General features: G+C 61.3%; 59 protein-coding genes and 1 riboswitch. Of the genes, 32 read left to right on the top strand and 27 right to left on the bottom strand.

Annotated features, from left to right (window positions below):
* Positions 1–38: 38 nt before the first annotated feature.
* From K728_RS0110540 to K728_RS0110550, 3 genes are all read right to left on the bottom strand, one after another.
* Positions 39–902: a DUF2382 domain-containing protein gene (locus tag K728_RS0110540; RefSeq protein WP_024476669.1), complete on the bottom strand. Its 864-nt coding sequence runs from the start codon at positions 900–902 to the stop codon at positions 39–41.
* Between the two features lie 62 nt (positions 903–964).
* Entirely contained in the window at positions 965–1,735 is a 771-nt protein-coding gene (locus K728_RS0110545; protein ID WP_024476670.1) for a mechanosensitive ion channel family protein, read from the bottom strand.
* Between the two features lie 237 nt (positions 1,736–1,972).
* The gene (locus K728_RS0110550; RefSeq protein ID WP_162148045.1) at positions 1,973–2,341 is read right to left on the bottom strand and encodes a MarR family winged helix-turn-helix transcriptional regulator; all 369 of its coding nucleotides are present in this window, start codon (positions 2,339–2,341) and stop codon (positions 1,973–1,975) included.
* 540 nt (positions 2,342–2,881) lie between these two features.
* Between K728_RS0110550 and K728_RS0110555 the strand changes: the two genes are divergently transcribed.
* Both K728_RS0110555 and K728_RS0110560 read left to right on the top strand, forming a co-directional pair.
* The gene (locus K728_RS0110555) at positions 2,882–3,304 is read left to right on the top strand and encodes a MarR family winged helix-turn-helix transcriptional regulator (RefSeq protein WP_024476672.1); all 423 of its coding nucleotides are present in this window, start codon (positions 2,882–2,884) and stop codon (positions 3,302–3,304) included.
* 284 nt (positions 3,305–3,588) lie between these two features.
* Positions 3,589–3,900, top strand: coding sequence for a hypothetical protein (locus K728_RS0110560; RefSeq protein WP_156911276.1), 312 nt, complete (start codon positions 3,589–3,591; stop codon positions 3,898–3,900).
* Positions 3,901–3,994: 94 nt separating this feature from the next.
* Here the strand turns inward: K728_RS0110560 and K728_RS0110565 are convergent, their stop codons facing one another.
* Positions 3,995–4,720, bottom strand: coding sequence for a GAF and ANTAR domain-containing protein (locus K728_RS0110565; protein WP_024476674.1), 726 nt, complete (start codon positions 4,718–4,720; stop codon positions 3,995–3,997).
* Positions 4,721–5,190: 470 nt separating this feature from the next.
* Between K728_RS0110565 and K728_RS0110570 the strand changes: the two genes are divergently transcribed.
* The 3 genes from K728_RS0110570 (at position 5,191) to K728_RS0110580 (ending at position 9,035) form a co-directional block, all read left to right on the top strand.
* On the top strand, positions 5,191–5,532 hold the full coding sequence (locus K728_RS0110570) for a helix-turn-helix transcriptional regulator (RefSeq protein WP_024476675.1): 342 nt from the start codon (positions 5,191–5,193) through the stop codon (positions 5,530–5,532).
* Positions 5,519–6,763, top strand: a complete 1,245-nt coding sequence (locus K728_RS0110575) for a type II toxin-antitoxin system HipA family toxin (RefSeq protein ID WP_024476676.1) — start codon at positions 5,519–5,521, stop codon at positions 6,761–6,763. The genes K728_RS0110570 and K728_RS0110575 overlap by 14 nt, the downstream gene beginning before the upstream one ends.
* Before the next feature lie 502 nt (positions 6,764–7,265).
* On the top strand, positions 7,266–9,035 hold the full coding sequence (locus K728_RS0110580; RefSeq protein ID WP_024476677.1) for an AAA family ATPase: 1,770 nt from the start codon (positions 7,266–7,268) through the stop codon (positions 9,033–9,035).
* Here the strand turns inward: K728_RS0110580 and K728_RS0110585 are convergent.
* Positions 8,952–9,959, bottom strand: coding sequence for a zinc-binding alcohol dehydrogenase family protein (locus tag K728_RS0110585; protein ID WP_024476678.1), 1,008 nt, complete (start codon positions 9,957–9,959; stop codon positions 8,952–8,954). The two genes, K728_RS0110580 and K728_RS0110585, sit on opposite strands and share 84 nt — an antisense overlap.
* A 71-nt stretch (positions 9,960–10,030) precedes the next feature.
* Here K728_RS0110585 and K728_RS0110590 point away from each other — a divergent pair, with 71 nt between their 5' ends.
* A complete protein-coding gene (locus tag K728_RS0110590; RefSeq protein ID WP_024476679.1) occupies positions 10,031–10,381 on the top strand; it encodes a winged helix-turn-helix transcriptional regulator in 351 nt (116 codons plus the stop codon).
* A gap of 14 nt (positions 10,382–10,395) precedes the next feature.
* Here the strand turns inward: K728_RS0110590 and K728_RS22370 are convergent, their stop codons facing one another.
* The 5 genes from K728_RS22370 to K728_RS19135 form a co-directional block, all read right to left on the bottom strand.
* Positions 10,396–10,518 (bottom strand): hypothetical protein, encoded by a 123-nt coding sequence (locus tag K728_RS22370; protein ID WP_267189609.1) that lies wholly within the window; start codon positions 10,516–10,518, stop codon positions 10,396–10,398.
* Between the two features lie 434 nt (positions 10,519–10,952).
* Positions 10,953–11,111: a hypothetical protein gene (locus K728_RS20940; protein WP_005054937.1), complete on the bottom strand. Its 159-nt coding sequence runs from the start codon at positions 11,109–11,111 to the stop codon at positions 10,953–10,955.
* Between the two features lie 307 nt (positions 11,112–11,418).
* Complete coding sequence (locus K728_RS0110605; RefSeq protein ID WP_024476680.1) at positions 11,419–12,333, bottom strand: alpha/beta fold hydrolase; 915 nt, start codon at positions 12,331–12,333, stop codon at positions 11,419–11,421.
* 16 nt (positions 12,334–12,349) lie between these two features.
* Positions 12,350–13,072 (bottom strand): alpha/beta fold hydrolase, encoded by a 723-nt coding sequence (locus K728_RS0110610; protein WP_024476681.1) that lies wholly within the window; start codon positions 13,070–13,072, stop codon positions 12,350–12,352.
* Between the two features lie 161 nt (positions 13,073–13,233).
* Positions 13,234–13,683, bottom strand: coding sequence for an IclR family transcriptional regulator (locus tag K728_RS19135; protein WP_084423838.1), 450 nt, complete (start codon positions 13,681–13,683; stop codon positions 13,234–13,236).
* Between K728_RS19135 and K728_RS0110620 the strand changes: the two genes are divergently transcribed.
* Both K728_RS0110620 and K728_RS22705 read left to right on the top strand, forming a co-directional pair.
* Positions 13,565–14,014 carry an aldo/keto reductase gene (locus tag K728_RS0110620; protein ID WP_024476682.1) on the top strand — a complete coding sequence of 150 codons (450 nt, stop codon included), beginning with the start codon at positions 13,565–13,567 and terminating at the stop codon, positions 14,012–14,014. The genes K728_RS19135 and K728_RS0110620 overlap by 119 nt on opposite strands.
* A 49-nt stretch (positions 14,015–14,063) precedes the next feature.
* Positions 14,064–14,246, top strand: a complete 183-nt coding sequence (locus tag K728_RS22705; RefSeq protein WP_168212703.1) for a hypothetical protein — start codon at positions 14,064–14,066, stop codon at positions 14,244–14,246.
* A gap of 154 nt (positions 14,247–14,400) precedes the next feature.
* On the opposite strand, the gene K728_RS20945 is transcribed toward K728_RS22705, so the two are convergent.
* The 5 genes from K728_RS20945 to K728_RS0110645 form a co-directional block, all read right to left on the bottom strand.
* A complete protein-coding gene (locus K728_RS20945) occupies positions 14,401–14,979 on the bottom strand; it encodes a relaxase domain-containing protein (RefSeq protein WP_174524654.1) in 579 nt (192 codons plus the stop codon).
* Positions 14,871–15,188 carry a type II toxin-antitoxin system RelE/ParE family toxin gene (locus tag K728_RS0110630; protein ID WP_024476684.1) on the bottom strand — a complete coding sequence of 106 codons (318 nt, stop codon included), beginning with the start codon at positions 15,186–15,188 and terminating at the stop codon, positions 14,871–14,873. Before K728_RS0110630 ends, K728_RS20945 begins: the two co-directional genes overlap by 109 nt.
* Positions 15,185–15,421 carry an addiction module protein gene (locus tag K728_RS0110635; RefSeq protein WP_024476685.1) on the bottom strand — a complete coding sequence of 79 codons (237 nt, stop codon included), beginning with the start codon at positions 15,419–15,421 and terminating at the stop codon, positions 15,185–15,187. The genes K728_RS0110630 and K728_RS0110635 overlap by 4 nt, the downstream gene beginning before the upstream one ends.
* A 103-nt stretch (positions 15,422–15,524) precedes the next feature.
* Entirely contained in the window at positions 15,525–18,968 is a 3,444-nt protein-coding gene (gene mobF, locus K728_RS0110640; RefSeq protein WP_200951266.1) for a MobF family relaxase, read from the bottom strand.
* 239 nt (positions 18,969–19,207) lie between these two features.
* Positions 19,208–19,792: a TetR family transcriptional regulator gene (locus tag K728_RS0110645; protein ID WP_024476687.1), complete on the bottom strand. Its 585-nt coding sequence runs from the start codon at positions 19,790–19,792 to the stop codon at positions 19,208–19,210.
* 189 nt (positions 19,793–19,981) lie between these two features.
* Here K728_RS0110645 and K728_RS19140 point away from each other — a divergent pair, with 189 nt between their 5' ends.
* From K728_RS19140 to K728_RS20950, 7 genes are all read left to right on the top strand, one after another.
* On the top strand, positions 19,982–20,857 hold the full coding sequence (locus K728_RS19140; RefSeq protein ID WP_272944188.1) for an MFS transporter: 876 nt from the start codon (positions 19,982–19,984) through the stop codon (positions 20,855–20,857).
* A gap of 30 nt (positions 20,858–20,887) precedes the next feature.
* Positions 20,888–21,115, top strand: coding sequence for a hypothetical protein (locus K728_RS21450; protein ID WP_197425747.1), 228 nt, complete (start codon positions 20,888–20,890; stop codon positions 21,113–21,115).
* Positions 21,112–21,801: an NAD(P)-dependent oxidoreductase gene (locus K728_RS0110655; protein WP_024476688.1), complete on the top strand. Its 690-nt coding sequence runs from the start codon at positions 21,112–21,114 to the stop codon at positions 21,799–21,801. The genes K728_RS21450 and K728_RS0110655 overlap by 4 nt, the downstream gene beginning before the upstream one ends.
* Positions 21,794–22,705 (top strand): helix-turn-helix transcriptional regulator, encoded by a 912-nt coding sequence (locus K728_RS0110660; RefSeq protein ID WP_217266265.1) that lies wholly within the window; start codon positions 21,794–21,796, stop codon positions 22,703–22,705. The genes K728_RS0110655 and K728_RS0110660 overlap by 8 nt, the downstream gene beginning before the upstream one ends.
* Before the next feature lie 503 nt (positions 22,706–23,208).
* Complete coding sequence (locus tag K728_RS19145) at positions 23,209–23,940, top strand: helix-turn-helix transcriptional regulator (RefSeq protein ID WP_051317669.1); 732 nt, start codon at positions 23,209–23,211, stop codon at positions 23,938–23,940.
* A 682-nt stretch (positions 23,941–24,622) separates the two neighbouring features.
* Positions 24,623–25,591 carry an IS481 family transposase gene (locus K728_RS0110670; RefSeq protein WP_156911286.1) on the top strand — a complete coding sequence of 323 codons (969 nt, stop codon included), beginning with the start codon at positions 24,623–24,625 and terminating at the stop codon, positions 25,589–25,591.
* Positions 25,592–25,615: 24 nt separating this feature from the next.
* The gene (locus tag K728_RS20950; protein WP_146070922.1) at positions 25,616–25,825 is read left to right on the top strand and encodes a hypothetical protein; all 210 of its coding nucleotides are present in this window, start codon (positions 25,616–25,618) and stop codon (positions 25,823–25,825) included.
* Here the strand turns inward: K728_RS20950 and K728_RS0110680 are convergent.
* Positions 25,822–27,456 carry a recombinase family protein gene (locus K728_RS0110680; protein WP_237742129.1) on the bottom strand — a complete coding sequence of 545 codons (1,635 nt, stop codon included), beginning with the start codon at positions 27,454–27,456 and terminating at the stop codon, positions 25,822–25,824. The two genes, K728_RS20950 and K728_RS0110680, sit on opposite strands and share 4 nt — an antisense overlap.
* A 221-nt stretch (positions 27,457–27,677) precedes the next feature.
* Between K728_RS0110680 and K728_RS0110685 the strand changes: the two genes are divergently transcribed.
* Complete coding sequence (locus K728_RS0110685; RefSeq protein WP_024476693.1) at positions 27,678–28,028, top strand: hypothetical protein; 351 nt, start codon at positions 27,678–27,680, stop codon at positions 28,026–28,028.
* Between the two features lie 294 nt (positions 28,029–28,322).
* Here the strand turns inward: K728_RS0110685 and K728_RS20630 are convergent, their stop codons facing one another.
* Together K728_RS20630 and merA are read right to left on the bottom strand one after the other, a co-directional pair.
* Positions 28,323–29,543, bottom strand: coding sequence for a type II toxin-antitoxin system death-on-curing family toxin (locus K728_RS20630; protein WP_084442875.1), 1,221 nt, complete (start codon positions 29,541–29,543; stop codon positions 28,323–28,325).
* A gap of 127 nt (positions 29,544–29,670) precedes the next feature.
* Positions 29,671–31,113, bottom strand: coding sequence for a mercury(II) reductase (merA, locus tag K728_RS0110690; RefSeq protein ID WP_024476694.1), 1,443 nt, complete (start codon positions 31,111–31,113; stop codon positions 29,671–29,673).
* 260 nt (positions 31,114–31,373) lie between these two features.
* Between merA and K728_RS0110695 the strand changes: the two genes are divergently transcribed.
* The 4 genes from K728_RS0110695 to K728_RS0110710 all read left to right on the top strand — a co-directional run bounded on the left by K728_RS0110695 (position 31,374) and on the right by K728_RS0110710 (position 33,885).
* Entirely contained in the window at positions 31,374–31,763 is a 390-nt protein-coding gene (locus K728_RS0110695) for a heavy metal-responsive transcriptional regulator (RefSeq protein ID WP_024476695.1), read from the top strand.
* 278 nt (positions 31,764–32,041) lie between these two features.
* Positions 32,042–32,623, top strand: coding sequence for a recombinase family protein (locus K728_RS0110700; protein WP_024476696.1), 582 nt, complete (start codon positions 32,042–32,044; stop codon positions 32,621–32,623).
* A 306-nt stretch (positions 32,624–32,929) separates the two neighbouring features.
* A complete protein-coding gene (gene cmtR, locus K728_RS0110705; RefSeq protein ID WP_024476697.1) occupies positions 32,930–33,289 on the top strand; it encodes a Cd(II)/Pb(II)-sensing metalloregulatory transcriptional regulator CmtR in 360 nt (119 codons plus the stop codon).
* Positions 33,286–33,885, top strand: coding sequence for a cadmium resistance transporter (locus K728_RS0110710; RefSeq protein WP_024476698.1), 600 nt, complete (start codon positions 33,286–33,288; stop codon positions 33,883–33,885). The genes cmtR and K728_RS0110710 overlap by 4 nt, the downstream gene beginning before the upstream one ends.
* A gap of 101 nt (positions 33,886–33,986) precedes the next feature.
* Here K728_RS0110710 and K728_RS19150 read toward each other — a convergent pair whose 3' ends face one another.
* From K728_RS19150 to K728_RS0110725, 3 genes are all read right to left on the bottom strand, one after another.
* Positions 33,987–34,421 (bottom strand): hypothetical protein, encoded by a 435-nt coding sequence (locus K728_RS19150; protein ID WP_024476699.1) that lies wholly within the window; start codon positions 34,419–34,421, stop codon positions 33,987–33,989.
* A gap of 153 nt (positions 34,422–34,574) precedes the next feature.
* Positions 34,575–34,934 carry an ArsR/SmtB family transcription factor gene (locus tag K728_RS0110720; RefSeq protein WP_024476700.1) on the bottom strand — a complete coding sequence of 120 codons (360 nt, stop codon included), beginning with the start codon at positions 34,932–34,934 and terminating at the stop codon, positions 34,575–34,577.
* A gap of 1 nt (position 34,935) precedes the next feature.
* A complete protein-coding gene (locus K728_RS0110725) occupies positions 34,936–36,174 on the bottom strand; it encodes an MFS transporter (RefSeq protein ID WP_024476701.1) in 1,239 nt (412 codons plus the stop codon).
* Between the two features lie 289 nt (positions 36,175–36,463).
* Between K728_RS0110725 and K728_RS20955 the strand changes: the two genes are divergently transcribed.
* The 6 genes from K728_RS20955 (at position 36,464) to K728_RS0110775 (ending at position 42,950) form a co-directional block, all read left to right on the top strand.
* A complete protein-coding gene (locus K728_RS20955) occupies positions 36,464–36,937 on the top strand; it encodes a hypothetical protein (RefSeq protein WP_156911282.1) in 474 nt (157 codons plus the stop codon).
* A 156-nt stretch (positions 36,938–37,093) separates the two neighbouring features.
* Positions 37,094–37,504, top strand: a complete 411-nt coding sequence (locus tag K728_RS20635) for a four-helix bundle copper-binding protein (RefSeq protein WP_084442876.1) — start codon at positions 37,094–37,096, stop codon at positions 37,502–37,504.
* Between the two features lie 572 nt (positions 37,505–38,076).
* Positions 38,077–38,400 carry a heavy-metal-associated domain-containing protein gene (locus K728_RS0110755; protein ID WP_024476704.1) on the top strand — a complete coding sequence of 108 codons (324 nt, stop codon included), beginning with the start codon at positions 38,077–38,079 and terminating at the stop codon, positions 38,398–38,400.
* Positions 38,401–38,450: 50 nt separating this feature from the next.
* Positions 38,451–40,598 carry a heavy metal translocating P-type ATPase gene (locus K728_RS0110760; protein WP_024476705.1) on the top strand — a complete coding sequence of 716 codons (2,148 nt, stop codon included), beginning with the start codon at positions 38,451–38,453 and terminating at the stop codon, positions 40,596–40,598.
* A 725-nt stretch (positions 40,599–41,323) separates the two neighbouring features.
* Positions 41,324–41,962 (top strand): DUF305 domain-containing protein, encoded by a 639-nt coding sequence (locus tag K728_RS0110770; protein ID WP_024476707.1) that lies wholly within the window; start codon positions 41,324–41,326, stop codon positions 41,960–41,962.
* Between the two features lie 136 nt (positions 41,963–42,098).
* The gene (locus tag K728_RS0110775) at positions 42,099–42,950 is read left to right on the top strand and encodes a F510_1955 family glycosylhydrolase (protein ID WP_024476708.1); all 852 of its coding nucleotides are present in this window, start codon (positions 42,099–42,101) and stop codon (positions 42,948–42,950) included.
* Positions 42,951–43,044: 94 nt separating this feature from the next.
* Here the strand turns inward: K728_RS0110775 and K728_RS0110780 are convergent, their stop codons facing one another.
* The 3 genes from K728_RS0110780 to K728_RS0110790 form a co-directional block, all read right to left on the bottom strand.
* Positions 43,045–43,671 (bottom strand): vitamin K epoxide reductase family protein, encoded by a 627-nt coding sequence (locus K728_RS0110780; protein WP_051317675.1) that lies wholly within the window; start codon positions 43,669–43,671, stop codon positions 43,045–43,047.
* 72 nt (positions 43,672–43,743) lie between these two features.
* On the bottom strand, positions 43,744–44,493 hold the full coding sequence (locus K728_RS0110785) for a cytochrome c biogenesis CcdA family protein (protein WP_024476710.1): 750 nt from the start codon (positions 44,491–44,493) through the stop codon (positions 43,744–43,746).
* A 130-nt stretch (positions 44,494–44,623) separates the two neighbouring features.
* Positions 44,624–45,301: a DsbA family protein gene (locus K728_RS0110790; protein WP_237742130.1), complete on the bottom strand. Its 678-nt coding sequence runs from the start codon at positions 45,299–45,301 to the stop codon at positions 44,624–44,626.
* A 401-nt stretch (positions 45,302–45,702) separates the two neighbouring features.
* On the opposite strand from K728_RS0110790, the gene K728_RS0110795 reads away from it, so the two are divergent.
* Positions 45,703–46,380 carry a hypothetical protein gene (locus K728_RS0110795; RefSeq protein ID WP_156911284.1) on the top strand — a complete coding sequence of 226 codons (678 nt, stop codon included), beginning with the start codon at positions 45,703–45,705 and terminating at the stop codon, positions 46,378–46,380.
* Positions 46,381–46,410: 30 nt separating this feature from the next.
* On the opposite strand, the gene K728_RS0110800 is transcribed toward K728_RS0110795, so the two are convergent.
* Positions 46,411–47,325, bottom strand: a complete 915-nt coding sequence (locus K728_RS0110800; RefSeq protein ID WP_024476713.1) for a cation diffusion facilitator family transporter — start codon at positions 47,323–47,325, stop codon at positions 46,411–46,413.
* Between the two features lie 53 nt (positions 47,326–47,378).
* On the opposite strand from K728_RS0110800, the gene K728_RS20640 reads away from it, so the two are divergent.
* Positions 47,379–47,732 carry an ArsR/SmtB family transcription factor gene (locus tag K728_RS20640; RefSeq protein ID WP_084442877.1) on the top strand — a complete coding sequence of 118 codons (354 nt, stop codon included), beginning with the start codon at positions 47,379–47,381 and terminating at the stop codon, positions 47,730–47,732.
* A 29-nt stretch (positions 47,733–47,761) separates the two neighbouring features.
* Positions 47,762–48,700 carry a cytochrome c oxidase assembly protein gene (locus K728_RS0110805; RefSeq protein ID WP_443110963.1) on the top strand — a complete coding sequence of 313 codons (939 nt, stop codon included), beginning with the start codon at positions 47,762–47,764 and terminating at the stop codon, positions 48,698–48,700.
* Between the two features lie 248 nt (positions 48,701–48,948).
* Here K728_RS0110805 and K728_RS0110810 read toward each other — a convergent pair whose 3' ends face one another.
* On the bottom strand, positions 48,949–49,284 hold the full coding sequence (locus K728_RS0110810) for a metal-sensitive transcriptional regulator (protein WP_051317672.1): 336 nt from the start codon (positions 49,282–49,284) through the stop codon (positions 48,949–48,951).
* Positions 49,285–49,673: 389 nt separating this feature from the next.
* A riboswitch (cyclic di-AMP (ydaO/yuaA leader) is annotated at positions 49,674–49,890 on the top strand.
* 3 nt (positions 49,891–49,893) lie between these two features.
* Between K728_RS0110810 and K728_RS0110815 the strand changes: the two genes are divergently transcribed.
* Positions 49,894–50,754: a C40 family peptidase gene (locus K728_RS0110815; protein ID WP_024476716.1), complete on the top strand. Its 861-nt coding sequence runs from the start codon at positions 49,894–49,896 to the stop codon at positions 50,752–50,754.
* Between the two features lie 148 nt (positions 50,755–50,902).
* Here the strand turns inward: K728_RS0110815 and K728_RS0110820 are convergent, their stop codons facing one another.
* Positions 50,903–51,190, bottom strand: a complete 288-nt coding sequence (locus K728_RS0110820) for a hypothetical protein (RefSeq protein WP_024476717.1) — start codon at positions 51,188–51,190, stop codon at positions 50,903–50,905.
* Positions 51,191–51,883: 693 nt separating this feature from the next.
* Between K728_RS0110820 and mobC the strand changes: the two genes are divergently transcribed.
* Both mobC and K728_RS0110830 read left to right on the top strand, forming a co-directional pair.
* On the top strand, positions 51,884–52,279 hold the full coding sequence (mobC, locus tag K728_RS19160) for a plasmid mobilization relaxosome protein MobC (RefSeq protein ID WP_024476718.1): 396 nt from the start codon (positions 51,884–51,886) through the stop codon (positions 52,277–52,279).
* A 51-nt stretch (positions 52,280–52,330) separates the two neighbouring features.
* Positions 52,331–53,621 (top strand): relaxase/mobilization nuclease domain-containing protein (locus K728_RS0110830; RefSeq protein WP_051317673.1); only part of this gene is annotated, 1,291 nt, incomplete at its 3' end.

Genomic DNA, 53,621 nt, shown 5'->3' on the forward strand with positions numbered 1-53,621 from the left:
AGGGGTACCCGACCGGGCGGTGAGTTGCCAATGATTATCTAGCGGTTGTCCCGGCGGCTGTCGTCGGTGAGGTCGGCGTCAGTGTCGGTGTCGATTTGTTCCTTGCGGACTTCCTCCGTCACGGTTTCCTGATCGGTGACGGTTTCCTTGCCCATGCGGACACGTTCTACCGCAACGGTTTCCTTGTCCACGACGGGGGTTTCGGCGTGAAGGATCACTTCGTGTTCCTCTTCGCTAATGTCCGGCCCCGAGGTAGCGTCACCGCGGTTGGCATCGGTGATGGGCTCGCGCTCAATGGTCACTTCCTCACGGCTGACCGGCACCGTCTTGGTGACCATTTCGGTCACCACGTGCTTACGCAACCTGGCCCGACCGGTTTCCCGGCTTTCGGTACCAACGTGTAGGCGTTCCTCAGAACGAGTCATCGCGTCATCAGTGGTCGGACCGGACGTGTCATGGCCGACAACACCGGACTCGCCGACATTGTCATTGCGTTCGTCGGTGCGCTGGAAGCCCTGCTCGCCGCGCGTCGTCGCCGACTCGTCATACGTGCCGGCCTCGTCGTAGGTTCCGGTGCCGCTGGGGCTGCTCAGTCCATAGTGCTGATAGAGCCGGCTTTCTTCCTCGACGGAGAGGTCGCGGTCGGGATCGACCCGGGGGGCGTCTTTGATCTGGTCTTTGGTGTACCCGACCCGGACGTCGTCACCGTCGACGCTGGCGCCTTCCAGGGGCGCGAAGGATTCCGAGGTGCCGAACATGCCGGTCTTCACGGTGACCCAGCTGGGGTTGCCGGTCTGGTCATCCAAGTAGATTTGACCGACTGAACCGACTTTGGTGCCATCGCTGTCGATGACGTTTCCGCCGGTGCTCAGAAGACGGTCAATGTTTTCCTGCGTAATCATGGTCTGCTCCTTGCTATCTAACTTCGGTGATGTGCTGGACAGTGCGATTGTGCGGGTGGAGTCTAGTAGCGGTGCGCGCCCGGGCCCTGAGGCTCGGTCTTCGCTGCCTGCTGCTGTGCCTTGGTTTTGGCCTGCTGGGCCTGGTCCTTTACGGATGGCGCGCTCTGGGCTTGTTCCTTGATCTTGGGGGCTTCTTCTTCAGCCTTGGTGAGGTAGGTTTCCCAGCGCTGTGACATTGGCTTGATCAGCCCGCCGCCAACACCAACCACGATCACGCCGACAATGGCTGTGAGGACCGCGATGAGGATCGGGGTGGTGACGGTGACAGCGATGTCCACCTGGTTCAGCGCGGCGATAACGCCGATACCGATGATGAAGATGCTGGCAATGTTCGCCAGAGCCTTCCCGTAGGAAAGGCCGCCTAACGTGTTCTGGATTAGTCCCTTGACTGCTGCCGCGATCGCCGAGGCGATGATGACGATGATGATGGCAATAATGACCTTGGGCAGGAACGCGATGATACCGGCCAACAGGTCACTGACCGGGTTGGGCCCGAAAACGCCAAAGGCGAACTGCAGCACGAATAGCACCAACGTGTAGTACAGGATCTTCGCGATGATGTCGCTGGCATCCATCGAGGACTTATCCAACGCCTTCTTCACACCGCCGCGCTCCACCAAACGGTCGAACCCAACTTTTTCCAACACCTTCGAAAGTGCTTTCGAGATCGCCTTAGCGACTAACAGGCCAACAATGAGAATGACGAGGAAGAGCAGCAGCAATGGCACAAACGCCACCACCGCGGCCAACCCGCCCATAAGTGTTTCTTGCACAAAAATCTCCTAGTAGTCCGATCAACTTGCCTTGCGTTTTCGTCCCGAGGGGCCAATCCGCACTGCGCTTCAGTCCAACGGGGTCTTAGCCCCGGGATCTGTAGTCCCTAACAGTAAGTGCTAAACGACTTAATAGAAAGCCTGCTTATTAAAAGGAAGACTAGCGAAAATGAGATCGTGTCAGATTGCGTTAGGTCAAGAGCGATCCCGGCGTTACTCGTGTCGTATCCGGGATGTTCAGGCGGGGGAGTGGGGGGCGCCTTCAGTATCGATAGCCGCAGTCATTTGCCCAAGAAATTTGCTGACCGTTTCGGCTTCGGTGGGGGTGAGGGATTGCGCAACGGCAAGCATGCGCTGATAGACGACGCTGAAGGTTCGGTAGACATCAGTGTTCTCACCCATTGTGGGGATCAGGACCAGCGCGCGTTTGTCGGTGGGGTGCGCCCCTCTGGTCAGGTGACCACTTTTTTCCAAGCGGTCGATCAAGGTGGTGGTGGACGCCGTGGAAATGTTCAAGAGCCGGGAAAGGTCTATCGGCCGGAGGGCCCGGTCTTCGTGGTCTGCCTGCAAGAGATGCGCCAGAGCTGAAAGATCAGTGTCATTCATCTCCATAGAACCTTGCATTCTGTCCCGCTGCGCCTTTTCGGCGGCATGGTATGAGCGCAGGATATTCAAAACCTGAACACCATCCGCCCGGTCCGGTGCTGGGGCATGCCCGCACTCAGCTTGAGCAGAAGCGCGGGGCGGAGCCATTCACTAAGTCTAGGCCGCGAGTCAGGCATACAAGAGTGTGACCAACACACTGTCGACGCCGGAAGTGACCTCCTTGCACGCCAGGCGCAGGGCCTCCAAAGCACGAGCCACTGCTGGCTGTCTCCTAAAGCCTTACCTCCACTTCGAGGTTCCTGCCTGACTGGATACAAGGCGCACCTCTTTCCATCACGCCTTATGTGATGTGAAATAGTAAGTAGGCTTTGCGTCTACTGGTGAAGAAGCCCGGCAGTGGGCGTGAAGCCCCAGCACGCAGCCGATTTAAGAGAACCCACATCCAAGAAGCTTTGCCTACCAGTAGCTGCTGAGACTGGGACGGGGAACACCGGCCGTTGTCTTTCCCGAGTGATAGCGATAGCACGTGAGAGGAGTCCCATGTCAGATCTAGAGAATTGGTCAACCGGGCGCCTCCTGAGCACTGCTGCTCGGCTGTCCGAGCGGGTACTGAATAAGGCACTATTGGAACTTGGCGTCACCCCCGCTGGCATCAACGTTTTGACGGCGTTGAACACCCACGGCCCGATGGCCCAGAACGAGCTCGCGGAACTCATGCACGTTCAACCTCAAACAATCGGCAGAACTATCGAGCGTTTGGAAGCGTCAGATCATCTGACCAGAACTCGCAGCGGCCCGGACCGAAGGGTGCGGATGGTAGCCATCAGCAGCAAAGGCCGGACAGTACTGGAAGAAGCGCAGGACACCGAAAAGAACCTCACCAACGTCGCGGACTCGCAGGGCTATGAACTGCGCCGCCCCCTTCAGGCAATCATCCGGTATCTGACGTCGATCGCGAAGTAGACGGATCGTGCTGAGGGCTCTCGAAGATGCCAGGGCATAGACCCCGAGGATAACCCCGTTCACCGACCGTCCCGGGCATGAGCCACGCGTTGTGTACCGTCATCATGTGCCCTTTCTTACTGTGAGGCTGTGCGCTTCAGCAGTGCTGATCAGCCGAGGGTTTCTCAGCATCGAGATGGTGGTCAATCTGGTTAAAGGTTTACGGAAAGGCCGGAGTGCCCTAGGCTCGAAAATGTCGGTTTAGCAAAGAGCCTGCAGGAAACGCTTACCTTGTGGAGCACCTCATGGACCTCAAATCCCCAAACATTCTCGGCACAGACACCGATCGAATTCTCGAAGAATATCGCCTTTCCAATAGCTCTCCGGAGACTTCCGCCCTCTCAGATTGCGACCTCTACGCACTTTTCGATCTGGGCGACGACGAGCTGCCCATGCTTCCAGCAGATCTTTCCGAACTCGCCGTCGAAGAATTGGTTAGCCTGTGTAACCGGATGTTTCGGGAGATGAATAAAGACTTCCCCCGCTTCGGTGCACGCGAAGACTACGGAATCCTCTCCGACGAGCTCAACCACCGATTGGGACAGCACCCTCAGTGATGACACCCGCCTGAACCACGAAAAATTGTCACGGACCTGACCCCATTGCTGCCGGTCCTGCCAAATTCTAACCGTGCGGGGTGCGGCGAGTAGCTCATTCGAAGTGGGTTCGGGCGCTTTCGCCTCCGCTAGAGGTAACGAGTTGCGCGGCGAGATCCCGCAATTTGATGTTCCGTGTGCTTGAAGCGGATTTCAGGATTTCGAACGCCTCATCTTGGGTGCACCGGTTCTGTCCCATGACGATGCCCACCGCCAGATCAATGGTGGTGCGGGATTCTAAAGCATGCGCTAGATCGTTGGCCCGCTCGGTGCGTTCCGCGACCAGGACGGCTAACCGAAACGCTTTAGAGGTTTGACGAACATGCGCCTGCACGATGTCCCGCATGGACCCTTCGAAATAGTTCGGCTCTCTCGAGTACAGGTTCATCGCTGCTTTCGTTTCCCCTTCAAGATCGAACGGGATGGCCAGCGACGAGAGTATCCCTTCTTTCACCATGACTGGCGTGTACTCGGGCCACCGCTTTTCCGTGCGCATATCGGCGACGTAGATGACGGTCTGTTCACGAGAGGCTCGGAGGCATGGCCCGTCACCATATTTGTACTGGATTTCGTCGGTTTTCTGCGCTTCGGCGCTGCTGCTGGCAACGGTGCCGGCCCTGCGATGACGTAACAGGGTGATCCCACACAGAATGTCTTGATCATTCGAGAGGGCCTGTACCGAGAACCGGACAAGTTCGTTGAGGAATTCGTCGACGTCGCCGGTATTCAGGACCAGGTCCTGCATGTAATCGCCGAGGGAAGAGCTATGAGGATCCGTCATTGGGTCTCAACTTCGGTCAGGTCCGAAAATGTGGCTCAATGGTCCCCGCCGTGATGGGCATGTACGGAGGGGACGATTCAGACGCAGTGACGAACGTGTAAGCGGCCGGGGTCTGGGACCGCATGACCACAGCCTACCTACCAACCTTGTGTTCCTGACGATGGAGGTCCGCGAAGGCGTCCGCCAAAACAAGGACCTCACACGGTCAGGGAACGGTTCACTTCGGCCTCGGCTAGCTGTGGTGGCTAAGACCGGCGTTCCATGATCAGAGTGACGTATTAGAACGTTATCGGCGTTCCGCGGAACCAAGGGCGAGTGTCAAGCAGGCCTTCAGCAGTCCCTACCGCGCTAGCGATGAGGGGCAGGCTTGATTTAACCCTGCTTCCCTTTTGCACCGGAGGCAGATGGTGGCGGTTTTGGTATAATAAAACATGTCTTAAGGCTCTAAAGCGTGTTTTAAGGAGGTTGTAATGGCGAAGCGAACGGTTCCTTTGCGCCCCCATGTTCAAGATGCCCTTACAGTTTGGGGGCATCTTATCCGGCAGGGGCGAATCGATCGAAAATGGACGGCCAAGGAACTTGCTGCGCGTGCGAACGTCTCGGAACAGACGGTGCGCTCAGTTGAGGCCGGGGGGCGGGGCGCTGCCGTCGGCACGATGATGGACCTTGCAGACCTCGTAGGTGTGCCCATCTTCGGAGTGGAGGATCGCTCCGAAATCGCGATTCGTCGTCAACGAGGCGAGGAGATGCTCGCTCTTCTTCCAAGCCGTGTACGCCGACCGAAGAACCGAAGTACTGATGACGATTTCTGAGGAGCTTTACGTCTGGACTTGGCTACCAGGCCAGACCGAGCCGGTAGTGGCCGGGAGGGTCGAGCAGTCCGGTCCGCTCGTGACATTCGTCTACGGACTGAAGTACCGGGCCCGGAAGGACGCCATTAGCCTGTTCACCCCAGAGCTTCCGCTGCGGCCTGGCGTTCAAGAACCAGCAGATGGGTTGAACATTGCTGGCGTGCTCAGGGATGGAAGCCCGGACAGGTGGGGCCGCGGTGTCATTGAAAGACGACGGGGTGCCGCTCCCAATTCTCTCACTGAAGTCGATTACATGCTGAGTTCCAGCTCGAACCGTTTCGGGGCATTAGATTTCCAAGTCAGTCGTGTGAACTACATACCTCGAGATGAGTCGGCAACCCTTGAAGAGTTGCACAAAGCGGCAATCACCCTTGATGAAGGGGGGGAGCTATCTGCAGTGTTGGACGCGGCGATACTACATGGCACGAGTCTTGGAGGCGCACGCCCAAAGGCAACGCTTACTGATGAGGATGGAAGCGAATGGCTCGCAAAATTCTCGTCTTCAGACGATCGCGTCTTCTCAGTGGTGAACGCCGAAGGCGCGATGCTTGAGCTCGCACGTGGGGCTGGCTTGAACGTGCCCGAGAGTAAGGTCATCTCATCTCTCGGTAAGGAGGTCCTCCTAGTCAAGCGATTCGATCGAGATGGAAGCGGTGGACGGCGCCACGTGGTGTCAGGTCTAACGATGGCGAAGACGGATGAGATGTATGCCAGGTATGTGTCTTACCCACAGATTCTCGACGTGCTTCGGATGTACGCGAACGATGCGACTCAACCAGGCCCAGAGCTATTTCGGCGGATAGCGATGAATATCGCTATCAGCAACAATGACGACCATGCCCGGAATCACGCCGCGTTCTGGAACGGAAAGGATCTGGAATTAACCCCGATCTACGATCTTGCTCCGGGGCAAAGATCAGGTGACACATTCGAGCAGGCGATGCCGTACGGGCGAGGTGACCGCGGCAAAAAAGTCTCAAACTTCGCAGTATTAGTGAGTGAATCCGAGACCTATGGGCTGAACCTGGCAGAGGGCCGGGACATCATCGACCATCTTGTGTCGAGCATTCACGACAGCTGGGACACAGCTGCTGAAATAGCGCGATTGAGCTCTGCCGACAAAAAGCTGCTCCGGGAGAAGCAGGTGCTGCCGCGAGCAGCATTTTTTGACTATGAACCAGAACCGTTGTAGTGGCGCCCGAAGGTTATGGACGGAGCCCTTGGCTTCTCCTTGGATTGTGTCTTCGCGAAGGTGAGGGGCGACATATTAGTGCTGCTAAGCCAAGCGTCGATTAGTTGGGAAACTGTCAACCCGAAAAAGTAGTGATTGGAATGACGGAACAGCGCGAACCGCGACATATTTCAAAAGACGTTAGCTCCTAGCACCATGGGCTGTTATCGGCGTTTTGTTGAAGCAAGTAGAAGGGTGAACCGACCCTTCCGTCGCGGAAGGGCTGCATGAAACCTGTGGAGTTTCAGGGACAAACGGGGTAGAAGTCTTGCAATGGGTAAGATCAACCTCAATGGCAAGCTAGCGAACCCGGCTAATGAGAGCGGTTTAGGAGGGTAGGCCTGAGAAATAGTGCGCTCCGGCACCTCGGGGTGTCGATCTAGTTGAAGACAATTCACACACCGGGTACACCTAAGACACAGGCCCGGGCTATTCATACAAACAAGGGACGAGCCGGGGCAGAATGAAAAAGCTTAAGATTGACCTCACCAACTGTCACGGAATACATCGCCTTGATTATGAAATCAGCTTCAAAGACGCGAATGCTGCCGCAATCTATGCGCCGAACGGTCTGATGAAGACGTCATTCGCCCGAACCTTTGGCGACCTCTCCCATGGCGTGGAGTCTTCCGATCATCTCTTCCCAGAGCGCAAAAGCTCAAGGAAAATAACTGACCAAAGCGGCACCGCCGTCGATCCCGATCAGGTCGTCGTCATCGTCTCCTATGACGAGGAAATGGGGCCGACCGAAGAGACATCGACACTGCTAGTAGACAAAGTCCTTCGCGATGAGTACGAGCGGCTGCAGCGTGGAATCAATGAGGCGCGAACAGAGCTCGTTGCTGCTTTGAAGACGCAATCATCCACCAAAAAGGACGTCGCTCGGGAAGTGTCGCTCGCGTTCACGCGAGACGACCAGAGCTTCTTCCGCTCACTGCTCCGCGTGGAAGAGGAGGTTCAAGAAGAGGACGCGCCTTACGCGGAGCTGCCATACGACACCGTATTTGACGACAAAGTGCTCGCTCTCCTCTCAGGGAAGGACTTCGCTGAGACGCTTACTGACTACGTGCAGCGATTCAACGAACTTCTCGATGTCTCCACCTACTTCAGCCGCGACACCTTCAGCTACTACAACGCCGAGACGATCGCGAAGAGCTTGGGCGCGAATGGCTTTTTCGACGCCAACCACTCGGTCGTACTCCACGACGGAGCCGATGGCGCCACCGTCGGCAGCCAAAAGGAGCTAGCCGACCTCATCAAACTGGAGAAAGACCGGATCAGCGAGGATCCCGCCCTCCGCAAGACTTTCGCCGTGATTGAAACGAAGCTCACTAAAAACGCCGAGGTCCGCCGCTTCTGGGACTTCATCTCCGAGAATCAGATGATCCTGCCCGAGCTCGTAAATGTTGAAGGATTCAAGGAACGGGTGTGGAAGTCATACCTTAAAGCGAATGAGGGGCTCTATAGGGAAGCTGTCGAGCGTTTCCGGGGCGCCGAGGCCCGTAAGAAAGAGATCCAGACTGCGGCGGTTGAGCAGCGAGGGCAGTGGGAAGAAGTTATTGATATCTTCAACCGACGCTTCTTCGTTCCCTTCACGCTGACGGCGAAGAACCGCACCAACGTCGTTCTCGGTCTCGACACTGTGGCGAAACTCGGATTCGAGTTCGAAGACGGTGATGACAGCGTTCAAGTGGAACGGGACGATCTCCTAGAAGTACTCAGCACAGGAGAGAAGAAGGCGCTCTACATCCTCAACGTGCTGTTCGAGGTGGAGCGGCGGAAGAACGAGCCTGGCAAGACGATTTTCATCGTGGATGACATCGCGGACTCGTTCGATTACAAGAACAAGTACGCCATCATTCAGTATCTGAAGGACATCGCTGATGTCGACAACTTTCGCTTGGTAGTTCTGACGCACAACTTCGATTTCTACCGAACGCTAGAGAGCCGATTCATCCCGTACAACCAGTGCTTAATGGCGCAGAAGACTGAGGAAGGCGTCGCGTTGGTAAAGGCGGCGGGCATCAAGAACCCGTTCATCAAGGATTTCAAACCTAACTTCTTCACCGACGCAGGTAAGAGAGTCGCGGCTAGCCGAGGTTCTGCAAACGCACTCGCCTGTGAACATGCGCGTGCGCGCGGTTTCAGTCTACTCCCATCTGTGGACGGTGACCTTGCCGACTGTGCGGCCGTTCTCGACCAACTCGTGCGCCTCGCGGAGTGTGGTCGGTGAGATCGGCGCGAGTGTCGTTGTGGCCGTGGTGCGGATGCGGCCCTGATCTACAAGGTCAGCGACAGTGTTCAGGAGCTGGTGCTGTTCAATCATGTCCGGGGTCTGCCTGAGCGGGCGGGTGAACATCAGTTCCCAGTGCCAAGCGATGCTCTTGCCCTTGAGCGGGAACACGTCGCGCGGACCGTCGTCAATGGCGACAATATGCCCGAACGCTCGAACGATCCGCGCATAGGTTTCGATCTGCCCCGCGGAATGCGCGGTGAACAGCCAGTCCACGCCATCCTGCGCGACGGCGAGCACCTGCTCAGCCAGGTCGTCGCGGTGGTTCACCACATGCTCCGCGCCCAGGTTGCGCACCCAGGCGGAGCGTTCATCGTCGGAGGCGGTGGCGATCACGGTGACGTTCGGCAGGAGCGCGTCGGCCAGTGCCAGCATGATCGATCCGACTCCGCCGGTCGCGCCGATCACCAGCAGGGTGCCGGTCGAGTCCTCGGTAAGGGCGAGCCGCTCGAACAGGGTCTCCCAGGCGGTGATCGCCGTCAGCGGCAGCGCAGCAGCGTCGGCAAACGACAGCACCTGCGGCTTGCGCCCCGTAATCCGCTCATCCACAACATGCAGGCGCTGGTTCGTACCTGGCCGGTCGATGCTGCCCGCGTAGTACACCTCGTCACCCGGAGCGAACAGCGTCACCGCTGAGCCGACCTCGCGCACCGTACCGGCGGCGTCGAAGCCGAGCACCTTGAACCCGTTCGCAGGAGCGCCTTCCCGCAGTTTCACATCGACCGGGTTCACCGAGACCGCCTCGACCTCGACCAACAAGTCATGCGGTCCAAGTTCGGGCACCTCGACCTCGCGGGCGGTCAGCGCCTCGGGGTCGGTGGCGGGGAGGTTCTTCTCGTATCCGATCGCAGTCGTAGCCGTCATGCCAATTATGGTTCCCCAGACCTACTGGTTACCGTCAAGGCAACCTAGTACCCATCGGATACCATGAACGTATGAGTCAGACCGTGGATGAGTGCGACCGGAACGACGTGTACGCGGCCATGTGTCCGTGCCGCGACATGCTCGACCTGCTCGCCAACAAGTGGAGCGCCCTGGCCATCGGTGCGCTCGAAGACGGGCCGCAACGCAACGGGCAACTCAAACGACGCTTGGAAGGCGTCAGCCCCAAGGTGCTGTCCCAGACCCTCAAGCGTCTCGAAGACCACGGCCTGCTCACTCGCACCGTCTACCCCGAGGTTCCCGCTCGCGTGGAGTACGAACTTACTGACCTCGGACACAGCGCAGCCGCCCCGTTGAAGCATCTGCGCGACTGGGTTGAACACAACGTCGGAACCGACCAGTAGCGACCCCCTCGGCGCTACATCGAGCCAGGAGTCCCGGCCTCCGCGTAATACCGCGTCAACACAGACGAGGCGTCGCGGTCGCCGTCACCGGACACGACAGAGTTCAGCAGGTACCGGTACCCGTCACCGGTCGTCATCACCCTAATTGATAACGTCACACCTAGAAGGTGCGAAGTAACCGACGCGCGAGCACAGGAGCGCTTCTGTCATTTCGAAGGCGAGACTTCGCGCGATTGGGATTCGCCGGGCCATCCTTCTTCTCTTTCGTCGAACGTCACCGCAACACCGTGTCGCTGGGGTTCGTGAAATCTTCTTCCGGAAGCGAAACCCAGGTACTGCGCCATGAGGAACTCGCCGCAGCGATGCACAGGCGTTCGACAGTTCGGTCGCACGAACCGATCGTTTGTTAACGGACGGCACTGTACGTCGATCGAAAGTCGCGCCGACACCCCCTGCGAATTCGCGTCGCGGGATAGTTTGCCAGGATCCGGCGATCAGCGTGGTGCGCATCAAGGAGGTGCGCAGCGGCCTCAGCACGAGGAGCCTGCCCGCGAGGCCGACCACCCCGCCCCTAGGAACGGTAGGAGTGCGACGTCGGGGCGAGCTGGGGGCCACCCCCCGAGACCGAAAGTAGCACCGCAGCGACGATAAGCGCCACGCCAACCAGGGTGGTCGTCAGCTCCCCGACCAACGAACCGATCCATCCGCGTTCCTGGAGGTCTCGGAACATCCTTATGCTCAGCCCGAACGTTCCGTTCGAGCTGCGAACCGATCGTCTCGATGCGTCGTGGCAGACGCCTCAGCTGTCCACCGATGACCTGGAGTTGCACGCGGCCGTCGGCGAACATCTCCCTTGAGTCCATCGCCAGACGTATGAAATGAGGAGTTCGAGCAAGGGCCCGATCGACCAAGTCGTAGTCGGCAACGAGCTGGCACAGCGTTCCCTCGAGTGACACGAAGGAAACGACTGGCGTTCTCCTCCGCTGTTGGGGACGTCGGGTCGGCTGAAATAATGGCCGGGACGATACGGTGGCGAGTCAGAGCGCCGTGATCCACCGCGCGATCTCGTCAGCGAGCTCGTCGCTATTGTCTTCGACCATCAGCATGTGGCCGTTCCCAGCGAGAACAGGCAGTTCGGACGACCAGAAGGTGACGGCGGCGCCCTGATCGGTGAGCCAGGCCACGATGTCCTGATCCAGCTGCGAGGGGTGGTCGGTATCGGCTCCACCCGTGAAGACGAGAATCGGCTTGTTCGTGAACGCGTCGGTCGGCCCGATCCTCATTTGGCTCCCACCGATGTTCTGACGCTGATAAAGCATCCGGGCCGGGATCGGCCGAAGGGTGCGGCGGAACACCTCGATGCACTCGCGGGGGAACCGCCGGCTGGGTCCGATGGCCTTGTCGTTCACGAAGGCGCTTGTGGGTTCCCAGAAACCCATCTTCGGGATGGTCCAGTCGATGGCCGCTCCACGGATGGAGACCTCCTGGTCGGACTCCCTCACGATCTCGGGCACCGCCTGTACATTTCCAGGCGGGCCCGGAGCGACGGCTACGAGCCCGTCGATGAGATCGCCATGCGTCTCTAGGAGGCGGAAGCCAATCGGACCTGCCATCGAGTGCACGACCAGCACGACGTTCCGGCCGAGACCAGAGAGGAACACGCCCATCCCTCGGCACACGCTCTCATAGTCCAGCCGCGCAGACGCCGCACGATCATCGACGTGTTGGGCCGCCTCATAGGACAACCCCAGCCAGTCCACCACCAGCACACCGTAGCCAAGCGATACCAATCGTGCCGCCCAGCCCTGTCGGCCGTCGGGCGTCTCGAGATAGCACTCCTTCGAGACACCACCCCCGTGCACGAGGACGATCCACCGAGCAGGCGCACCCGACGGCGCCAGTTCGGTGTACGAGATCGGCGCGACGTCGTCTGGGCGTGAAATCGAATCCATAGCTTCCCCAGGCCTGTTAGGCAATGACGGCGTCGAGGGCCCGTGCGAGCCTCTCCGGATGCGTGAGCATCACCAAATGGCTTCCGTCGATCTCGATCGTGCGCGGACTATCAAGCCGCCCGGCCGCGGCCTGGTAGATCTCAGCGGGAACGGCCTGGTCCTGAGCGAGGAACACATAACTTGACGGGATGCTGCTCGCCCAGAACTGGTCGAGGCGGATCGGCTCATTGGACCAGCCTGCCGGCGTTGGGACGAGCCTCGGCTCGAGCGCGGCGAGCTGCTGCTGCTCGAACGGGGACATGTCCTGCATAGACGCGGCCCAGAGCTCAGGCGGCATGACGATGGTGTTGTCGTCGGACTGACTCGCAAGCGCCTTCATCGCTGCGACCAACGGATCGGGGAGCACGTCGTTAATGGTCTCGCCGTCGCGCAGCACCCAGGCGTCGACGAAGACGACCCGGCCGATGCGCTCGGGCATCGCCTCAGCGACGAGTTGGATGAGCGGACCTCCGCCGCTATGACCGACGAGCACGATGTCGAGCTGGGTGAGCTCTCTTACCTGATCGATCAGATCGCGCGCCATCATGCTCATCGTGACGCCGGAGCGGTCCACGTCACCGTCTTCGAGACCGCGCAGCGTCGGCGCGATCACCTCGTGCCCCATTCTGCGCAATTCGTCGGCGACGCCGTCCCACGCCCAGCCGCCTACCCATCCGCCGTGCACCAGTACGATCTGCATTGATCATCCTCTTCGCATATTTATCTGCTGAGCAGAACTTGTTCCTAACTAGAAGACACAATAGCTTGCGCGGCGCCAACAGTCCAGCATGGCTCGAGCTCTCTTCAGAACGCGCCGAACGACCCCTGCACCAGGTCGCAGGGGAAAGAGACGACGAGCCTTCAGGAGGTCAGGTCGGCCAGACGTACGGCTGCCTCATCGAGGAGTGCGACGAGGGTCTTCACCTTGCGGGGAGGCAAGCGGAACACCGGGGCAGATGCGTTGATCGCCAACCGCAGCCCGCTCGCCGAGGGAACGGCCACGGCCACCGAGGCCACGCCCTCCTCGCTCTCCTCCCGGTTCGTTGCATAGCCCTGCTTCGCGACAAGATCCAGTTGTGCGAGGAGCTCGGTCTTGGTACGGATCGACTGCGGAGTCACCTGTGAGAGTTGCTCGTCGGGGTAGAGACGGTCCAATTGTTCTCGCGGGAGCTGCGCCAGGAGAACCTTTCCCGTGGAGGTGCAATGGGCCGGCATCTCCTTGCCCAACCGTGAAGCGACTCGCACCGCCGTCGTCGGTTCCGCGACCGGGGTCGTGCCCGACGTGAACCAGATCCAGCTCAGCCCCGACATCGCCCGTACCGTTCCTCGACGCGCGCACGAGGTGCTCGGTATCGTGACCGAGAGCTGGAGCCCGCTCGGCCGCGGGCCCGAGCTGCGGGAGAACCCGACGATCGTGCAGATCGCGGCGGACGTCGGACGAACGGCGGCACAGGTGGTGCTCCGCTGGCACGTGCAGCAGGGCCTCGTGCCGGTGCCGAGATCGTCAGACCCCAAACGCCTGGTCGAGAACCTCTCGGTCTTCGACTTCCGCCTTAGCACCGACCAGATGGCCACGCTTGCGTCCCTCGACAACGGCGAAGCCGCCGCGCGGGACTCTGACCTGCCCGAGAACGGTCATTAGTCCACCAAGAACACCAAAATCGTCACCGATCTGGTAAATTCAGCGCGCTCTGGAGACGCAGCAGAACGCCTCGCGCGGCTCCTGGACATTCGACTACACGCAGGACCGGCTCTCCGCCATCATGCGCTGCACACACGACCGCTGCCTCGAGACCGCCGACGAATACGGCTCGCCAGGCTTGCCCGGTGGACTTCGGCGACTGCGCGAAGCAACTGACCGGCGGCGAAGGTGATGGCTCGAACGTAGGCGCGATCTGCCTTGCTCGCCTCACCTTCGGCTCGCTCGACAGCCGCGTCCAAACCATCGCGAAGTCGCGTGCACTGCAGATGGCGGCGAGGGAGAGAGTAAGTTCTGCAGTGTGCCCGATCGGGAACAGGGGGTGGGCTTTAGTACCCCTGCCCGAATTCGCGAAGTCTGGGCCACAGATCGCCGCCGACGACGCCGAAGACCCCTACGTCCGCCAGCATGCCGCCGAAGCCCTGCTTGAGATCAACGAAGACCGGAAAGTCAACGGCCGCTACCTCGCCGTCAAGACCCGACAGAACCTCGCCCGCCTCACCGACTTCGCCGAACACACCCGTCGGTTTCCCTGCCTCTTCCGCCTCGATCAACGCCACCTGTGCACCCCTATCAGCGGGAGCGAGGGTCTCGGGAAGCTTCTCAAGCCGACGGGCAACTCGCTCGGCAGTGCTTGCGAATCGGCGGTACGGACGACCCAACTGTTCGCTCGTGTTGGGGTCCTGGCCGTGCCCCATGAGACGGCGGAGCTGCTCCTCGCTGACCTCACCACCGGGTTCGACGGCGCCAGAAATGTACGCGAGACCCGATCCGAGCCATGAGCCCGGCGGCGTGCTGTTCAGTCGTTCAGCCGGTGGAGCCAGTAGCCGGGTTCGCGGCGCTCGTGGGCGTAGGCGAGGATCAGGATCGTGTCCGGCTCCACCGTGTAGACGATGCGGTACGGGTATCCGCGAACGGCCTTGCTGCGGATCACGGTGCCATCGTCAGCGGTCGTGAATGGTGGGGCGGCGTTCGGCCATTGGTCGAGGTCTTTCCGGGCTTGCCTTGCTCGGTCGATGAGCGCAAGGCCGATCCCTGGCTCCTGGTCTTCGTACCAGCGCACGGCGGCGTCGAACTCCGCGACGGCCTCGGGGTGCTCTCGCTGGGCCAAGGTCATGCGGTGAGCAAGGCGCGCAAACGCTCGTAGTGCTCGTCGGCATCCACCAGATCGACCGCACCCTCACGCACCTCGGCCAGTCGCCGGGTAGCCTCGGCACGCCAGGCTGCATCGACCTCGCTCTCGTCGTCTGCATCATGGAGGCTTTCGAGCAGGGCGTTAGCGACGACCGCGCGCTGATCGGCGTCGAGCGCGAGGCCGTCTCGGATCAGAGTTGCGGTGTCGGGTGTCATGTATTCAAGTGTACGTCGAACGGCCGACAATCGCGCTGGGCGTCTGTGGCTCGGGTTGCGGGGCTGCTGTGAACGTCACGCCGACGCGACGTGCTGCTGATGCTCATAGGCCGCGTGCTGGCCCGTCATGTCGCGGGTCGTTGCGCCGCGGGTCGCGTTCGGTCGGCTCGCGGAGTTGCCGTTCGCGTTCGGCGAGTGCTTGCTGCCTTGCTTCGTGCTCGGCGCGGGTGGTTTCGATCCGTGCGGCGGCGTCGCGGATCGGTAGCGCGCGGAGGTAGTCGGCCTCGGCTCGGAGCGCGGTGGCTTGCTGGTGCGCCTGTCCTGCTTGCTGTGCTGGGTTCGGCAGTCGCATCCCGACCCGGTGGCGCATCACCGCCTGCGGCCCGTACTCGCTGACCAGCAACGCCCGGCGTTCCTGCTCGTGCCGCTGCCGCAACTCGTCACGGTCGGCTCGCGCGGCCTCGACGTGCTGGGCGGCGTCGATCACGCGGGGATCGGCCTCGGCGCGACGCTCGGCCTGTCGTGCCGCCCACTCGGGCAGGGTGTCGGTGGTGCGGGGTGGTTCGCCCCATGTTTCGCGCACCCGTGCCCGAACCGTCCGGGTGTGCTCGCTCGTCTGGCGGTGCTCCGCGCGGGCCTTGCGCCTGCCGAGCCTGCCGACGGTGGCGAGTCGGCTGCTTGCGGCGGCCTCGCGCTCGACAGCATCGAGATAGGTGGTGCCGTCTGCCTCGGCCTGCACCGTCAACGGTTCCGCGATTTCGGCACGGATGCGCGCCGCCTCGTCCTCGGCGTGGCGGAGCACGTCGGCGTGCTCGTCGTCCTCGGTCTTGTGTGTTGCGCGCTGGGCGTCGAACCTGGCAGCGGTCTGCTCCCAGCGTTCCGCCGCACGTTCGGCTCGTTCGGCTTCGGCGGTGAGGCGGGCGAGTTCTTCGGTGATGAGCTGCACGGGGCCATCGCTGACGAGGCCTTGCACGGCGTCGATGGCTTGGGCGGTGGCGTGGTCGAGGCCACGGTCTGCCGGGTCGCGTTCCATCGCCTCAACGAACCGCGCCCGCGCATCCGCCATATCAGCGGCGACGACGTGGAGTTGGTTCTGTTGGCGGCCTCTCGTCATGCCGACGTAGACGCCTGCCGCGCTCGTCGCCTCCGACAAGGCCGTGTGGGAGGCATCGACGGTTGCGCCTTGGACGCCGTAGGCGGTCGCGGCATACGACAGGTGCGCCCACTCGCTCACGTACTCGGCGGGGAGGGCGACGGTGCGGCTGTGCTTGCCTCCGCCGCTGACTTCGCGGGCGTAGACGCTGCCCTCGTCGGTCACATGCTGCACGATCCATTGCTGCCGGTTTGCCACGCCGAGGTCGCTGCTGTTCTTCCGGGTCTGGATCAGGTCGCCAGCGCCGATGCTCAGCCCGTCGCTGCCGGTCGTCGTCATAGTGTCGTCGACCTCGCCGCGCTCGACCCGCCCGGCGCGGATGTGCTCGTTCAGCTCGGTGGCCTCGTCGTTGGTGGCGACGGTGATCGCTTCGCCGTCGTGGGCGTGGGCGGTGATGTGCTCGCGGGCCGCTTCCTCGTCGGCATGCAAGGTCACGAGGCCCATCGTGGCGAGTCGGTCGAACACGTCGCCGGGGTGCTCCCGGTCACGCATGACCAACGTCAACGCCGCATACTCGGCATCGGTGAACCTGTGGAGTTCGGTCATGTCGTAGGTACGGCCACGAATCTGGGCGGCCATGTCGAGCACCCCGCCGCGCCCGACCGCCGGGAGCTGCGCCCGGTCGCCCACGAACGCGACCGACGCGCCTGCCTCGGCGGTGACGGTCAGCAGAGCGAGGGCGGTGTCCTGGTCGAGCATCCCCGCTTCGTCCACGATCACCCGCTCACCCCGCGACAGCACGGCGTCGTTTGGTGGGCCGGTGTAGATGTTCCCGGTTGCAGGGTCGGTGTCGCCGGGTGCGAGGCGTGTCCATACGCCGTCCTCGTTCCACCGCCACCCATGCGCATACACGAGCGCCGCGACGGAGGTTGCGGGCACGCCGAGTTCTTCGTGGGCGACCTGCGCCGCACGCAACGTCGGCGCAACCACCCGCGAGGATCGCCCGTGCTCGGCTGCAACCTCGATGGCGACGCCGAGCATGGTGGTCTTGCCTGCGCCCGCCGCGCCCTCGACAATCACGAGCGGGTTGGTCGAGGCGACGGCAGCGGCGGCCACGGTCTGCCCGGTGTCGAGTCCGGCGGCTTGCGCAGCGTCGGTCACGTCGGGGTGCTTCGGCTCCCGTTCCGGCGTCGCGGCGGTGAGTTGGTCGCGGAGTGCGGTCTCGGCGGCGACGACGCCAAGGCTGGTGAGGTGGGCGACGTGCTCGGGTTGCACCATGCCCGGCGGCAGCACCGAGAAACAATCCGAGGCGGCGAGTCCGGTGGCGAGGTCGATGAACTCGCGCAACTCCGCCGGGGTCGCTTGCACGCCTGCCTCGGTGGTGATGCGGGTGACGTGCTCTCGCACGGTGTGCGGTGTCCAGGTCGATGCAGCCGCCGCGCAGCGATCCAGCGCACGACTGGCGACCTGTTGCACGCTGAGGTCATCCAGCGATGCCGGCGCAACGGTGTCGGGGTGCTGCAAGCTCTCGGGGTGGTAGCCGGCGTCTCGGAGTTCCTGCTGCCACCACTGCTCGTTCTTCAAGTCCGCCGGTTTCTTGCCGGGCCGCTGGAACGCCCACGCCGCGTCCTGCATCCGAGCGGTCAACACCGGGCCGGGCGTCTCGCCGGGATGCTTCGCTTGCCACTCGGCCTCCATGCGTTCCAGGTTGCGTCTGATCTGCGCCGACCGCTTCGACATGACGGCGTTGAACGGCTCCAACTCCACAACCTCACCGCTTACGGGGTCGAGGGTCAGGCCATGCTCGGAGAGCGTGGCGGCGAGCTGGGGGTGCGCGGCGATCACCGCCGTACCGAGAGCACGGATCGCGCCCTGCTGCTGGAACAACGCCGCCGTGGTCAGCGCCCGCCACTTCCCGCCCGCCCACACCCTCGTGCCAATCTGGAAATGGATATGCCGGTGCGGATCACCCGCACGACTCGTCTTGTGCGTGATCGCGACGGTCTGCATGTGCTCGACCGGCAGCACCTCCTGCGCGCCGCGCGGCCCCGCCAACGTGACCGAATGCTGACCAAGGAAGTGCTGAATCTCCCGCGCCGCATCCCGCTGCGTCGCGTCCAACGCCTCGGACACGTCCGGGTGGAGTGCGGCGGCGACCGACAGGCTCTTCGGCGCGTTGATCGTCATCTCCGCGAACAACGGCGACCCCCGACGCACCTTGCCCGGCTTGCGCGGGGTACCCATCGACTCCCCGGTGTCCGGGTTCACCCAATCGACCCAGGCTTCGTACTCATCCGCCGACAGCGACCGAGCAGCGGTGACCTCGCCGGTCGCGTCGATCACGGCGTACTCGGCCACGGCCTGGTCTGCGCCGAGGTAGTACTCGTCAGCGCGGGAGCGGTCGGCCTCGACATAGGCGCGCGCGGCAGCACCGCTGCCGTGGAACAGCTTCACTCCACCCTTCACTCTGGCCTCCCTCACGAGTCGTCTCGTGAGAGAGGTGCGCACTACGGCCCCGCCGTAAAATACGTGCCTCACTGAGATAGGGGGCAGATGACTGATGGAGCCGAGCGTCAGCGCGAGAGCGTCGCACAGAGTGTCGCTGGCAAGAGTTGGCGTCACAAAGTTCGAGGGAACTTTCGGAGTTCGGTTCGATGAAGTGACTAGTCTTCTCGGCGAACTTCGTGACCTGATTACTGCCCGATGAGTCTTCGGGCAGCGGTGACGACGGAGGCACGGCGGCGTGCGTGTTCGGCGTCGCTCTCGGCTCCGGTGATCATGCGGGCGACCTGCGGTACCGCTGACCACCATCCGGCGAGTGAGAGCACGAGGAACATCAGGTGGTCGGCGTCGAGGTCGCTCGTTACTGTGCCCTTGGCCTGTCCGTCGGTCATGGCGGCGACTTTGTATCCGTAGTATTCGCGCCGCTCGGCCTCGTCGGGTACTTCGGTGTCGAAGACGAGCCCTTCCCAGCGCATGAGCCTGCCGAGTTCGGGGTGCTCGCGGTGGTAGTCGTAGACGCGCCCGGCGTAGTCGCCCACGTCCTCGGTTGCGAATGATTCGACGGGCACGTCGCGGGCTACCTTCGCCAGTTCCTCGCGCAGTACGGTGGCGAAAAGTCTGTCCTTGCCCCCGAAGTGCGTGTAGACGCGCTCCTTGTTCACCCCGGCGGCCTTGGCGATGCGCTCGATGGTCGTGCCGTGCGGCCCGTGCGCGGCGAACTCGGCCACCGCCGCGTCGAGGATGCGGCGCTTCCTGCCCTCAACATCCCAGCCCATCGTTCCCACCTCCCGTCTCGTGCGGTAAACCCAACGCTCACGTTGCGTCTTCGCGGTTAGCCTACTACAGTCAAATCCAACGGAAACGTTGGATTTGGAGTGGTGGTGTCTGCGAACTCGACGGAACAGATAGCGGGAGCAGGCGAGGCGCGCGAGCACCCGGCAGGGAACGGCGTGGTCGTGCTGCTCGTGGTCACGGCGCTGCTGGTGCTCACGCAGTTGTACGCGGCAATCCCGCTGATCGCCCCGATCGGTGCGGAACTCGGCTCTGATGTGACGTTCGCGCTCTCGACGGTGTTCAGCGTGTGCTATGCGGTCGGGTTCCTGATCTGGGGGCCGTTGGCCGATCAGTACGGGCGGAAGCGGATCATGCTCATCGGCCTGGTGTATCTCACCGTCGCGACCATCGCCTGCGGCTTCGCCTCCACGGTGCCGATGCTTGCTGCGCTGCGCGGGGTGCAGGGGGTGATGGCGTCGAGTTTCGCGCCGGTTGCGCTCGCGTATCTGGCCGAAGCGACCCCGCTGAAGCGTCGGGCAACGGCGATCGGGGCCATGTCGACGGCATTCCTCGTTGCCGGGATCGCAGGCCAAGTACTCGCCTCCGCGCTCAGCCTGACGTTGGGCTGGCAGTGGGTGTTCATCCTCTCCGGCATCATGCTCGGCCTCGGCATGATCGGCGTCGCCGTGCTCGTCACCGAGCCGCACAGTCGCAGAGACGATGCGAGCCTGGTGCGTCGCTTCGCCGTAGTCGGGAGGGTCGCCACACGCCCCTCGGTGCTGCTACTGAGCCTCGCGCACCTAACGCTGCTGTTGTCGTTCGTCGGCATGTACACCGGCCTCGGCCCGCACCTGACCGACCTCTGCCTGGACTCATCGCAGGTGATCTGGCTCCGCCTCGTCGGGCTGCCGGGCATGTTCGCCTCCCTCTTCGCGGGCGCTATTGCGAAGCGTCTCGGCGGCGCGGGGGTTGCACGTGCCGGGTTCGCCCTCGCCGCGATTGGGCTGCTGATCGAAGCCGCACTCTCGGCATCCCTCGCGGGCACGGCGCTGGCGAGTCTCGTGTGAGTCACTGGGGTCGCGCTCGCGGTGCCCGCGATGATCACCCTGTTCGGCGAGACCGCCGCCCCGAACCGGGCCGGTGGGATGGCGCTCAACGGATTCGTGCTGTTCCTCGGTGCCAGCGTCGGCCCACTCACTGCCTACCTGGGCTTGGACTTCCCGATCCTGCTCGTCAGTCTCGCCGCGCTCATGGTGCTCGCCGTCGCCAGCCTCACCGGGTTCGCCCGACTCACCCGCACGCCCGCTTCGGAGGTACCTGTATGACTCGCATCCTGATTCTCGGCGCGACCGGGCGCACCGGAGCCGCCATCCTCGCTCATCTCCCCGCAGGCATCGAGGCGACCGCTGCGCTGCGCGATCCGGCAGACACCACGCGGCTCGCCAAGACTGCTGCATCGCTGACCTCCACGGTCGTGAACATCGCTGAGAACGCCAGTCTCACGCAAGCAATGCACGGCATCGACGTCGTCATGAACGCGATCCGACTGCGTGAGGACATCGCCCCGACCGAACTCGTGGCCGTACATGATCGACTCATCGAGGCAAGCACCAAGGCCAACGGCGCTCCGGCCCGGATCGTCACGGTCGGCGGAGCAGGAGCACTCCGACTCCCTGGAGACAGACGGTTCTGGCAAGACCCCCGGTTCCCAGAACCCACACTGCCGCGCGGGAGAGCACACGCCATGCTGCGCGACCACCTCGAAGCGGGCAACGCAGGATCAGAATGGGCGTATCTGATCCCGCCGCCCGTCTACGAACCGGAGGGGCCGACGACAGCACGCTGGGAACGAGTCTCCCCTTCCACAGACGAGACTGCGTTCACCCGACAAGCGATCAGTTATGCCGACTTCGGAGCGGCAGTCGCGGAGACTTCCACCAAGGACGACACTCGCACGCAACTCATCGCATGGCCCAGTGAACTGACAGAAAAGCACCCGATGAGTGGATAGGCGCATCTCCCCGCCGTTGTCGGCTCGGACACGGACGACGCATCGACCTGTGGGCCTGGCGGCGTACAACGTTGTCCGGCTCGTTGTGATCCGTGACGGCACGGCCATCGTGTTCAGCGAGTTCGGACAGCAACCCGTCAGCTTTGGCGACGCGGTGCTGCTGGGGCCGAGCGTGCTGTTCGGCGTCGAACCCGAGGGGCGGGTCACCTATACGACGGTCTACATCGACACCGACATGGCGCTGGATCAGTTCTTCTGGCAACACTCCGCGATCTTGCACGACCGCCTCGACGCCCACGACTTCGCGGGAAAGGTGTACACCGAACCTGCCCAGGTACTGCACCTGGGCCGGGATCGAGCCGGGCGGTTGTTGCCGTGGCTGGACGAGCTGGTCGCCCTCACCGTCGAGGGCAAGTACCTGGAACGGTTCCATCGGATGCAGGCGCTCTGGTTCCTCATCACCGATGTGATCGCGCCGTGCATCCGCGTCTCGACGGTGCGGCTGACCCGGCTGCAACGTGCCCGCGCTCGCCCGTTCTCCGCTCGAAGTCGGGTGCCTGAACCGTTGCGTCGTGAGGCGATGCTGGTGCGCGACGCGCTGCACAGCCGGATCACGCACCCGTGGACGCTCGCGGAACTGGCAGCCCTGGTGCGGCTCTCTCCGAAGCACCTGGTGCGCGTGTTCACGGACACGTTCGGGAAGACCCCGACCGCCTACCTGGTGATGCTCCGCGTGCAAGAGATGGCGCGGCTCCTACGCGAGACGAACATCACCGTCACCGCCACCGGGCAGCGGGTGGGGTGGCGGAGCCGGTCGCGCGCGGTAGAAGCATCCACAGCGCACACCGGAGTGACACCGAGCCGCTACCGAGACATGCGCCCGCTCATGACCGACCTCCCATGACCGAGCCGGTCGCGCTGCCCGGCAAAGTGCCGGAGTGACCGGGAAACGCCCGGCCTGCTCGTCTCCTGCTTCGCCGCGACCGCCGGTGCTTGGTAGGCCGGTTCTTCCCCCTGGTTGCTCGGGGGTGGTCAGAGAAGGGAGGTCGTCATGTCGCTGCTACTCGAACGCCCGGCGACCACGCCGACCGGTCATGAGCCTACAAGGACGCCGCAGTCGCCGCACCCCGCGATAGTGCAGCCGGTCGAGCCGTGGAGTTGCGTCTATGTCACCAGCATCCGTCACCGTCGCATATTGGCGGCGACCGCCTATGACTGTGTGCGCTTCGTGGTCGTGCGCGACGGCTCGATCATCCTCACCGATGCCGATGCCGATGCCGATGCGGGCGGGTCGGCGTCGGTGGGTGATGTGGTGCTGGTCGCCCCGAACGTCGAGTTCGGGTACGAACCCGAGGGCACCGTCACGGTGAGGACAGTGGCAGTGGATACCGATTACTGGTCGAGCAGTTGTTCTGGCAGCACCTCGACGTGCTCGCGGACGGCGAAGCCGCACGCGACCTCGCAACTCACCTGTATCCCGATCCGGTGCAGGTGCTGCGCGTCGGAGAATCGCAGGCCGAACGGCTCGGGCCGATCCTCGATGAACTCGCCACACTCACCGGCGAAGACCAATCGCCGCGCGGCTACTTCCGTGCGTATGCGCTGCTGTTCACGGTGCTCGCCGCCATCGCGCCGCTGGTTCGTCACGCGCCGGTGGAGGTGCCGCCGCTGACCTCTCGGCAGCGGGCCGTGCGGGTCGCGCCTCCCCGGTGGCGGGAGTTCAAGCCGGTGCGCCGCGAGATTATGCGCACGGCGGCGCTCATGCAGAGCAACATCGCCAGGCAGTGGCCGCTCACCGAACTGGACGCGCACGCCTGCCTGTCGCCGAGTCAGCTCAATCGGGTGTTCAAGGACTCGTTCGGGGTGACGCCGCCGGTGTACCTGTCGATCCTGCGCGTACAGGAGATGGCGCGCCTGATCCGCGAAACCGATCTGCTCATCGGCACGATCACCGAACGGGTCGGCTGGTGCCACCACTGCGGGCAAGCCTCGCGCATCTTCCGCCGCTACATGGGCGTGACCCCCATCGAGTACCGGCGCTACGGCCCACCGTCCGCGAGCCGGGCGGGGCCGGGCGTCGGCATCGCCACCGCACGCGCCGACGACTCCCGTGGGAACGGGTGCGCACCTACCTACTGACACCTGCCCACACGACCGGAGGAACCCGACGATGAGCACCGCCACCACGCGACCGCGATACGCTCCGGCGCGCCTGCATGTCGGGGTGGGGGTGACGGTTCCGGCAAATTGCCGGAACCGTGCGACCAGGGCTTTTACTCCCGGCCGGGGTGGTTCCGTCGAATCGGCGGCACCACACTCGCGGGGCGACGGTCGGGGAAAATTTCCCACACCGTCCAGCCTGCGACCTCGGCCCGCTGTGCTGCTCGTTGTGGTTCTCGTGACGGTGGTGGCAAATTGGCACCACCGTCCGACCAGGAGTTTCGCCGTTGCCCCCGCGAACCAAGCCGCATCCGCTGCGACCTCACCGCGACCGTTCACGGTGGTGTCGAATCGCCACCACCGTCGGACCTGCGCTTTCGCTCCGCTCGGCTGGCCGTCACGGGCGCGAACGGTGCCGCAAAATTTGCGGCACCGTTGAGCCGGTTCACGAGGGTACCGAATCGGCACCCCCGTGACATACCCCGTTTGGGGTCGGTCGCAGGTAGCTCCCTGTGGATAAGTCTGCATATAGTACCTCAACTCGATGCCAGGTACTAGATGTACCCGGCCATGAGGTTGGTGGCGTTTCCGGTCTTGTGAAAGGGGAGAACCTCCGGGCTTAGTGGAGATGTCTGACGTCTTCACGAACTCGGAGGTTCTCGTGTCCCACCGTAATGCCCGCTTGACCGTGCACGGCAGGCTGCTCATCGTCCATCGTGCCGGTGCCGGGTGGAAGCAGGCGCATATCGCCGCGGCAATGGGCGTGTCCCGACGCTGCGTGAAGCGGTGGCTGGCCCGCTACCGCGCCGAGGGTGAAGCCGGTCTCTACGATCGCTCCTCGCGGCCTCACCACGTCGCCAACCGCACCCCCGATGCCAGGGCCGCGGCGGTGGTCGCGATCCGGAAGAAGGAACGAGTCGGCCGTGACGAGGTCGCGGCCCGCACCGGGGTGCCGGCGCGGACGGTGTCGCGCATCATCGCCCGGTCCGGGCTGCCTCGTCTGGTCGATCTGGACCCGATGACCGGGGAGCGGATCCGCGCGTCGAAGACCACAGCGGTCCGCTATGAACGCGAGCAGCCCGGCGAGCTGGTGCACATGGACGTGAAGAAGCTCGGTCGCATCCCCGACGGCGGCGGGTGGAAGGCGCACGGCAGAGCGATGGGCTCCACAGCCGCCCGGAAACAGACCGTCGTCGGCTACGACTACGTGCACTCCGTCGTCGACGACCACTCCCGGCTCGCATACTCCGAGGTCCTCCCCGACGAGAAGGGCCCGACCTGCGCCGCGTTCCTCGAACGCGCCATCGGCTACTTCGCCGCGCACGGCATCCCCCGCATCGAGCGGCTGATCACCGACAACGCCTGGGCCTACCGATGGTCGCTGCGCGGCGTCTGCGGCGCGCACGGCATCCGGCAGAAGTTCATCAAACCGCACTGCCCGTGGCAGAACGGCAAGGTGGAGAGGTTCAACCGGACCCTGCAAACCGAATGGGCCTACCGGCAACCGTTCACCTCGAACGACGACCGCACCGCAGCACTTGACCCCTGGCTCGAGCACTACAACACTGGACGACGCCACTCAGCCCTCGGAGGCAACCCCCCGATCAGCCGACTGCAACCAACGTCCTGACCCCGTACAACTAGATGTTGTGGTTTGCCTGTCGTACCTGTCTACATGGATACCTCGACGCAGACCACCACAACCACGCCCGAACCAGCCTCGACCGATGCCCCCGAACCACTCGGCGCACGCCTCGCGCGGGAGAGCCGCGCAGCGCAGGGCCTGCCTCCGGTCATCGCTGACCCACGGGTGCGTGAGCAACTGCAAGCCCTCTGCGGCCTGCCGAAGGCGCGGGGGCGTTAGGCGCGCCAGACGAACTCGACCCGATGTGCGAGAATCCCCGCCCGGTACACCTCACGGCGGGCATGAAACGCTTCGACGGTCTCATTGCGCCGCCTCGCCGGTGTCGCGCCGTTCATCCCCCTGGGCAGGGCGTGAACGAGGACGGCTTCAAGGACGAGACTGGCGGCCTGGTGCTGCCACATCGGGGTACGGTCGGCCCACTCCTGTGCGACGGTCGTCATATCAATCGACGGGCCAGTGTGCTCCGGCACCGTGGCGGCGTACTCGCGGCGGGTGCGTTCGATGCGTTCGGCGATCCGTGAGCGTTGCCGCACCCACATCGACTTGTCGATCAACCCGTCGTAGTAGTCATCATCGAGCCGGGCGAGGCGTTCCCGGTCGGCATCGAGCGTCGCGGCAAGCCCCACTCGTGCGGCCTGATCCGCGCCCGGAGACTGGCGCTTGGCGGGGTTGAGGGTGATCTGCTCGAACGTCGCGAGCACGGCTTCCTCCACGAGTTTGGTGAGGTCGCCGGAACGGATCGAGCGGTTGCACCCGCCCGGCACCTGTTGCACACACTGATACACCTGGCCGCGATGCAGCATGGCGCGTCCGCAGGTCGAGCAGCGGATCAGACCCGAGAACGGATACAGCCGTTTCGCCGCCCCACTGCCGGGCTGATGGAAGTTTCGGGCCTGCTTGCGGGCATCGAGCACATCGGAGACCTGCTGCCAGGTGTCCTCGTCCAAGATCGCGGGCCACGCGGCGGTCGTCTGCATCAGGGAGGTTTTCGACCGGGTGCCGTCCGGCAACAACGGTCGATACTCCCGTACCCCCTTGATCGAGGGGTTGCGCAGCACCAGTTTGAGTGTCCGATCCGACCACCGGCACCCGTGCGTCGTACGGATACCCCGCCGGTTCCAGTCGGTGAGAATCCGGTACAACGTCTCTCCGGCCAGCACCCGCCGCGCGGCTTCCCGCACCAACTCGGCAGCCTCGGGGTCGATCACGAGCGTGTGGTTCTCGGCGCGGTAGCCGAACGGCACCTGCCCACCATGCCAAGTGCCCTCGATGGCCTGCTGCTTCGCCGCCCGAGCGACACGGCGGGCGGTGTCGGCTGAGGACTTGTTCGCCATCGCGACCAGCACCCGCGCCATCGCCACATCAGAATCCGTATCCAACCTCAGCGAGCCGGTCACGGAGCGGACGCTGAAGCCGTTGAGTACCTTGGCGTCGATCAGGTCTTCCAAGTCTCTCGGGTCGCGCACCGCCCGATCCAGGTCGTAGGCGATCATCACCCCGGCGCGCTGCTCGCTGAGGTGCTTCAACATCGCGCGGAACTCCGGGCGCACCACGCGCCGCACCCGCTCACCCGTCGGGAGTGTGATCGTGCGCTGCTTGAACGCCGACGTGTCGTTCTCCCGGTACACCTGGGCGACTTCCCACCCGTGCGCTGCCGCATACGCCCGGCAGTCAGCTTCCTGCCGGTCAACACCGCGCTCGGTGCCCTCGGGATCATCACTGATCCGCACATACACCACCGCCCGCAACGACGGCGACGCCTGCGCCGTCGCCTGGTCGTTCGGCTCATTGCCTGCGGTTCGTTCCTGCTGATCGTGGCTCATCTCAGCCACCGCCTTCCTAGCTCTCATCGAGAGGTAGGTGCGTTTACAGAACCTCGGCTATCCCATTCATCCGCAATCTGCTTGAGTACACGCGTGGAGATGAGGATCCCGATTACATCAAGCTGACGTCGCTTCTGCACTGGAAGACTGATACGGCGTCAATAACTCATGCGGACCTCGACACGATTTTTAACAGGCTGTTTGCAACGTCCGGGCACTGGAACGACTCGGATAGCGCGGTCATTGACATGATCATGGATCAGGCTGATGCTTGCCTCGGCAATAGTGCCAGCCTGGATCTCTCGAATAAGATCACACTCTCGATTGCCATCCGAATCGCCGCCGAGAAGCACATGGTTGAAGCGATCAATGATGCCGAGTTCCGTGATGAAGTGCGTGCAAACCAAACACCGCAACTTTTGGCGCGGTACAAGAAGGACTTTCCGGCCGAGTTAGACGCCATTAGAACAATCGATGGTGTGGTCCTGATGACGCCGGAACATATACATGTGAACTCCTTCATGTACGAACCGATCCTCGACATGTCGGACGAACACCTTGCACGGCTACTTGATGAGGTAAAGTCTCTCAATTCGTAGTGCGACGTCTGGCGGCGGTCGTCACGCATCTGAACCACCCACAATTAGATCCAGGTGACCAAATCGAATGTGGTGGCGTCGGAACCTCTTGGAACGAGGTCCGCAGCATCCGTGGTGTGGATGTGATCGCATATTGGCGGTGTTCTGTCAGCAGTAGCTGGCAAGTAGGGTACACAACATGCACGGCCGAAAGGCGCTTTAGGCCACAGACAGAAGCAGGGGACTGCCCCCGGTTTGACTAGGCAGCGAGAGGCTATCGGGCAGAAGTTTACTGGCCTTCCATACTCGTAAAACCTAGACTTTCGAGAGTTTTGAAAGAAGCTTCGAGTATTTTATGATAAAGAAATCTGGTTCCCGGCGAGCCGAATAAAACATCTGTGAGTCTACTCCATGCTCTTCATCCAGTTCGAGTTCGTGGCGAATAGTTTTAATCTTAGCCTTAGGGACTTCTCGGCCGTCCCCTGTATTAGTGAAGTACGTATCAAGAGTGCGAGTCTTCTTGAATGGTGGGAGCCGCCTTTTTTCGACGACCGTCCGAGTGATCTTTAGCTTTTCCCCTCGATGTTGAAGAATTTCACAATCCTTCATGCGAAGGAGTTTATTTAATTCGCGCCATGTTACCGATCTCTCCTCTTTGCTAGCAGCCCTGCTATGGCGACAGACCCAATCAGTGATTGCCGCAGTTTCCCGATCGGCTACGTTGTCGTATGAGAAGCCTGCCGGCAGCAGGTCATGTGAGGCTACACGTAGCATCCACTTAAAGAGTTCCCCCTCCGTCGAATCCAAAACAAAGTTGTTTCGATCTAGAAAAACGAGCAAGCTTACCAGTGCGGTGCGTTTATTGCCGTTATAAAAAGCATGATTCTGAACTAGAGAATGAAGCAACGCAGCTCCCGCCGACTGTATTGTTGAGTATTTATATTGCCCTCCCATACTTGTAGCCGGCCTCGATACTGCACTTTCAAGCAAGGCCACGCTGCGAACACCCGGAGGGCTGATGGGATCGGCCGCCTCGGCAAAATCTCTCTCTAGTTCCTCGTGGATTCCTAGAACCTCTTCAGCGGTTAGAAACATGCTTGGCCGAACTGTGCCTTTAGCTGACCACTCGAATGGTTCAGCCGCCGGTTTCATTTCTGATTTTTTTTCTTCTCGACGCTGCTCCAAACGCATTGCGGTTTTATCTCGCCCAGACCTCATGTAGGTGTTCAAGCGTTTTATGGACCCTTCAGGCATGCTACTCGCATTGGCTTTGAGGCTAAATCCAAGTACCTGAAGGAGCTCTGCCAGCTCGTTTCTTTCAAGATCGTACTCATTGAGCCAGTAGGCTACGCGGCGTTGTTGGATTCCGCCGATCCCTACTGCCTTTTGCGCAGTTCGTGAATCAGCCTTTAAAATACGGGAGGCAGGGCTTTCGACATATTCGATACCGGCCGCCCATAGAGCGACAAGTGCACGTTCGGGATCCAAATTTGCGCGAGATGCCAAAGCTCCGACAGTCCATGATCGCTGGCTCATTCTTCTATCCTGCCATCGTTCGCTGATGTCAGTTTCAGAAGACGTCTGCACGGAATGTCAGAAGTCGTGTGCACTGCTCGCCGATGCGGATGTGTCCCGTCAGGCAGACATTCGGTGAAGGGCAGGGTCAGGAAGCGCAGCAGGAGAGTTTGGAGACATCCGTTGTATAGGACTGGGCGGCGATCTTGATCCCTTCGGCCATCGTCAGGTAGGGGCTCCAGAGGTTCGCGACCTGGTCCACGGTCATCCCGGCTTCCAGTATGTAGACGCCGGCGGCGGCGAGGTCTCCGGCGTCCTTGGCGACGGCGGTGATACCGACAATCCGTCTGGTCTCGGCGTCTGCGACGATCTTGATGAAGCCGCGGGTGTCCCTGTTCACCAAGGCCCGAGGCACGTACTCCAGGGGCAGGACCCGGCATTCGCACCGGATGCCGGCTTCGTTGGCTTCCTTGTCCGTCATTCCAACCGCGGCCAGAGCGGGGCTGGTGAAGGTGACCCGGGGAAGGTGCCGGTAGTCGACCTCGCGGCCGGCGTTGTTGAACGCGTTCTCCACCATCAGGGATCCGTGGGATGCTGCGACGTAGACGAATTCGCGGTGTCCGGTCACGTCCCCAGCGGCCCAGATCCGTCCATTGGAGCTGCCCAGCTGGTTATCGACCAGGATCTCGCCGCCATCTCCGGTCTTGACGCCGACCCCGGACAGGTTCAGCCCTTCCGTGACCGGCCGGCGTCCCGTGGCGACCAGCACCCTCGTGGCTCGGAATTCCTCCTGCCCGCCAGAGATGGTCGCGGTCGCGATGATCTCGCCTGTGGCCGGGTCCGTGCGCACGGAGGACACGGCCGCCCGGCGGACGACGCGGATCCCTTCGTCGGCGAAGATACCCATAAGGGCCCGGGAGGCCTCGGGTTCCTCCGCGGAGGCCAGGCGGGAGCGGACCAGGATGGTGACCTTGGACCCCAGACGGGCGAAGAGCTGGGCCTGTTCCAGGGCCACGTACCCGCCGCCGATGACCAGCAGAGACTCGGGGACCTCCTGGAGTTCCATCGCGGTGGTGGAGGTCAGGTATTCCGTGTCCGCCAGACCCTCGATCGGTGGCACCCATGGAGCGGAGCCGGTGGCCACCAGATAGTGCGCGGCCCTCACGGATTCCCGGGCACCGTCGCCTCCGGTGATTTCCAGGACGGGATCGTCCTGGGTGCCGGCGAAGACGGCATTGCCCTGGCGCAGCTCCCAGCCGTAGTCCGCGATCAGGTCCACGTACTTATCCGAACGCATCGTCTCCACCAGGAAACGTTTCCCGCCGATCAGCCCGGCCATGTCCACTTCCCCAGCTGAGGTGCTGATGCCGGGGAACCTGCCGGAAGCGTCCAGGGCAACATGCCTGGCCTCGGCCGCAGCTAGGAGCGCTTTGGAGGGAATGCAGCCCGTGTTCACACAGGTCCCGCCGACGGTGGAACGCTCAATCATCAGGACGCGTTTGCCAAGGTTGGTCGCCCGGATCGCCGCCGCGAACGCTGCGCCTCCAGAACCGATGACGGCCAGATCAAAATCAGGTGTTGGTTCAGACATGAAATCCTCCAAAGTCGTACAACAGCGCCGTTCTGAACTACCCGTAACGGTGCCTCGTGCATGGTTCTGCCCCCAAGTCTGCACCTTCCACCATGGGGGAAGGTCAAGAAACCCATCGCGCCCCTGGTCTGGGCCCCGAACCGCGGAGCCCCGAAGATGTGGTTTCCCCGCTCCGGGTTGCAGAACCGGCTTCCAATAGCACTTCTTTACCTTCCACTAAACTGGAAGGTAAGGGGAAGCCCCGGGATAAGAGGTACATGATGCGTATTGGCGAAACCGCCGCAGCCGCCGGAATGACGACGAAGACACTGCGGTTCTACGAGGACCGTGGCCTGTTGCCGGCCACCGACAGGGCACCGAACGGATACCGCGACTACCCCCACGAGACGGTCAGCCGGCTCGAATTTATCCGCCGCGGACGCACCGCCGGACTCACCCTGGCCCAGATCGGAGAGATCCTCGCCGTCCGGGACATCGGCCACGCCCCCTGCATACACGTGAAGGATCTGCTGGCCAAGCAGCTCCACGACCTCGACGCCCGGATCGCAGAACTCACCGCGCTGCGGGCGACCGTCGCCGAGTTCCATGAAGCGGCGGCCGCGGGAGACCCGGCAGCCTGCGATCCCGAACGCATCTGCAGCTACCTCTAATGAGAGCAACGCCTATTACTCCCTCTGCCCGCCGTACCCACCATTCCGCTGGCACCGCGTAGTAGTGCGGAGTCCTTCTTACAAACGAAGGATTCCGAGAAAGCATCGAATCGAGAATCCCTAGATCGATCGCTCATCGAAGTGGCGCGACGTCCTGCCGCGGAAAATTGGCTCGACGAAGAAGAATCTGCAACCCGCCCCCGTTCTCACAAATAGTTCTCGAATCTGTACAGTCGAACTAAGACCCCGAACCGAGTTTTGAGAAGAGAACACCCTCCATGACCACGCACCGCATCGGCTACGCCCGGGTTTCCACCCGGGACCAGAATCTGGACCTGCAGCGCGACGCCCTACAGAAGGCCGGATGCGACAAGATCTACAAAGACACGATCAGCGGCACCAAGTCCCAACGCCCCGGCCTCGACCAGGCGCTGGATAACCTGCGCAAAGGTGACACCCTGGTGGTGTGGAAGCTGGACCGCCTGGGCCGGAGCGTGAAAGACCTCCTGGATTTCGCCGGCGGACTGAACGACCGCGGCGTAGGATTCGTCAGCCTCACCGATGCAATCGACACCACCACGGTCTCCGGACGCTTCTTTTTCAACGTCATGGCTTCCCTGGCCCAGATGGAACGGGAACTCATGATCGAACGTACCCAGGCCGGCCTGCAGGCCGCTCGTGAACAAGGACGGGTCGGCGGCCGCAAACGCATCATGACGGATGCCAAGATCCGCTCAGCCCGAAAGCTCCTCCACCAGGGAACACCGCCCCGGGAGGTCGCCGACACCCTAGGAGTCTCCGTTCCCACCCTCTACCGATGGGTCCCGGCGACAGGCGCGACCGAGGCACCAAAGAAGTAGTTCCTGCAGGTTGGTGCAGGCGACTTCTGAAAAATGACTGCTGGTGCAGAGGACTATTGAGCAGAATGCACTTCCGTGCAGGGCACTTCTGACGTTTCAATGTCCATACTCGTCTGCACTACCCCGGAATTCCGCGGGCGCCCGTGCAGACAGCTACTGAAAACGACATTGTCGTTGACTGGACTGCTTGTAGCGAATACGAACAATTGCGGCACTGTTCAGGACGGCAAAGTAACACTAGAACTGCTGGCCTACCGCGTAACAAGTCGCTCACGAAAGGTCAGCCGCTGATGTATAGTTCAGTAGATGCTGACTACTGCCTCACGCTTGGACGTGATGAACCGACTCGGCCGTGCCATGGCCGATCCGACCCGCTCTCGGATCCTCATGATGCTGTTGGACGCACCGAGCTATCCCACTGCCCTTGCTGCCGACTTGGGCCTGACGCGTTCGAATGTGTCTAACCACCTCACTTGCCTCAGGGAATGTGGGATCGTCTCTGCTGCGCTTGAGGGCCGCCAGACACGGTACGACATCGCTGACCCTCATCTTGCCTCCGCGCTCACCGCGCTGGTCGATGTCACTCTCGCCGTGGATGAGAGCGCCCCCTGTATTGATCCTGCCTGTTCAGTTCCCGGGTGCTGCAACGCAGCAGCGGACGCATGATGCTGTCCTCGGTTCTGCAGGCGATTGGCCTGTTTGTCGCCACCAATATCGACGACATCATCGTGCTGTCATTGTTCTTCGCCCGCGGTGCCGGGCAACGGGGGACAACAGCCCGGATCCTCGCAGGCCAGTATCTGGGCTTCGCAGCCATCTTGGGTGCGGCCGTGCTCGTGTCGTTGGGGGCAGGGGCATTCCTGCCCCCGCAGGTCATCCCCTACTTCGGACTCATACCCCTATTCCTGGGGCTATGGGCCGCATGGCAAGCTTGGCGCGGGGATAATGACGATGACGACGAGGCGAAGGTTTCCGGCAAGAACGTGACCATGTGGACTGTCGCTGCGGTCACCTTCGCCAACGGTGGGGACAATATCGGCGTCTACGTGCCGGTCTTTCTCAGCGTAGGACCTGCCGCCGTCGTCGCCTATTGTGCTGTCTTCCTCGCGCTCGTCGCGGTCCTCGTCATGCTGGCAAAGTTCGTCGCCACCAGGCCGTCGATCGCCGAAATTCTAGAACGCTGGGAACACATCCTCTTCCCGATCGTCCTGATTGGTCTCGGTGTCGTCATCCTCGTCAGCGGCGGAGCCTTTGGACTCTAACAAGAGCAGGTCAGACACCCATGCCGCATGTTCGCCCCTCGTCATGGTTCAGCTCGAACCGCCAAACGAAGCTGCGAATAACCGCCATTCTTAGTTAACAGTCACACAGTCACACATATGGGATTTTTGTGGCCGGGGGAGTGGCGAAAAAGTGTCGCGGTGAAGGACCGGCTTACGGACCGTTCCAGATTGTTGTACTCACCAAAGTCCAGCAGGGCCCCATCAATCTTCGGTGCGAGGTCATTACTGACGCTGAGCTCAATCGCAGTGAGCTTGCGTCCTTCAACAGTGGGATCTGCGGCGTAATTCTCACGGTCCGCTTCTGGGACGGAGATGAAGGACAAGGTACTGAAAACCGGTTTCCGTGGAAGGCTGAGGGAAAAATACAGGCCCTGTGAACGGCAGCCTCCTGGCCCTTGGAAGCAGTGTAGGACGCCGCCAAAGACGTCGATCATTTCGAGCGCGTCCTGCGTGATGGAGAACGTTTGGCCCTGGGGGAGTGCGCCCTGAGCTGCGGCTTGTGGTGGGCGTGTCAATGTTGGCTTTCTGTTCGTGGGAGGACCTTTCCCTGTTTGGGTGAGACCACGTCGTTCGCCATTCAGCAACGGTGCTCTAAGGCACCCAGATCGGTAGGGCCTGCAGCGAAATGCCTTCTGTGGCCCGACGTTTCGGGATCTATCAGGTCAAGTTCATTCGTGTGCGGGTTCTCCTGTGACGCGGTGGTCGGCGTGGTTGAGGCCTTCCAGGACGAGTCGTGCCAGGTGGCCGTCGGTGATGCTGTAGACGATATTCCGGCTCTCTCTACGGGTGCTGACGAGCCCGGAGAATCGCAGCTTCGCCAGGTGCTGGCTGACTGAGGTTCGTGCTGCGCCGGTCTGTTCCACTAACGAGGTGACATCCGTCGGCCCGAGTGTGAGAAGCCACAAAATATGAAGCCGGGTCGGGTCGGCAAGCATCCGAAAGGTTGCAGCTCCGGTTTCCAGCCGCTCAGTATCAGGAGGGGAGGGGTGATGCAGGCTCGGCTCTGGGTGGATTTGGGGATCATTCACATCAGTGAGCCTTCTGTGTTGCCGGGGTTTCATCGGGGAACGCCTTCTGACCGTGGGGCCATAAACGCCAGGCAGTCAGTGTTCCCAGTGTAGCGAGCGCTGCGAGGACTGCGGCGGCTGTGGTCTGGCCTGCAGCGGCGCCTACCCAGCCAGCGATCGGGTAGGTGAGGATGAAGCAGGCATGGGAGAGGGAGAACTGTGCGGTGAATAAGTAGGAGCGGGTGCTATCGGTGGCCGTCCGGCGCAGAAGCCGGGCCGAGGGGGTGTTAATCATCGACGTTCCTGCACCCAGAATCACCCACACAACCAGTAGTAACGGCCAGGACTGTCCGGTCCAGGCAATCGCTGCGGCCGCAATAATCCCCAGCGGCACAATGATTCCGCCGAGGATCATCAAAGAACGATCCGAGACCCGGTCCAGCACCTTTGGTGCGGCGAGAGCGACGACCATCGAACCCGCACCGTAGCAAGCCAGAGCGAGTGCCAGATCCGTATTTGATCCTACGAATACATTCAGGGCAAAGATCACGGTGTTGACCAGGACCAGTGCTGTGGCGCAGGCGACGACAAGGTTCAGGGCCATCAGGCCGCGGAGGGAAGGTTCCCTCAGAAAGATTCGTGTTCCGAGTGTGGTCCGGTGCAGTAACGACCCTGACCGTTCAATGTCCGGTATTTGCGGCAGCCTGGTGGTGATGACCATGAGGGCAGAGAGCAGGAATCCTGCCATCGTGCCGATGAAGAGGTCGTGATAGGACATGAACGTCAGCAACGCCGCAGCGACCACTGGGCTCAGCAGCGATTCTAGATCGTAGGCCAGACGGGACAGTGATAGCGCCCGGGTGTAGTCCTTCTCCTTCGGCAGAACAACCGGGATGAGTGCCTGAAAGGCGGGGGTAAAAGTCGCCGACGCCGACTGCAGAACGAACACCAGCACGTAGATCTGCCAGATCTGATCAATGAAAGGCAGGCTCAGAGCAATGGCGGCGCGGACCAGGTCCGCCCCGACCAATACAGCTTTGCGCGGCAATCGCTCCACTAAGGCGGCCATGACCGGGGCGACGAACACGTACGCCAGCATCTTGATCGTCAGTGCCGTTCCTAGAACTGCGCCGGCTTGCCCGCCGGCCAGATCAAAGGCCAACAGGCCCAACGCCACCGTCAGAAGTCCTGTTCCCAGCAAAGCCACAACCTGCGCCGTGAACAGCTTCCGATAAGCAGTGACCCGAAGTACCTCAAGCATCGTCAACCCTTCCCATTGTGAAAACCAACCAGGTTCAATATACAGTACTCGTGCACACAGGTGCACGTAACGGAAGTACATGACTGACGCCTACGCTTTACTCAGACATCTAGTCATCCTCGGCACGGTCTGAATTGCCTGAATAGCGTCCGCTCTCGGGCAGATTTTTACGTGATTCAAAGGCATTGCTAGGAAGCGGGCCGGGGGGCGGCTTGCGGTGAGTTGGGCCGAAACTTTGGTTGAAGTGTCGCTGGTCAGTTTGCTTACGTTTCACTAGGGTGGTCCTCAGGTGAACAAGCCGGGAGGACTCATCACAGTTTCGGCACGGGGCAGAACGGGCATCACCGTCCAGACGGTGATGCGCCTCGTGTTGAGCTTTTCGCTGCTGGTCGCGTTCACTTCTTCAGGTGCCGCAGCTTTGTGCCTTCAGATGGAACAACACGGCCCCTCCCCAATGGCGGACCATGTGGTGGGTATGGATTCACATCGGCAGACTGGCGGCGCTCATACGCCAGTCACGACTGCGACACCAATGCATTCCCCGGCGGCGCAGACGTGTTGCCATCAACAGGTCAGTGCGACCGAAAGAGTGACCGCGCCGAAGCGTGCGCTACCGGCGGAGCAGGGCGTGGCCTTTCCAACGCGGCTGGAAATGCTTCCTGCTGATCACGGCTACCTGCCGCTGGGATTGTTTGATCCGGCTCTTGAGAAGCGCGATCATCTTCGGCCGTCGTTGACGGCTCTATCCATCAGTCGCACATAAACCGCTCTTCCTTTGGCATGCCGGTCAGAGGCCCGCCCTGTCGCCTGCCTCCAACCGATAGCACCGGCTCCTGGTCGCCGATCGGCGCCCAACTCCACAACAACAAACGAACAGCAGCTGACATGGATCAGTTGCACCCTGACTGAGGAGAAACCAATGACACATCACGTGACGTCAATGCTCGATACCTTCCCCAAGGACCTTGGGGGAGTGGATAAGGAAAAGCTCGCCGAATGCATCGAGGCTTGCTTCGAATGTGCCCAGACCTGCACCGCATGCGCGGATGCGTGCCTGAGCGAGGACATGGTCGCTGAGCTGACGAAGTGCATCCGCACCAACCTGGACTGTGCTGATATTTGCGCGACCACCGGCAACGTTTTGACCCGTCGCACCGGGTACAACGCGGATCTCACCCGGGCAGTGGTTGAAGCTTGCCGTGCAGCGTGCAAAGTCTGCGCGGATGAGTGTGAACAGCACGCCGAAATGCACGATCATTGCCGGGTCTGCGCCGAGGCGTGCCGGCGCTGTGAAAAGGCTTGCGAAGAACTGCTGTCTTCGCTGGCATAAAATCCTCCTCCTTTAACAGTGGCCCCAAGGAGCACTTCCCCTTCGATCTGAGCAACTTCTGGATGACGTTGTTAATGGACGGGGCGATGCCGATCGTCATGGTCGTAGGCATGTGGTCGGTGTTCAAGAACAAAAAAGCGAACATCACCATGCTTATCGGATTCCCCGTGCTCTTCTGGTTGGCCAGGAGTCAAACATCATGGATCAAGAAATAGTGGAACTGTGCGACGCGATCGTGGAGACCCAGCGAGAGGAAATCAGCCACATGCAATCGATCCTCGATCGATACGCATCCGAGTGACAAAAGAACACAAATGGTCGGGCGCTCTCTGAACTGGAGAGCGCCCCGTTCTTGCTCATCCTTGTTGTAGTGAACGGCGGCGCGGTAAGGGCCGGCCTTGACTTATACCCCTAGGGGGTATAGCTTGTGGGTACCGGAGCGGGAAGTCCGAGCCCATTATGGGCCGCTTACTCCCTGAGGGTCCGTAGGGCGGCTGCAGCCAACGTGAATGACAACGGGTGGCTACACCCGCTGATTCTCAAATGACCATTCCTCATACTTTGGAGACCTTATGTGCGGCACTTCTTCCGATCTGACCCTGACCGACACCTCATCTTCCGGATGCGCCTGCTGCGCACCCCAGGACAGCAACGCCACATCGGTTCCCGCAGCGGGCAGCATCAGCGCCAGCTTCGGTGTGGCCGGTTTGACCTGCGGGTCGTGCGCGTCCCGGGTAACCTCTGCAGTCGGCGAGATTGATGACGTTACCGACGTCCAGATTGATCTCGTTTCCGGCGGGACCTCCACGGTCACCGTCCTCAGTACCCAGGCGGTTCCCGCAGCAGCAGTACGCTCCGCGGTCGAGCAAGCCGGGTACCAGCTTTCTAACGCCTGATCTTTTCTCAGGTCCGGGACACGATCCCGTTTGACTGAAGGAGAAAAACCATGAAACACCATCACCACACGAATACCGATACCCACGGGCAGGCCACGCCCACGACGGAACCGACCCCCGCGTTGGATCCCGATCAACACGAAGACCATGGTCACCAGACCCCGCCCGGGGGCGCGGACCATGAAGTGCACTCCCACGGAGAACACGCGGGACACTCCACCGCAATGTTCAAGAACAAGTTCTGGTTGAGCCTGATCCTGGCTGTTCCGGTGGTGTTGTTCAGCCACATGTTCGCCACGATCGTCGGCTACACGCCACCGGATTTTCTGGGTGCCATGTGGATCTCACCCATCCTGGGCACCATCATCTTCTTCTACGGTGGAGCCCCGTTCCTCAAAGGTGGGGTGACTGAAATTAAGTCCCGACAACCGGGAATGATGTTGCTGATCGCGATGGCTATCAGCGTTGCGTTCATTGCTTCCTGGGTGACCACCCTGGGGATAGGGGATTTCAACCTGGACTTCTGGTGGGAGCTGGCTCTGCTGGTGGTCATCATGTTGTTGGGGCACTGGATGGAAATGCGTGCCCTCGGATCCGCTGCGGGTGCCTTGGATGCGTTGGCTGCGCTTCTGCCCGATGAGGCAGATAAGGTCACCGACGCGGGAATCGAGACAGTCCCCGTGAGCTCGCTGGCCACCGGCGACGTCGTCCTGGTCCGATCGGGCTCCCGGGTACCCGCGGATGGTGAAATTGTTGATGGGGCGGCCGAGTTCGATGAGGCGATGATCACCGGTGAATCCCGCACCGTGCAACGCACTGTCGGCGAGGTAGTGGTCGCGGGCACGGTGGCGACCGACAACGCGGTCCGGGTGCGGGTGACCGCCGTCGGCGCCGATACTACCCTGGCAGGGATTCAGCGCCTGGTCGCTGAGGCGCAAGCCTCGTCGTCGAAAGCCCAGGCCCTTGCTGACAGGGCCGCTGCGCTGCTGTTCTACTTCGCACTGGGCGCGGGCATCATCACGTTCATCGCGTGGATCCTGCTGGGCAGCCCCGATGATGCGGTCATCCGCACCGTGACGGTTCTGGTGATCGCCTGCCCGCACGCCCTTGGTTTGGCTATTCCGCTGGTGATCGCCATTTCGACGGAGCGCGCTGCGAAAGCGGGTGTGTTGATCAAGAACAGGATGGCGTTGGAGCGTATGCGCACCATCGACATAGTGTTGTTCGACAAGACCGGGACGCTCACCGAAGGCCGGCATGCAGTCACCGCCACCGTCACATCCGGGACAGTGACTAACGCGGAAATGTTGGCGTTGGCCGGAGCGGCCGAGTCCGACAGCGAACACCCGGTTGCCCGGGCCATCGTCAAGGCTGCCATGGACACACCGGAATCGACGGCGTTCGGCTATCGCGGCAGCGGCTTTTCTTCGATGACAGGCCGGGGTGTCCGGGCGACAGTTAACGAGACCGAGGTCATCGTTGGCGGCCCTAACATGCTCAAGGAACTTCAGCTGGAGACACCTGCGGACATGAGGAATACCGTCCAGGAATGGGTCGGCCGCGGCGCCTCTGTGCTGCATGTGGTCCGCGACGGCCAAGTGATTGGTGCCGTGCGGCTCGAGGACCGGGTGAGGGATGAATCCCGTGCCGCCGTGAAAGCGCTGCAGGCCCGGGGTGTCAAGGTCGCCATGATCACCGGGGACGCACGCCAGGTGGCGGACGCGGTCGGGGCTGAACTCGGTATCGATGAAGTCTTCGCTGACGTGTTGCCGCAGGATAAGGACTCCAAGGTCGCAGAGTTGCAGGCTCGCGGATTGAAAGTGGCGATGGTCGGCGACGGCGTGAATGACGCCCCCGCGCTGGCCCGGGCAGAGGTGGGCATCGCTATTGGTGCCGGGACCGATGTCGCAATGGAATCAGCGGGCGTGGTGCTGGCGGGCAATGATCCACGATCAGTCCTGGCGATGATCGACTTGTCCAGGGCTAGTTACCGGAAGATGATTCAGAACCTGGTGTGGGCGACGGGATACAACCTGATTGCTGTGCCCCTGGCCGCTGGCGTGTTGGCCTTCGCCGGTTTCGTGCTCTCGCCCGCAGCGGGAGCGGTACTGATGAGTGTCTCCACTATTGTGGTCGCCCTGAACGCGCAGTTGCTGCGCAGGATCGACCTCAGTCCCGAACGTTTCACCACCACCTAGCGGAGTGAGGAGACTCCCGGCGTCATCCTCCGGATTGGAGGACGAGGCCGGGAGTTCACTAGGCTGGAGACAATCAACGGACATGAAAGGGTAACGGTAGTGGCAGGCACGACCAGGCAACGGGCAGCGCTCGATCTGTCGCGGTCAGCCCTCACCTTTTTGGGCTTCGTCGCCATCATCGTCGGGATCCTCGCGATGCACGTATGGATGGGGGGCCACGGCTCCACAGCCCACGGTTCTCCGGCGCAGAGCGGCTCCGCTCACGGCACTGCCGTCGCAGCGAGCCAGACGACATCGGATATCGGATCCCCGTCGTCTATGGGTGCGCACCCGGTTCAGATTAATGATGCCTACGTTGTTGATTTTCAGGGAAGCACCGGTGACGCGGCACAAGGTTGCGTAGGGTCTTGTGGGGATGACGGCATGGCACTTGGTATGTGTCTCCTGGCCGTTATCGTCGTTGTCGGGCTGGCATTCCTGGTACGTTCCGGCCGGTTCGTTCCAGGGTCCGTGCTTCTCCGGGGACCGCCGCTGATCCGCTTACGACCCCTATCGATCCCTGTCCCTTCTCTGATCCACCTCTGTATCAGCCGGACATAAAACACCGGCTCCCCGCCAACTCGGTGCGCTTGAGCGTTACGGCTCCCACCTCGAAGGCATGCTTGTGCCCGCAGGCGGGCATCACTACAGACTTTCATCAGATGAATTCAAAGGATCAGATCACTATGAAGCGTTACCTTTCCCTTTCTGCACTGAGCGTTGCAGCTGTTATCACCCTCGCGGGGTGTGGAAGTGACAACAAACCTGCTACCCCGGCGGTCGAACCACCGGCTTCCACCCAAGAAACAACCACCCCTACGGAATCAGGTGCTGAGGTGTCCGCCGAGCACAACGACGCGGACGTCATGTTCGCCCAGATGATGATTCCCCACCACCAACAGGCGGTGAAAATGAGCGAGATGATGCTCACCAAGGAGGACGTCAGCCCTGACGTCCTTGATCTGGCCACCCAGATCAAGGATGCGCAGGGTCCTGAGATCGAGACCATGACCAGCTGGTTGGAGGCTTGGGACCGGCCGATTATGCCTGAAGGTGGCATGGAGGGCCACGACATGGGATCCATGGGTGGCATGGACGGAATGATGGACGACGATCAGATGGCCGACCTGGAATCCGCCGAAGGCGATGACGCGGCCCGGATGTTCCTGGAATCCATGACCGAACACCACAACGGTGCAGTGGACATGGCGCAGGAAGAAATCGATAACGGCGAGAACCCTGACGCGATCGCCCTCGCCGAGACCATTGTGGAAACCCAGCAGGCCGAAATCCAGGAAATGGAAGCGCTACTCGCCGAACTCTAACCTGGCGCTGATTCATTGCGGGGGAGGGCCAGACACCCTGGCCCTCCCACCCTGTCCCTTTCTTTTGTGAACCCAAAGGATCATCCCCGTGCCTCGTCCCCAAATTCTCGTCCCACGCCCGTATCGGGTTACTCGGATGGCTGCCCTCACCGTCGGTCTCCTAATCGTCACAGCCTGTTCCCCGCAAGTCCCACAGGGCTCGGACACCAGCGAACCCTCTGATTTTTCCGCCAGCGCGCAAGATTATCCCGCCGGCCATATCCATGGCATGAGTGTGGACCCAGGCTCAAATCGGGTGCTGCTCGCTACCCACGACGGGCTGTTCGACGTCTCAGAGTCGCCGGCAATCCAGATCGGACCGACCATCGATCTGATGGGTTTCACCACGGCAGGGAACGGCGAATTTTATGCTTCGGGTCATCCCGGCCCGGGTACAGATCTCCCCGACCCGGTCGGCTTAATTCGATCCACCGATCAAGGAAAGACCTGGCAACCACTGTCCCTACAGGGCGAATCCGACTTCCATGCCCTCGCTGCCACCGATGGTGGGATAGTGGGATTTGACGGTCAGCTCAGGATTAGCGCCGACGGGACGACCTGGGAATCCGTTGATGAACAGCTTCCGGCTTTCAATCTGGCCGCAACACCCCGAGACAGTATTGTTCTGGCAACCACCGAAGAAGGCCTGCAACGCTCCACCGACGACGGTGAAACGTGGGTCGCAGTGGCCGGCGCACCCCTACTGATGCTCACCGCACTTTCTGAAGGGAAAGCCGTCGGGGTTACCCCGGATGGCCGGATCCATACCAGTGTTGACGCTGGTCTGACGTGGGTTGAACAGGGAACAGTTCCCGGCGAGGCAGCGGCGATCGCAACTCAGCTGCTTGACGACTCCACACTGCGGATCTGGGTCGCGACCGAGGACAGTGTTCAGGTCTCCAACGACAACGGGCAAACGTTCACGGACATCAAATCGAACCACCAGTAACCGAGTAAAGCTTAAAAGCGTTACTTTTCACGCCAACCCACCGAATTTATCCGAGCCGGTCCGGGAGCGTGGAGAGGTTTACTTGCTGTTGTTGTCATCCGGTGAAGACGTGGATGAAGCGGAAAAAGATGGACGCTCCTACGGCGATGTAGATGATTGCGATGAGGGTTGTTGCCCATGCTGCGCACCATCGGGTCAATGCTGTGGGCACAGGGATGATGCCGTGGATCATATTGCGGATGGTGAGGAGAACGAACAGGGGAATCATCGCCGCCCAAACGATGATGCAGTAGAGGCACAGGATGTAGATCTCAAAGAGTGCCTGGCTCCATAGCCAGGTCACGAAGATCGTTCCGAGCGTGACCCCTATCTGAAGGCCGGCCCAGTACCAGCGATGAAAGCGGGCTCCGGAGAGGATGGCCATAGCGGTGGTAATAACTACGGTGAATGCGACGATGCCGATGAGGGGATTGGGGAATCCAAACAGTTCGGATTGCCAGGTTTGCATGACCCTCCCGCAGGAAACCCATGGATTCAGGTCGCAGCTGGTGACCCGGTCAGGGTCCTGATAGAGGGCGAGCCGTTCCAGAACAAGGATAGCGGCCGCTAACCACCCAATAATTCCTGTTGTAAGGAGCAGGAAGGCAAACGGTTTCTGCCTGGCGAACATGGGCAGGGGTGCTGGCGTGAGTGGGGTCGAAGCCGTTTGCGGGGCGGGCATGTCCATCAGGGGTGTCCTTGGAATAGGGGCCGGGGTAAGCAAGCTGGCAGAGGACTTGGGCTTGTGGATCGGTTATACGGGGGTGGTGAAGGTTCCTGCGAGGTTTTGAAGTTGGTAGATCCAGCTCATCCAGATTCCGGAGAGCATCAGCACGCCGACCAGGATGAGGAGAGACCCGCCGGCGATGTTGAATCCCCTGATGTGGCGGCGAACAAAGCCCAGCGCTGTAGTTACCCAATTGAGCCCCATGGCGACCAGGATGAAGGGAATCCCCAGGCCCAGGCAGTACACGAAGCCGAGGAGTGCCCCCCGCCAGGCAACACCGGTGGTGGTGCTGAGGGCTAGCACGGCGCTGAGGGTTGGGCCCATGCAGGGGGTCCAACCCAGACCGAAGACAATCCCTAGTACCGGTGCGCCGGCGAGGCCGACTTTCGGTTTGAAGGAAAGCTTTTTGGTCTGTTGCAGGAAGGAGAACTGTCCGACCAGGACCAGTCCCATGACGATGACGAAGAGGCCCAGGACTTGGATGAGCTGGTCTTGCCAGCGCAGCATCCAGCCCCCGATGATTCCGAAGGCCGCCCCGTACAGGGTGAAGACCAGGGCGAAGCCGAGGATGAACAATCCTACCCCAGTGACGACGCGTCTTTTATTGTCTGGGCGGGTCGGATCGGCTAGTCCAGAGACATAGCCTAGGTAGCCGGGGACCAACGGCAGGATGCAGGGCGAAAGAAAGGACACCACGCCAGCAATGAGCGCCAGCGGGACCGCGATGAGCAGGGCCCCGGATTGCACCATCTCGGCGAAGTACCCACCAATAGTCACGTTCCTACCCTCGTGCCAGTGTCTACAACCTCAGGGGCGCACGATCCTTGCGACCGGGCGAAGGCCCCACAGTGGGGTGCATGTTTTGACTGATACGCATGAGGATCGGCGCAGAGGGTGGGGTATGCCATTACTCGTTGATAGCGGCTTCGATGAGCTGGCGAAGTTCGTCTTCTCCGGCTGGTTGGATCATCTCACCATCGAGGAAGAAGGTGGGCGTACCTTCCACCCCCAGTGCCAGGCCGTCGTTCTTGTCCTGGGCGATTCGGGAAGCGGTGGCAGGGTCCTCTACTGATGCATCGTAGGCGTTCATGTCGAGGCCGAGCTGTTCAGCGTAGGTGCGGAACACCGGGGAGCGGTCTTCTGCTGTGTGACTCCACTCGGTTTGTTTCTCATACATGAGCGAGTGCATTTCCTTGAACTTGCCCTGCTGGGCTGCCGCTTCCACAGCGGTAGCAGCGGTCTCGGAATTGGGGTGGCCAGGCAACGGGAAGTACCGGGTCGCAATGGTGAGCTCATCCGCATACTCAGCAGCAAGGTCCTCCACCACGGGGTACGCGGCAAGGCAGGCTTCGCACTCGAAGTCCAGGAACTCTACGAGGACCGCTTTTTCATTCGGCGCCTCCGAGAGCCGGTGGCTGTTCTCGAGAATCACTTCGACGTCCTGGGAGGCGGCAGCTTCAGAGGCGTCATTGTTGTTGTTCGTGATCAGCATGAAAACGACTACCGCCAGAACAGCCGCTGCGAGGAGGCCGAGCGCGATCTTGTTTTGAATGGTCATGCCGGAGGGTGCGGGTCGATCAGGCAAGAAGAAGTCTCCTCAAGGTCGTAAACGGTGCAAGGAAGGATGCGCCGGGACAGTGTTGGCGTGATTTATGGCTGGTGCAGTTCCTACAACGGCCTGTGGCTCTATTGGTCCTCATCCCCGGGTGTGCGATGGTGTGCTGCTTCCATGGCGCGAGCCCCGGCACGGGCAGACATGAAAGAAGGGGGTAAAGTCTTCATGCCTCTATAGTACAGAGAGCTATGTATTCATAGATCCCTGTACCACGGTGACGCAGCTCACCACAAAATGCGGGCCCTCGGCTTACCTCAAGGGTTAGGAGGGTTCATTGTCTTTCCTTCGACTGCTCGGGTGCAGTTCGGCTTCATCGACGTTAGGTGTATTTACTCATGCGGGTGGAATTGCGGCACAGCAAAGGTTCCGCCTTGGCTTCAACGCTCAAGGAAAGAACCGAACGGGTCCTGATCGATGTTGCACCCTACGAGCACATCGACATGATCGGCGCCAAGACAAAGGTGGAACCCCAAACCCCCACGACGCCTATCCTGCAGGTCGAGGGCGTCCCAGTTTCACCTTCACAAAACCGGGCTTCCGAAAAATCCGATCTGAGGGATCCAGAATTTCCGATGATCCCCTCAGAAGGGGAGATTCGCGTGGCCCTCACATCAGCTGCTCTCATCGCTGGCCCCGAGTCTATTCGGTTGCCGCTGCGGCACCGCCGCTTCATTATGGTGGGAGCGTTACTGATCCTCACCGGCGGTGTACTCGGGCTGCTTCTCACCTGGGGATCGGCGATCACAGCACTGGGAGTCGCACTGCTGCCGGTCGGATTCGCCAGCAATGGACGACGTCTCGGCCCGCAGCCCCTGATGATCGCAGCAGGAGCTGGCGCCCTGGGGTGGTTAGTTTTCACTCTTTGGTACTGGGCACCACTACTTCTGGGGTCAACAGAACCCGCCGTTAGCCCGCCGCAAACAGTTTTCTGGTTAGGTGCCGTGTTCTTCGGTGCGGCCTGGCTAGTCGCACTGCGCGCGGCGCTGGTTCGGCGCACGCTCCGTCAGGATCTGCGCAGTTACCTGGCTAGGGCGGTCCAAGACTCTTAGCCCGATTCTTCGACTTCTTTTGTGGGTCCTCTAGTGGGTGAAGTCGTGTTCGTGGTCCCGGTGGGTGGGGGGTTCGAGTTGAAACGTGGAATGTTCGATGCTGATCTCGAAGTGCGCGAGAACGCATTCTTGCAGCAGATCCAGCATCTCGTGGCTTCGCCCGAGAGTGATGATCTCTTCGTTAACCACCACGTGGGCGGTGAGTACGGGCAGCCCGGTCGCGATTTGGGTGATGTGCAGATCGTGGACTTCTTCCACGCCTGCAGTTTCAAGAATGTGGGACCGGATGTCTTCCAGATTGATATTGCGGGGTGTGCTTTCGAGGAGCACATTGATAGTCTCACGCAGCAAGATGAAGGTTCGCGGCAGGATCAGCACGCCAATCAGCATCGCCACCAAAGCATCGGCTTGAACCCACCCGGTGAGAGTGATGATAATCGCGGCCACAATGACAGCGACCGACCCGAGGGCATCATTGAGGACTTCCAGGAAGGCCGCCCGCAGGTTAAAGTTCGCCGAACGGCGCGATGACAACACCAGCAGGGCGGCGATGTTGCCGACCAGCCCAATGACCCCGAAAATGATCATTTCCTCCGAGGCCACCGGAGTGGGAGTGATAAGACGCTGAATCCCTTCGATCAGGACATAAAGGCCCACGGCCATGAGAATCGCCGCCTGAGCTAGGGCGGCAACGACCTCCGCCCGGCGGAAACCCCAACTCCGTTTAGCGGTCGCCGGCCGCAAAGCCAGCGAAGCTGCAATCAGGGCCATCGCCAGACCACCAGCGTCGGTGAGGACATGAGCGGAATCAAACAAGAGAGCCAGACTGCCAGTCCACAGCGCACCAAACACCTGAAAAGCGAAAACCGCCACGGTAATACCCAACGCGATGGCAATCGGGCCCCGATGAGTGTCAGTGCCCTGCCCGTGATCATGATCTTGCATGAAACAAATAGTACACGCCCAGATGAACTCAGTAGGAACTGTATATTAGAGGAATGGAATCACTGACTACAGGATCCGTCCTCGCGAAGTTCGGGTATGCGCTGTCCGACCCCACCCGGGCCCGAGTGCTACTAGCGTTGCGATCGGGGCCGAACTATCCTGCTGTCCTGGCAGAAGTGCTCGGTGTCTCTCGGCAAAGCATGTCCAACCATCTGACCTGCCTGCGCGGGTGCGGGCTTGTCGTTTCGGTACCTGAAGGTCGGAAGTCGCGCTATGAGTTAGCCGATCCCCGGCTAGCTCATGCGCTCGGGGACTTACTCGACGTGGTGCTGGCACCCAATGCTGACCTATGCGCCGGCTCGGATTCTGCACGGAACACTGCTGTCTCTACGACTGAACCGGCTTGACCGACCCAGGCGTTGACGGCCCGGTCTGGGTGCCTACCGCACCACCTTCGCTGGAAGCATTCCTGGCCCCGACCCTGCAGCCAATACCCCTGATCCCTGCCATCGCCGCGTTACTGGCGCTGCTCTACCTCAGCGGGGCAATCAAACTCTGGTTGACCCATCGCCACTGGGCCATATGGCGGACACTAACCTTCCTTATCGGATGCGGAATCATCATGATCGTGATGGGGGCCGGGGTCGAGGGCTACGGCCTGCGAATGTTCTCAGTATTCATGTTCCAACAACTGACTCTCATGATGGCCGTCCCACCGCTACTCATCCTTGGCCGTCCTGGAACGTTGTTGCTGCGCGCCACTCCACACAGCGGCCTAGGCCGCGTAGTTCTCCGGGCAGCGCATGCAGGTTTGAAGGCACGAGTATCGAGATTTGTCCTGCACCCGGGGTTCATGATTCCGGTGTTTCTGATGAGTTTTTATGGAATCTATTTCAGCGATATCGCCGACGCGCTACTGCCGTTCTGGTACGGGCACGTAGGGCTGGAACTATTGTTTTTAGTCTCGGGAATCATCTTCACCGTTCCCCTGATGTCGACCGACCCGCTACCCGTGAAGCAGTCCCATTTCGGGCGCCTCGTCGATGTGTTCGCTGAAATGCCGCTGCACGCTTTCTTCGGGGTTATTGTCATGATGGCTACGGTTCCGATGGTGGACTTTTTCGCAACTCCACCCGCTGTATGGGACGTCGACCCATTAGCCGATCAGGTGCTGGCCGGTGGTCTAGCCTGGTCCTACGGAGAGCTCCCCTCGGTGTTGATGCTCATGTTCATCCTGGTGCGGTGGCAACGAGACGACGCGGTCACTTCAAAGGCAAAAGACAAACAAGAACAAACCGACGGAACACCGGAACTCGACGCCTACAATGACTATCTTCACCAGCTGCGCCAACGTGCAGAACGCTACGGACCCTAAACAAAGCCGACCCTGCGGGAGAAACAACTATTTAGCCGCCGCGTCAGCTATCACCCACCAATATCACCCATCAAAATTTCGGTCAGGGATGATGCCCGAATTTTCCCCATCGAAGAGGATGACCAAGATGGAACCCACTGGCGTCGTTCTAAGCGCGGCATCACGGATTACGGGCAAGATCCTCGTGAGGTGAGAGTTCAGCTACATCACTGTGCAGCATCTTACGGAACTAGGGTGATGAAGGAGGGTTAGCGAAGGAGTCTGCTAATCGCCTCGGTTGCTTCCTTCACCTTCGCATCAATGGCTTCAGGGGAGCCGTTTGTTGTAGCTGCTTTCGCTGCGTCGACAACGCAATGTTGCAGGTGGTTTTCTAGCAGTCCCACGCTGACGGCGTGCATGGCACTGTTTACCGCCGCGACCTGGGTGAGGATGTCGATGCAGTATTTATCCTCGTCGACCATCCGTGCGATTCCACGTACCTGTCCTTCGATGCGCTTTAGGCGCCTAAGGTAGGCGTCCTTATCCGTGGAATAACCGTGCATAGTGGGGGAGGTCGCCGGTTGATGGGTTAGTGAAGAATCCATCTGGGGGAGATCAGGGCCAGAAGCTGTCTTGGAAGTGTCTCTGATGTTGTTTCGAGTTCCTGTTCCGGCGCTCACAGTTCTGTCCTTTCATCACCAACCGGCGCTCTCCAGTTGTATCCGGATGGCATGGTCAGCGTGTCCCCGACTACGCAATCCGCGCAGCCATCTTAATTATCGTCGATGTCCCGGCTGGCCTGGAACGTCCGGGTATCGATTTAGTTCCATTCACTGTCCGTAGATGAGGAATATGGCGGCGCCCTGGGCCCAACCGTGAGGGAACGTTACCTTAACGTGACTTTGATACCACGGTGGGGTATTCTCGTCGAGTGGTTCCGGCACCCCGCCGAAGCCACATTCCCGCGCAGAATGCCGAGCCCTGCCGCTGCATCGGGACCCGTTCGTATAATCCAGATGGCAGGGACGGGGGAACCACGTTTCCACCGGGCCACCGCACGCGGTGACCCTCGGGGTTAAGTCGATCCGACTATCCAGTGCAGCACCTGCAGCATCGTTCGCGATTGCAGGTGCGGCACATAGGTTGCGGACGACCGGGTGACTCCCATCCGAACCCGACAGCTCACCCCGCAGGCATGGGAGAGGCAAATCACCATGTCACGTACGTCCATTCCGGCACGCCACCGCGCCGCCACCACCCACTCCGTCGCCCTTGAAGGCCTGTCTTACTCCGCCAAGGCAAATGCCGTCGCACTGGGTAAACCAGCCATCATCGCAGCAGCTACCGGCAGCCTCGTCTTCTCCTTCGGAGCCACCGCCCAAGCCGGAACCTACACGCAGGAAGCCGCAAGCGTCGCCCAGGCACCCGCCGCTTCAACACCCGCTGCTCCCGCAGCCGGTACTAGCGTCTACACCGTTGTCTCCGGCGACACTATGGGCGCGATCGCTGCACGCCATGGCATCAGCCTTGATGATCTGTTGGCGCAGAACGGCTTGTCATACGCATCAGTCATCTACCCCGGACAGCAGATCCAGCTCTCCGGCGGCGCAAGTGCCGCAGCCAATCCCGCCACTGTCCCCGCACCATCTGTAAGCCAAGTATTCGCACCGGCCCCAGCGCCAGCAGCAGAACCAGCCGTAATGGCTTTGGCTTCCGGTCCCATCACCCCGATCGCACCTGAGAGCTCTTCGGTTCCCGCCAGCGGCGTAGGTGCAGCGCTCGTCGCTTCTGCCTACGGTCAGCTCGGAGCCATCCAGGACTGCACCATCCTCGTGGAGCAGGCATTGCGCTCCATCGGCCTAAACGTTGGCGACCTCGGGCCGTTGCAGTTCGACCAGTACGGAACCCGGGTCGCAACCCCCGCGCCCGGTGACCTCGTCGTACGCCCCGGCCACATCGGCATCTATGTTGGGAACGGTAACGTCATCAGCAGTGGCATGAACGGTTCAAACCAGACTATCGAACACCCGTTGTCCGACCTCGGCGGTTCATACTTCGTCCGAGTCAACGGCTAACACTCTGACCCTACGGAAAACCTCCGTAGACTGAACAAAAGTGGCAGGCACCCTGGACGGAGGGTGGCTGCCACTTTCATGTCCACCGCCTCAACGAGCCCCTTAGCATGAGGTCCGCTCCCATCTTCGGGCCCGGCGAGCTACACCGTTAGTTATCCGCGATTGAGGGAGTGGTCGCGGACGACGGTCGACGGTTGGTACGGCGACGGGTCGCTGTACCGTTTTCCAGACCGAGCTTCTTCAGTTCTTCGACACTCCACCCGTCTTTGGTAGCACGGACATAGGCGCGCTTGTCGTCCTTTTCCGCTTCGGCCAGTTGGTCTTTTAGATCCGCGACCCGTTGCCGAGCTTTAACCAGCGCTGTCACGGATTCAACGCGCGTATCCAAGAGCCTGCGAGCTTGTTCCTGTGTCTTTTCAATGCTGATGTGTGCCATACCTTCACCCTAACTTTGATGCGCTCGCTCCGGCGCTATACGAAACACAGATCGGGTGACGCCCCCACAGGGAAGTCATGTAGATGTTCGTTCGCTGGGTTGCGGAACCACTTGTCGAGATCGTCCGTCCCGTACCGGACTACACGAGATGAAATCCGGTAATATTCCGGGCCTTGTCCGGTCTGCCGCCATCGCGCCAAGTCCACGGTGCTGACACCGTACTTATGTTCCACGCTTTTGGGTGAGATGAGAGCCATTGTTGTGTCCTCCTGTTTGTCATCCTTGCCACCGTTCCTTTCGGCAACGCCGTCATCACTTGGCTGCGAAGTGAATGGCAAGTTGGAGCTGGGGGACCGTGGAATACCGGAGGGAGCGCAGCGAGTGAGGATATGCCGCGAAAGCCGCCAGCGGAGACTTGCCAAGAGAAGGGCAGACAGTACATTCACACGCCGAAACGGAACGGCGCAGCCGGTCAATCAAATGCAGACGCGAAGCGCTCCTAAGAGCATCTATACCCAACCCGGCTCAGACAGCGGGTTAAAAGCATTGGGCGACTCAGACGGAGCAAGCTGGGAACTTAGGTGCCCTAAGTTGCTTTGCGCCTCGACACGTGGTGTCTCGTGCAGCACACTGGGAGTGCGGTCCCCGGATTTACCGGGTTCGCTGCGCTGGCATTGAAGGGCGGTAGGACGGATGAGTGAGAGCAACGGGGTTGCTGGTTGGAAGTCGCGCCGCCGTCGCGCCAATGTCGAGGGTGGCAGGATGCACCGCCACGTCATCAAGGTCACCCCGGAGGAAGAAGCGCAGCTTGTGCAGATCGCGGAGAAGCACCGCGTGACTGTTGCACGGCTATTGGTGGAGTCAGCGTTGAGCGAGGGAGGAGAAACCCCGACCGAGCGCCGTAACCAGTTCATGGAGCTTTCCAACCTCGCTCGCCTTGTCGGGACGGTTGCGAACAACATCAACCAGGTCGCGCGGCACGTCAACACCACCAGCGAGATCCCAGCAGACGCAGCAGAGTCCATCACCCATGCCAGGAGCGTCATTCACCGGGTAGACCGCCTCCTAGCTGCCATGGCCGGACGGTAGAACTGTGATGATGGTGGCGCTGTGATACCGAACATTACCCAGGGTGATCGCATGAGCGGACTCATGGTTTACCTTGCCGGGCCGGGCCGTGCCAACGAGCACGAAGAACCGCACCTTGTGGCCGGGGACGCTGCGCTCATGGCTTGGTATGACGACAACGAACTCAACCGAGATTCAGCCCTCGATATTGCCAATAGTCTCGACCGGGCGAAACAGTTCTACGGCACGGAGGTCGACGGCGGGCACGTCTTTCATTGCTCGCTGAGTTTGGCCGCTGAGGAAGGCAAACTCACCGACCAGCAGTGGGGAGATATCACCAACGACTACATGAAAGCTATGGGATTCACCGAGGACAGCGGGAAAGCCCCGGCGCGGTGGGCGGCAGTACGTCACGGCGTGAGCAAGAACGGTAACGACCACGTGCACATTGTCGCGTCAATGATCCGTGATGACGGAACGAAGTGGAACGACTGGAAATCCAAGTACAAGTCCCAGCAGGTATCCCGTGAGCTGGAGAAGAAGTACGGACTCAATGAGCTTGGTTCCATCCGGGCAGAGCGCGGTTTCACGCCCGCCGAGCAGGAGAAGGCCCGCCGCCAGGGCAAACCAGAAGTAGAGCGCCACAGTACAGCCCGCACCGTTCGGAGCTGCGCTACAGCATCCACGAGCGAGGCAGAGTTTGTCCGCCGCGCACGCCAAGAAGGGTTACTAGTTCGGCCACGTTTCGCGGCGGGCCGTTCCGACGTGGTGACCGGGTACTCAGTGGCCGAACGACCGGCCAAAGGGGAGCGTGCCGTCTGGTACGGCGGTAACTCGATGGGCCGGGATCTGAGCCTGCCGAAGCTACGCGAAGGATGGGAAAGCACCCCGGAGAACGCGACCGAGGCCGTCAACGAATGGACTGCCGCCGCATGCAATAAGCGAGTCGTCTCACCAGGCCGAGAGACCGAAACGCCGAGCGCTGAACTGTGGGAGAAGCACGCCAACGAAGTCGGAGCGCTACGCGAAAAACTAGCATCCACCCCATACACCGACCACCAGGCGTGGGCACGCGCAGCGCGGGAAACCTCAGCAGCGTTCGGCGCATGGTCTAAACGGATCGAAAAGACCCCAGGGCCGCTAGCCGATGCCTCACGGGAGCTGGCGAAATCAGCACAACTACGCCGCTACCCGCCGAGCACCCCAAAAGCCGGAGCAGCGTCAGCCAGAGGCGCGACGATGATCCTGCTGGCCGCGACATCCAAGAGCGACCGTGCTGCGTATGCGCTGATGTTCCGTCAGCTCGCGGCTACTGCCAAAGCTATCCATGACATGCATAAGGCCACCGATGATCTACGGCGGG

This window comes from Arthrobacter sp. CAL618 (assembly GCF_000468215.1).
GTDB lineage: Bacteria > Actinomycetota > Actinomycetes > Actinomycetales > Micrococcaceae > Arthrobacter_D.

Bases quoted from the DNA above. Each gene is read 5' to 3' on its own strand.
- K728_RS0110540 (WP_024476669.1), bottom strand. From the start codon at position 902: ATGATTACGCAGGAAAACATTGACCGTCTTCTGAGCACCGGCGGAAAC.
- K728_RS0110550 (WP_162148045.1), bottom strand. From the start codon at position 2,341: ATGAATGACACTGATCTTTCAGCTCTGGCGCATCTCTTGCAGGCAGAC.
- K728_RS0110555 (WP_024476672.1), top strand. From the start codon at position 2,882: ATGTCAGATCTAGAGAATTGGTCAACCGGGCGCCTCCTGAGCACTGCT.
- K728_RS0110560 (WP_156911276.1), top strand. From the start codon at position 3,589: ATGGACCTCAAATCCCCAAACATTCTCGGCACAGACACCGATCGAATT.
- K728_RS0110565 (WP_024476674.1), bottom strand. From the start codon at position 4,720: ATGACGGATCCTCATAGCTCTTCCCTCGGCGATTACATGCAGGACCTG.
- K728_RS0110570 (WP_024476675.1), top strand. From the start codon at position 5,191: ATGGCGAAGCGAACGGTTCCTTTGCGCCCCCATGTTCAAGATGCCCTT.
- K728_RS0110575 (WP_024476676.1), top strand. From the start codon at position 5,519: ATGACGATTTCTGAGGAGCTTTACGTCTGGACTTGGCTACCAGGCCAG.
- K728_RS0110580 (WP_024476677.1), top strand. From the start codon at position 7,266: ATGAAAAAGCTTAAGATTGACCTCACCAACTGTCACGGAATACATCGC.
- K728_RS0110585 (WP_024476678.1), bottom strand. From the start codon at position 9,959: ATGACGGCTACGACTGCGATCGGATACGAGAAGAACCTCCCCGCCACC.
- K728_RS0110590 (WP_024476679.1), top strand. From the start codon at position 10,031: ATGAGTCAGACCGTGGATGAGTGCGACCGGAACGACGTGTACGCGGCC.
- K728_RS22370 (WP_267189609.1), bottom strand. From the start codon at position 10,518: ATGACGACCGGTGACGGGTACCGGTACCTGCTGAACTCTGTCGTGTCC.
- K728_RS20940 (WP_005054937.1), bottom strand. From the start codon at position 11,111: ATGTTCCGAGACCTCCAGGAACGCGGATGGATCGGTTCGTTGGTCGGG.
- K728_RS0110605 (WP_024476680.1), bottom strand. From the start codon at position 12,333: ATGGATTCGATTTCACGCCCAGACGACGTCGCGCCGATCTCGTACACC.
- K728_RS0110610 (WP_024476681.1), bottom strand. From the start codon at position 13,072: ATGCAGATCGTACTGGTGCACGGCGGATGGGTAGGCGGCTGGGCGTGG.
- K728_RS19135 (WP_084423838.1), bottom strand. From the start codon at position 13,683: ATGTCGGGGCTGAGCTGGATCTGGTTCACGTCGGGCACGACCCCGGTC.
- K728_RS0110630 (WP_024476684.1), bottom strand. From the start codon at position 15,188: ATGACCTTGGCCCAGCGAGAGCACCCCGAGGCCGTCGCGGAGTTCGAC.
- K728_RS0110635 (WP_024476685.1), bottom strand. From the start codon at position 15,421: ATGACACCCGACACCGCAACTCTGATCCGAGACGGCCTCGCGCTCGAC.
- K728_RS0110645 (WP_024476687.1), bottom strand. From the start codon at position 19,792: ATGGGCTGGGATGTTGAGGGCAGGAAGCGCCGCATCCTCGACGCGGCG.
- K728_RS21450 (WP_197425747.1), top strand. From the start codon at position 20,888: ATGATCACCCTGTTCGGCGAGACCGCCGCCCCGAACCGGGCCGGTGGG.
- K728_RS0110655 (WP_024476688.1), top strand. From the start codon at position 21,112: ATGACTCGCATCCTGATTCTCGGCGCGACCGGGCGCACCGGAGCCGCC.
- K728_RS0110680 (WP_237742129.1), bottom strand. From the start codon at position 27,456: ATGAGAGCTAGGAAGGCGGTGGCTGAGATGAGCCACGATCAGCAGGAA.
- K728_RS0110685 (WP_024476693.1), top strand. From the start codon at position 27,678: ATGATCATGGATCAGGCTGATGCTTGCCTCGGCAATAGTGCCAGCCTG.
- K728_RS20630 (WP_084442875.1), bottom strand. From the start codon at position 29,543: ATGAGCCAGCGATCATGGACTGTCGGAGCTTTGGCATCTCGCGCAAAT.
- merA (WP_024476694.1), bottom strand. From the start codon at position 31,113: ATGTCTGAACCAACACCTGATTTTGATCTGGCCGTCATCGGTTCTGGA.
- K728_RS0110695 (WP_024476695.1), top strand. From the start codon at position 31,374: ATGCGTATTGGCGAAACCGCCGCAGCCGCCGGAATGACGACGAAGACA.
- K728_RS0110700 (WP_024476696.1), top strand. From the start codon at position 32,042: ATGACCACGCACCGCATCGGCTACGCCCGGGTTTCCACCCGGGACCAG.
- cmtR (WP_024476697.1), top strand. From the start codon at position 32,930: ATGCTGACTACTGCCTCACGCTTGGACGTGATGAACCGACTCGGCCGT.
- K728_RS0110710 (WP_024476698.1), top strand. From the start codon at position 33,286: ATGATGCTGTCCTCGGTTCTGCAGGCGATTGGCCTGTTTGTCGCCACC.
- K728_RS0110725 (WP_024476701.1), bottom strand. From the start codon at position 36,174: ATGCTTGAGGTACTTCGGGTCACTGCTTATCGGAAGCTGTTCACGGCG.
- K728_RS20635 (WP_084442876.1), top strand. From the start codon at position 37,094: ATGACACATCACGTGACGTCAATGCTCGATACCTTCCCCAAGGACCTT.
- K728_RS0110755 (WP_024476704.1), top strand. From the start codon at position 38,077: ATGTGCGGCACTTCTTCCGATCTGACCCTGACCGACACCTCATCTTCC.
- K728_RS0110760 (WP_024476705.1), top strand. From the start codon at position 38,451: ATGAAACACCATCACCACACGAATACCGATACCCACGGGCAGGCCACG.
- K728_RS0110770 (WP_024476707.1), top strand. From the start codon at position 41,324: ATGAAGCGTTACCTTTCCCTTTCTGCACTGAGCGTTGCAGCTGTTATC.
- K728_RS0110775 (WP_024476708.1), top strand. From the start codon at position 42,099: ATGGCTGCCCTCACCGTCGGTCTCCTAATCGTCACAGCCTGTTCCCCG.
- K728_RS0110780 (WP_051317675.1), bottom strand. From the start codon at position 43,671: ATGCCCGCCCCGCAAACGGCTTCGACCCCACTCACGCCAGCACCCCTG.
- K728_RS0110800 (WP_024476713.1), bottom strand. From the start codon at position 47,325: ATGCAAGATCATGATCACGGGCAGGGCACTGACACTCATCGGGGCCCG.
- K728_RS20640 (WP_084442877.1), top strand. From the start codon at position 47,379: ATGGAATCACTGACTACAGGATCCGTCCTCGCGAAGTTCGGGTATGCG.
- K728_RS0110810 (WP_051317672.1), bottom strand. From the start codon at position 49,284: ATGGATTCTTCACTAACCCATCAACCGGCGACCTCCCCCACTATGCAC.
- K728_RS0110815 (WP_024476716.1), top strand. From the start codon at position 49,894: ATGTCACGTACGTCCATTCCGGCACGCCACCGCGCCGCCACCACCCAC.
- K728_RS0110820 (WP_024476717.1), bottom strand. From the start codon at position 51,190: ATGGCACACATCAGCATTGAAAAGACACAGGAACAAGCTCGCAGGCTC.
- mobC (WP_024476718.1), top strand. From the start codon at position 51,884: ATGAGTGAGAGCAACGGGGTTGCTGGTTGGAAGTCGCGCCGCCGTCGC.